Origin of the sequence: Gordonia gummivorans, from assembly GCF_022513585.1 — a bacterium.
Taxonomy (GTDB): Bacteria; Actinomycetota; Actinomycetes; order Mycobacteriales; family Mycobacteriaceae; genus Gordonia.
Genome location: NZ_JAKWBF010000009.1, coordinates 115,343 through 168,152 on the forward strand (window position 1 = coordinate 115,343; position 52,810 = coordinate 168,152).

The following is a 52,810-nucleotide window of genomic DNA, read 5'->3' on the forward strand; positions in this document are numbered from 1 at the left end:
ATCGCGCGGCTGGCACCCGAACTCTTGCCGGTGACCAGGGTGCGGATGTACACGATCCGCTCACCCTTCTTGCCCGAGATACGGGCCCAGTCATCGGGATTGGTGGTGTTCGGCAGGTCCTCGTTCTCCGCGAACTCGTCGAGGATCGAGTCGAACAGGTGCTGGACCCGCAATCCCGGCTGACCGGTCTCGAGCTGCGACTTGATCGCGTACTTCTTGGACCGGTCGACCACGTTCTGGATCATGGCGCCCGAGTTGAAGTCCTTGAAATACATGATCTCCTTGTCGCCGTTGGCGTAGGTGACCTCCAGGAACCGGTTGTCGTCGCTCTCGGCGTACATGCGCTCGACGACCCGCTCGATCATGGCGTTGATGCAGGCCGTCCGGTCGCCGCCGAACTCGCCCAGATCGTCGGCGTGCACGGGCAGTTCTTCCACCAGGTACTTGGAGAAGATGTCCATCGCCGACTCCGCGTCGGGGCGCTCGATCTTGATCTTGACGTCGAGGCGGCCGGGCCGCAGGATCGCCGGATCGATCATGTCCTCGCGGTTGGAGGCGCCGATCACGATGACGTTCTCCAGGCCCTCGACACCGTCGATCTCGCTGAGCAGCTGCGGCACAACAGTGGTCTCCACGTCCGACGAGACGCCGGAACCGCGAGTCCGGAAGATCGAGTCCATCTCGTCGAAGAACACGATCACCGGAGTGCCTTCCGAGGCCTTCTCGCGTGCCCGCTGGAAGATCAGGCGGATGTGCCGCTCGGTCTCGCCGACGAACTTGTTGAGGAGCTCGGGACCCTTGATGTTGAGGAAGTAGGACTTCGCTTCCTTCGCGTCGTCGCCGCGCGCCTGCGCGATCTTCTTGGCGAGCGAGTTGGCCACTGCCTTCGCGATGAGGGTCTTGCCGCAGCCGGGCGGGCCGTACAGCAGGACGCCCTTGGGCGGACGCAGCGCGTAGTCGCGGAACAGGTCCTTGTGCAGGAACGGGAGTTCGACGGCATCACGGATCTGCTCGATCTGGCGGCCGAGACCACCGATGTCCTCGTAGCCGACGTCGGGAACCTCCTCGAGGACCAGGTCCTCGACCTCGGCCTTCGGGACGCGCTCGAACGCGAATCCGGCTTTGGTGTCGATCAGCAGCGAGTCACCGGGACGCAACTTGCGCCGCTTGCCGTCCTCGCCGTCGACGTCACCGAGCAGCGGTTCGGCGAGCCAGACCACGCGCTCCTCGTCGGCGTGCCCGACCACCAGGGCCCGCTGGCCGTCGCCGAGTACCTCGCGCAGTGTGCTGATCTCGCCGACCGTGTCGAACTCACAGGCCTCGACGATGGTCAGGGCCTCGTTGAGGCGCAGCGTCTGACCCCTGTGCAGGGTCTCGGTGTCGATGTTGGGCGAACACGTGAGCCGCATCTTGCGCCCGGAGGTGAACACGTCGACCGTCGAGTCGGCTTGCACCTCCAACAAGATCCCGTAGCCGCTCGGCGGCTGTCCGAGGCGGTCGACTTCCTCTCGGAGCGCCACCAACTGCTGGCGGGCGTCCTTGAGGGTGTCGAGAAGTTTGGCGTTGCGCACGGTGAGGTTGTCGACACGTTCCTGCAGCGCGTGGACATCCCCGGCGGGTGTGTCGGCTGCAGGCCTGCCGAACGGCGCGCGCTCGCTCCCGCTGCGTGGCAGCGGCGGGGTGTAGGCAGGAGTGAAATCCTCGTCGGATGCACTTGCGCTCTCGGGAACCCTGCGGTCACCCGTGGGGGCATCGTGGCGGTCAGATTCGGTCATTGCTGACTCCTCTCCCCGGCAATCATCCGATCCCTCGATCGAATGCTTGCGCCGTGTCTCCACGCTACCGGGAGCGCTCGTAAATCGCCCTCCACCGCGCGAATGGTGATGTTGACGGTGTGTTAAATATGCGTCTTCTCAACGTATTCGCGATGTTTCGACGCGAAACCGATTTCCCGGTCACCCCTTGCTGGGACGCCGCTGCGGCCGCAAGGTGGTGGTGCCGTCGGCAAGTCGCCGAGCGGTGATGAGAAATGCCGTATGGCCTTGCATTTTGTGCTCCGGACGCACCGCGAGACCCACCGCGCTCCACTCGCGGACCAGCGATTCCCACGCCCGGGGCTCGGTCCAGCACTCCTGATCGCGCAGGGCCTCGACGATTCGCGACAACTGGGTGACCGTTGCCACATAAATCGTTAGTACTCCACCTGGTTTCAAGGCCGTTCGAACCACGTCCAGCGGCTCCCAGGGCGCCAACATGTCCAGAACGATGCGATCGAATCGCTCGTCGGCGGGGAGATTTGCGAGGTCGTCGACGATCAGTGTCCAGTTCGCGGGCCGCTCACCGAAGAAGGTGTCGACGTTGCGCACCGCATGCTCGGCGTGGTCGGCGCGAACCTCGTAGGACACGACCTCACCCTGCGTACCGACAGCACGCAGCAGCGAGCACGTGAGCGCACCAGAGCCGGCACCGGCCTCCAGAACCCGCGCACCGGGGAACACGTCCCCCTCGACGACGATCTGCGCCGCGTCCTTCGGGTAAATGACCTGGGCGCCACGCGGCATCGACAGCACGTAGTCGACGAGGAGTGGGCGCAGCGCGAGGTACTGCGTCCCGCTGGTGGCCGAGACGATGCTGCCCTCGGGCGCGTCGACCAGGTCGTCGTGGGCGATGGCGCCGCGATGGGTGTGGAAGAGCTTGCCGGCCTCGAGGTGGACCGTGAACTTGCGACCTTTCGCATCCGTGAGCTGTACGCGGTCGCCGATGGCGAACGGGCCGGAGGTGGGCACGTCAGGTCCTTCCCGACTCGTGAAGTGCGCTCGCGGTGGTGTCGCGGCGCGAAACTGTCTGTACGGCGTCTTACCCTGCCAAATGTGCGTACAAGTGTTGAAGCCGGGTCTGAGCAACGTGGACTGGTCGGCCGCCCGTTGGCACTGTCGCCGTCGCGTGCGTCCGATTTCAAGCAGTGTCCCCTGCTGTACCGGTACCGCGCGATCGATCGCTTCGCCGAGACGCCCACCCCGGCGCAGACACGCGGCACGGTGGTCCATGCTGCGCTCGAGAACCTCTTCGACATGCCGGCCGCGCTGCGCACCCGTGAATCCGCGGATTTGCTGGTCGAAGGCGCCTGGGCCGCGCTGTGCGAGGCCGACCCCGAACTCGCGCAGGTGGTCGCCCATGGTGACGACACCAAGTTCCTGGCCGATGCGCACAAGCTGATCGCGACCTACTACACGATGGAGAATCCGACCGCCTTCGACCCGGACGCCGTGGAGCATCACATCGAGATCGAGTCGGGGCAGGTCCGGATGCGGGGATTCATCGACCGGATCGATGTCGCGCCCACCGGTGAGATCAGGGTGGTGGACTACAAGACCGGACGCTGCCCGGGTGAGGCGTTCGAATCCGCAGCGCTGTTCCAGATGAAGTTCTATGCCCTCGCGATCTTGCGCACCCGAGGTGTGGTGCCGCACCGACTGCAGTTGATGTACCTGTCCGACGGTCAGCAACTCACCTACACCCCCGACCGCGACGAACTCGAACGATTCGAACGCACCCTGGTGGCGATCTGGAAGGCCATCCGGGTGGCGGTGGCCACCGGCGACTTTCGGCCGAAGCGGTCGCGGCTGTGTTCGTCGTGCGAGCACCGCGATCGCTGCCCCGAATTCGGTGGAACCATCCCGCCCTATCCGGGACCACCAGTCGGATTCACGGCCGACTGACAAGACCGATTTCGGCACCCGGTGACACACGACTATGACGACCCCCATAAAGTGACGACGTGGAGTATTCGTCCTACTACGAACCGATTGCCGCACCGGACTACGAGGCCGACGGTCACGAGTATTACCAGCCGACGCCGGCGACCCTGAGCGTCTGGGCCCCGGAGATCCAGCACGGCGGCCCACCCGCAGGCCTCCTGATGCGCGCCATGCTCCGCTGTGCGCCCGACCCCGACCAGCACTTCACGCGCGTCACCACCGAGATCCTCGGCCCGATCGGGCTCGGCGTCAACAGGATTCGGGCGCGCGTACTGCGTCCGGGACGACAGATCACGCTGATCGGCGCCGATCTGGAAGTGCAGCAGCCCGACGGTGGTTTCCGGACAGCGGCGCAGTCCGTGGGCTGGCGCATGCGGCTCGCGGACTCCGCTCCGATCGAACGAATTCCATTGCCCGCCTTGGCCACAGGTCCCGATGACGTGGATTCGGTGATCGGAGTGACTGCCGACGAATCGCTCGGTGTCGACTGGGGCACAACCGGTTTCATCGGAACCGTGGAATCGGCCCGCGTGGAGGGACGCACCGGCGACACACCCGCAGTGTGGCTGCGCCCGGCCATCGACCTCGTCGCCGATGAGCCGATTGCCGACCTCGAATCGATCTTCACCGTCCTCGACGTGGCCAACGGGCTCGGCACCCGGCTGCGGCCCGACGAGTGGACCTGGATGAACACCGACACCACTGTCCACCTGACCGCCGCGCCCCGCGGACACTGGCTCGGCATCGACGCCGACATGGCCACCGGGCGCCACGGCTTCGGCGCCACCTTCGCCGACCTCTACGACGTCGACGGGTTCATCGGCCGGTCGGCGCAGACCGTGCTGCTCAATCGCAACGCGTGAGCAAGACACTCCGAGCCGGACCTGGAAGCAGGCAGAGCTCGGCCTCGTCGCAAACCGCACGTGGTGCCAGAAACCGCGGGTGGTGCCAGAAACCGCTGGCGCGCCCCTGGTTTCTGGCCAGACACGCGGTTTCTGAAATCGCGACACGCCCAAAGGTCAGCGAGCGGCTCGCCAAACTCGTCGGCTATCTGTACGCCCCAGCCCGACCACGTGCACTGTGCATTTGACTGGGCTCCCAGGTACAGATTTCCGCAGTTCAGGAGGCCGAAGACAGTCTCGTCGACTCAGAAGCGACAGGACCGGATGTCGGTGGCGAGGATCGCCTTCGCGCCGAGTTCGGAGAGCTTATCCATCAGGTTCTGGTGGTCCTTGCGCGGCACCATGGCCCGGATTGCGACCCAGTCGGGATCGGCCATCGGAGCCACCGTCGGCGACTCCAGGCCGGGGGTCAGCTTCGACGCCTCGGCGAGCAGCGAACGTGGGCAGTCGTAGTCGATCATCACGTACTGCTGACCGAAGACGACGCCCTGCACGCGCGCGACGAACTGCCGGGCGGCCTTGCCCCGCTCGGCGCCGGCCCGCGAGATGAGGACCGCCTCGGAGTCGCACAGCGTCTCGCCGAAGGCGACCAGCCCGTGCTGGCGCAGCGTGCGTCCCGAGCCCACCACGTCGGCGATCGCGTCGGCGACGCCGAGCTGGATGGAGATCTCGACCGCACCGTCGAGGCGGATGATGTCGGCCTCGATTCCCCGCTCGGCGAGATCGGCGCGCACCAGATTCGGGTACGACGTCGCGATCCGCTTGCCGGCGAGGTCGTCGACAGTCCAGGTCTGATTGCCGGGAGCGGCATAGCGGAAGGTCGACGAGCCGAAGCCCATCGACAACTCCTCGTCGACCGCGGCACCGGAGTCACCGGCAAGGTCACGGCCGGTGATGCCGAGATCGAGGGTGCCCGCGCCGACGTAGATGGCGATGTCCTTGGGGCGCAGGAAGAAGAACTCGACGTCGTTCGCGTTGTCGAGAACGGTGAGGTCCTTGGCGTCGGAACGCTTGCGATATCCGGCCTCGGCGAGCACCGCCGACGCCGATTCGGAGAGCGCACCCTTGTTGGGAACGGCTACGCGCAACATGATGTGGTCCTTAATGATTGCCGGGATGAGTGACGTGTGCGCCGGGAGTCGGGTGCGTGCACCGACTCCCTACAGATGGCGGTAGACGTCTTCGAGCGACAGTCCTCGTTTGATCATCATCACCTGCGCCCAGTACAGGAGTTGTGAGATCTCCTCGCCGAGCGACTCATCGGACTCGTGCTCCGCGGCGAGCCACACCTCGCCCGCCTCTTCGAGGATCTTCTTGCCGAGCGTGTGCACACCGGCATCGAGTGCCGCGACGGTGCCGCTGCCGGCCGGCCGGGACTGTGCCTTCTCGGTGAGCTCGCCGAACAACTCCTCGAATGTCTTCACGGTCTCTCAGTGTTTCATGCCCGGTCACGACACCTCTGCGCAGGTCGCCTCAGAAGGCTCGCGCCTCCTGCATCGACAGGACGAAGCCGTGCGCGGAACGTGCAAAGCACGTCACCCCGGTGACACGCGACACGCACAAGTAGCCGTGGGCCGATATCGAGTGGTCGTACGGCAAGGCTCTCGCCTCGTAGCCGACAAAAACGCCCTGATTGAAGCATGCGGGCATCACGGCGGCGCCGCGCAGGAAGAAGCCGCGGCTGAGCGTGTGGGCCGGATACATCGAGTTGCCGCGACAATCGGCACCGGCGGGTACCGGGGCGTTCTTGGCCTGACAGCCGGCGCTGTAGTCCACCGAGCCAAAACGGCACCAGATGTTGCCAGTGGGCGAGGTGAAGTAGACGTCGTCACCGTTGCGTTGTCCACTTCGGAATTGAGACGGGTCGACGGGTTCCGGCGTTCGCTGTTGGCGCTGCGGGTTCGGGGACGCAGTTCGGGTCGTCGACGCAGACGACACCCCCGGGGGCTGCGACGCGGTGACAGTGACCGTTGCGGTCGAAGTGGCGCTGGTTGTCTCCGATGTCGGCGTGCACCCCGCGAGGACGACGCAACCCATCAGCCCAGACATGGCCAGCACACCCGCGGATTTCACCCATGAACCACGTCGCATGTCTCGCTCCGATCTGTCCGGCTCCTGCCATGGTCGTCGGATCCGCGAGAAGAATCGTTAGCAGTTCGAATCAGCTGGGCCGCGTCGTCACTCCGTGGAATGCGTCGGTCAGGTCATGGCCGGACAACCCCACGAGAGATTCCCGGAAGCGACGCAACGCCCCGTCGGGGACCGGCGCGGCCGAGGGCACCACAAGTGTCGGGCAGCCTGCCGTGGTGGCCGCGTCGGTGCCCGCAGGCGAATCCTCGACCGCCAGACATTGGTCGGGCCGACGCCCCAGGAGTTCGGCCGCGCGCAGATAGGGATCGGGCGCGGGTTTGCCCCGTTGCACCTCGTCGCCGCAGACGGTCACCGCAAACCGGTGACGCCCGATGGTGTCGAGGGCGACCTCGGTGAGTTCACGCACCGTGTTGGTGACCAGGGCCATCGGAATCCCGGCGTCCCGAACCAGATCGAGCGCTTCCGTAGCGCCGGGACGCCACGGGAGATCCTCCTGAAACAGGACCGCGACCGTGTCGAGCAGCCATCGGGAATCACCCGGGACGTCCCGGTCGGAGACCGCGACGTCGGCCGCCGCATAGATCTTGCCCATGGCGTCGGGCAGTGAGTTGCCGAGTGTCGACTCGCGCAGCGCGGGACTCATGACTATGCCGTTGCGCAGCGCGAACCGTTCCATCGCGATGTCCCAGATCGGTTCGGAATCGAGCAGCGTCCCGTCCATGTCCCAGAGGACCGCGTGCGGGCCGGTCGGCCGGTCGGCGTCAGAGGTGGTCACCTCTGCATCATCGCAACCCACGATTCGGTCGTCGCGTCGGCGGGGTAGAACAGTTCGATCGTCATCTCCTCGAGTGTGATGTCCCGCGGAGAGCCGAAGGTCGTCAGCGTGGAGAAGAACGAGAGGACGACGTCGCCGAGTTCGAGTTCCAGGGGAACGATCAGCATCGGGTCGGGCGCCGGCGATGCGTCGCGGTCCAACGCCCGCACCGTCGAATAGGTGCCGATCTCATCCTCGAGGTCTGCCAGGCGCGGATCGCCGGTGACGCGGGTCAGCCGATGGAGCAGATCGACGAGGTAACGGCCCCAGACGTCGAAATTGCGTGTCATCCCGGCAAATCCGTCCGGATGCAACGAGGCACGGAACAGGTTGAACGGCGGGCCCTGGAGATGTTCGGGCAGCGACGCCGTCAGGAGATTCGCAGAGTCGTTGGCCAACACCACATTCCATGTCCGGTCCAGTGCCACACCGAAATTGGGGTTGTGCGCGTCGAGAACCCGCTGCACCGAGTCACGTACTCGGGTCATCGCATCGGCGGTGATCGGTTCCTCCGAGTACCGCGGCGCATGACCCGCGGCCAGCAACAACGAATTACGTTCCCGCAGTGGAATGTCGAGCCGGTCGGACAGCGCATCGATGAGCGACGGACTCGGTCGCGATTTGCCGGTCTCGACAAAGCTCAGATGGCGAGGGGACACCCCGACGTCATAGGCGAGATCGAGCTGACTGATCGAACGATGCGCACGCCAGCGCCGCAACATCGATCCCACGGGATTGGCCCCACCGGTCACCGTGTGCATGGTGGCCATCGTAGGCGGCCGAGGTAGCGGGTTCGACTACCTCGCAGGTAGTGGACTCGGGGACACCATGGCAGCACGCTCGGCGCATGAACCCCGAGAACGCTCCACACGTCGTCGTCTCCCCCGCCATGGGCGTACGCGCCCGCTTCTATCGGCCGCTGATCGACGCCCTGGTCGAGCACGGCTGGACTGCGAGCGTCGCACCGCGCCGCGGCATCGAATCCGGTGACGTCGGACCGGCCCGCCGCCGTGACTGGTCCTACGTCGACGAGGCTCACGACCTCGGCCGCAAGGTTGCCGACTGCCGTGCTCTGCACCCGGACCGACCCATCCTTGTGCTCGGCCACAGCATGGGCGCGCAGTTGTGCGCACTGGTCGCGGCCGGTCGGGGTACCGATGGTTCCCTGCTTGACGGATACGTGATCATCGCCGGATCGTTGCCGTGGCGCCGGTACTACCCGCGCGGCGGGATGGTCGAATACGCCGTTGCGGCAACCGTTCCGCCGACCACGGCGATACTCGGGTACTGGCCCAAGGCAGGATTCGGCGGGCCCACTCCGCGGGCGCTGATGCGTGAGTGGGCCCGGATGGTCCGATCCGGTCGCGTTCCGTGGACCGCGGCTGCGCAGCCGGCCGGACCGGTACTCGCGGTGCGTCTCGACGGCGATTCGCTGGTGACACCGGATGCGGCGTCGGCCCTCGAACGTCACTTCGACGCCGGGGCCCGAACCGTCTGGACCTACGGCACTGACGCCTGCCCGCCCGATGGATCCCTCGACCATCTCCGCTGGGTGCGGACCCCGGAACCGGTGGTCGAGCGCATTGTCGCGTGGTGGTCGATCAGTCGCGGATCGACCGCGCAGTACGACGGAACACGCTGAGGACCGCCGAGACCACCCCGAGCACCGCGAGACCCATCATCGACGCATAGACGGCGAGTGCGCCGTCGCCACGGCCCGAGGTGTAGCCGTCGCTTCCGCCCCGCGGACCGGGTCCCCCGCCGGATCCGGGTCCACCGCCGCGACCTCCACCGGCATTACCCCCACCACCTCCGAAGCCGCCGGGGCCCCGACCTGGACCGTTGCCATCGGGCGCCGTGCCCGAACCACGACCCGGACCACCCATCATCTGCCCCTGGTCACCGGTCAACGACGAGTGATAGACACCGATCGCCGAGGCCTGCACCAGGATCGGCACGAGGACGAACCAGAGCGGTAGGTAGAACGCGGCCACCACGGTGAGCACCTCCGCGGTGTAGAAATACCGATCGTGCATCGCCGGCAGCAGGAACGGCACGATCACGGCCGAGGCGGTGGTGACCACCAGAATCGACGTCGGGGTCACGGCGGGCCGTTTCCACACCGACCAGGCGAGGAAGGCGAGGATCACCGTCGCGGCCAGCGCGATTCCCAGGTGGGCCAACCAGGTGGCGTCGCCGGCGATCGGGATCAGTTGATACAGGTTGGCGGCACCCAGCGTCAGTTGTTTGTAGGAGTCGGTCTGGTCGAGATACACCGACAACGCCTCACTCCACGGCGCACCCGCGAGAACCGCAGGCATTACGAGCGCGACGAACACCGCCGGGATCGCGAGCAGCGTGTACCACGGGATGCGGCGTCGGATCAGCAGCCAGGCCAGGACCGGCAGCACGAACACCGCTTGCAGCTTGAACGACAGCGACAATCCGAAGAACACGCACGCCCACACCGAGTTCCCTACGTACGCCGAGTGGGTGATCCCCTTCATCTGCGCGCGCAGCAGGAAGTACACACCGCCGAGTGCCAACGCCGAATAGATGGCGTCGGCCTGACCCCAGTAGGCGCTGTTCGCGATCACCGACGGTAGGAGCGCCACGACGCCAAAGGCCAACGCCCGCAACCAGAATCGGTCGGTCCGCAGCCCGACGATCCGGTAGGCGAAGAGGGCGAGCACGAAGTCGAAGACGATCGAGACCGCCTTGATGCCGACCAGCGGCGAGATGCCCGCGACGGTCAGCCCATAGATCAGATAGAGGTACGGATAGTTGTAATCGGCGAACCGGGATGCGAAGGCAGAGAATCCCTGGCTGTCAAGAGTGTCGTACCAGCGGCTGAGAAACGCACGATAGTCCAGGGTTTCGACGTCGAGGAAGCGGATGCGGACACCCAGTGCGATCACGACCACTGCACCGATGACGGTCCATCGGATCCATCGGGGCGGATCGGAGACGAGACGCCGTACGTCGGACCCCCACGAGGGTGCCCTTGCGTCGGTGGTCAGGTGCGCAGGAGGTGCCGCCGCGACGGCCTCGGCTGTGGTCATGCTTCCACTGTGGTTGCCGAAGCTGGGAATCCGGTGTCAGCGAACTGCGAGCTTCACGATGGTGCCGCGGGTGTTGTGATGCGCTCTCGCGTTGCCGTGACAGTGCGCGCAGCCCACGGCCCGGTCGCAACGAAAGCCAGAACCAGCAGCACGACGCCGCAGATCGCCATCACCAGCCACACCGGTGCGGAAGCCGACGCCAGTTGCGATTCCCCGCCGTCGCCGAGCCGCGCGAACGCAAGAGCACCGAACACCGCGACACCCAGGGATATACCCACCTGACGGCTCGTCGAAGCTATCGCCGACGCAACGCCGGCCTGATCGCGCGGCATACCGGACACGGCCGCGTTGGTGATGGGCGCGTTGATCATGCCCATGCCCACTCCGAGGGCCAGATACGCGAATCCGAGGTACCACAGGCTCGTGTCGTTGGAGATCTGCGTGAGCATGAGCCCGCTGACCACGACGGCCACGCCCGAGATCACCATCGGAGTGCGGGATCCACGCTCGGCCACCAAGCGGCCCGACACGGGCGCGAACACGCCGTTGGCGACCGCCATCGGCAACGTCATCAACCCCGCCTCGAAGGGCGTGAATCCACGCCCTTGCTGGAGGTAGAGGGTGTTGAGCAGGAGGAACCCGCCCATCGCGCTGAAGGCGACGATCGCGCTGATCACCGAACTGCTGAACGGCACGCTGCGGAAGAATCGCATGTCGAGCAGCGGCTCGACGCGCCGGTTCTCCACCACGACGAGGGCGACGACAGAGATCGCCGCCATGACGAAGACGCCGATCACGACGCCTGAGGTCCAGCCCAGCGTGCGGCCCTCGATGATGCCGAAGGTCAGCGTCGCGAGAAACACGAGGATGAGCACCTGCCCGAGCGGATCGAATCTCCGGGCCCGCGGCGCCTTCGATTCGGGAATCAAGATGGCAGTCAGAACGAACGCGGCCAGGCACACCGGGACGTTGAGCCAGAAGATGGCCTCCCAGCCCACACCGTCGACGAGTGCACCGCCCACCAGTGGCCCGACCGCCATGCTCACTCCGATTGCCGCGCCCCACATACCGATGGCACGCGCACGTTCCTTCGGGTCCGTGAAGGTGTTGGTGATGATCGACATGGCCACCGGATTCAGCATCGACCCGCCGACGGCCTGGATCATCCGAGCGCCGATGAGCATCTCGGGCGAGATCGACAGCGAACAGAGAATCGACCCGATCCCGAACACCGTGAGTCCGACCTGGAAGATGCGCTTGCGACCGAGACGATCACCCAGCGAGCCGCCGAGCATCAGCAAACTGGCGAGCACCAGCGTGTAGGCGTCGATCACCCATTGCAGCTGCGAGGGCGTCGCTCCCAGATCCGAACTGATCGACGGCAATGCGACGTTGACGGCCGAGACGTCGATGCCGACGATGAACAGGCTCAAGCAACAGGTCGCCAGGATGGCGAGCCGCCGACGCCTTCCGAGAGTGGATATGTCACCGCCCGGTGCCGAGTACGTGCGAATGTTCATGCGCCTGTTGTCATTCCCTCTGTTGATATCCCCTCTGTCGACATCCCCTCTGTTGACATCCCCTCTGCCGCCTGTTGCAGCAGACCGAGGAGACGACCGAGTTCCCGGCGTCCGTCGGCGTCGAGCGCCTCGAACATGGTGGGGGCCACGCTCGGGTCGGCCGCGACGTCGGCAACGATCCGCGCGCCATCAGTGGTGATGGTGACCAGCCGGGATCGCCGGTCGGTCGGGTGCGGCTCCCGGGTCACCAGACCGCGGGAGACGAGGTCGTCGACGATTCCACTCGCCGCCGGCGCGTCGACCCCCAGCCGGGCCGCCAGTTCGCGTTGCGGCATGGCCTTCACCGCGATTCGCCGCAGCGCCCGAAACCGGCTGAAGGGCATGTCGGTCAGCTCACTGATCCGGGCATGCGCGCCCGACTGATAATCGCGCACGAGACTGTTCATCGCGAACCACAGTTCGGTCACGGCCGGGGCAGCCTTGTCCGAGTCGGTTGTAGTCATACAACTGTTGTATTCCTACAACTACTTCGTGTCAACCCCTCGGCCCGGAGATCACGTGTTGAAGTACTTGGCCTCGGGATGATGCAGCACGAAGGCATCGGTGGACTGCTCGGGATGCAGTTGCAGCTCCTCGGAGAGCTCAACCCCGATCCGCTCGGGTTCGAGCAACTCCATCATCTTCGCCCGATCCTCGAGATTCGGGCATGCACCGTAGCCGAAGGAGAAACGGGCACCGCGATACTCGAGGTCGAAGAAGCCCTGCGCGTTGTCCGGATCCTCGCTGTCCATGGCGCGCTCGCCGAAACGAAGCTCACTACGCACCCGCTGATGCCAATACTCGGCCAGGGCCTCGGTCAGCTGCACGCCGATGCCGTGCACCTCGAGGTAGTCGCGGTAGGAGTCGGCCGCGAACAGTTCGTTCGCGAAGTCCGCGATCGGCTGCCCCATGGTGACCAACTGGAACGGCAACACATCCACCCGGCCATCCCGCTGTGCAGCCTCTCGCGAGCGGATGAAGTCCGCGATGCACAGAAAGCGCGACCGATGCTGGCGTGGGAAGTCGAAACTGAACCGCACCGGCGCGTCCGGGGTCGGCTCGGTCAGCACGTGCACGGTGTCGCCGTCGCTGATCGCCGGGAAGTACCCGTACACCACCGCCGCGTGCTGCAGGATGCCCTCGGTCGACAGCCGGTCGATCCAGTGGCGCAGACGCGGGCGTCCTTCGGTCTCCACGAGCTCTTCGTACGACGGACCTTCGCCACCGCGTGCACCGCGCAAACCCCATTGGCCGAGGAACAATGCACGCTCGTCGAGCAACTGCATGTACTCGGCGACCGGAACACCCTTGACGATGCGGGTACCCCAGAACGGCGGCTCGGGAATGTCGTTGTCGGCGACCACATCCGAGCGTGCCGGCACCTCCACCGGCTCCTCGGCTGCCTTGCGCTTGGCGGCGATGCGCTTGGACCGGTCGTGGCGGGCCTTGCGTTCGGCGGCCTTCTCGGCGGCGGCGATCGCCTCGGGGCTGTCCGGGTCGGGCCCCTCGCCGCGTTTGGTCGCCATGATCTCGTCCATCAACCGCAGTCCCTCGAAGGCGTCGCGTGCGTAGTGCACGTCGCCCTCATAGGTTTCGGACAGATCGTTCTCCACGTACGAGCGAGTGAGAGCCGCGCCACCGAGCAGCACCGGATAGGAGTCGGCAAGCCCGCGGGCGTTGATCTCCTCGAGGTTCTCCTTCATCACCACGGTCGACTTCACCAGCAGACCCGACATGCCGATGACGTCGGCCTTCTTGTCCGCGGCGACGTCGAGGATGGTGGTGATGGGCTGCTTGATGCCGATGTTCACGACCTCGTAGCCGTTGTTGGACAGGATGATGTCGACGAGATTCTTCCCGATGTCGTGGACGTCGCCCTTGACCGTCGCCAGCACGATGCGGCCCTTGCCGTCCTCGCCCGTCGACTCCATGTGCGGTTCCAGATGTGCCACAGCGGTTTTCATGACCTCAGCCGACTGCAGCACGAACGGCAACTGCATCTGCCCGGAACCGAACAGCTCGCCGACGGTCTTCATGCCCGAAAGCAGCGTCTCGTTGATGATCGCCAGCGGCGGCTTTTCTGTCATCGCCGTGTCGAGGTCGTCTTCGAGGCCGTTGCGTTCACCGTCGACGATGCGCCGTTCGAGCCGTTCGAACAGCGGCAGCCGGGCGAGTTCGGCGGCCCGCGATTCGCGCGCCGACGCCGCCGACACCCCCTCGAAGAGCTCCATCAGTTTCTGCAGCGGGTCGTAGGCAGGTGCGTCATCGGTCGCCGGACGCCGACGGTCGTACACCAGATCGAGCGCGACCTCGCGCTGCTCGTCGGGTATCCGCGCCATCGGCAGGATCTTCGACGCATGCACGATGGCGGTGTCGAGGCCTGCCTGCACGCACTCGTGCAGGAACACCGAGTTCAACACCTGCCGGGCAGCCGGGTTGAGCCCGAACGAGATGTTCGAGATGCCGAGGGTGAAGTGCACGTCCGGATGTGCCTCGTGGATGCGGCGGATCGCCTCGATGGTCTCGATGCCGTCGCGGCGGACCTCCTCCTGACCGGTGGAGATCGGGAAGGTGAGGGCGTCGATGATGATGTCCTCTTCGGCCAGACCCCAGTTCCCGGTGATGTCGGCGATGAGGCGTTCGGCGACCCGGATCTTCCAGTCCGCGGTGCGCGCCTGCCCTTCTTCGTCGATGGTCAGTGCAACGACGGCCGCACCGTGCTCGACGACGAGCTCCATGATGCGGGTGAACCGCGATTCCGGCCCGTCACCGTCCTCGTAGTTGACCGAGTTGACCGCGCAGCGGCCACCGAGGGACTCGAGTCCGGCGCGGATCACTTCGGGCTCGGTGGAGTCGAGCATGATCGGCAGCGTCGACGAGGTCGCGAAACGCCCGGCCAGCGCCGTCATGTCGGCGGCACCGTCGCGTCCGACGTAGTCGATGTTGAGGTCGAGCATGTGCGCGCCGTCGCGGGTCTGATCCTTCGCGATGTCGAGACAGCGCTGGTAGTCCTCGGCGAGCATCGCATCGCGGAAGGCCTTGGAGCCGTTCGAGTTCGTGCGTTCGCCGATCACCAGGAAGCTGGCGTCCTGGTCGAACGGAACCGCCGTGTACAGCGACGACGTCTCCGATTCGTGCTCGGGAACGCGGACCGCGGGTGTGGCGTCGGCGACCGCCGCGACGACCTGCCGGATGTGTTCGGGAGTGGTGCCGCAACACCCACCGACGAAGCCGAGTCCGAACTCGGAGACGAACGACGCCAGCGCTTCGGCGAGCTCGCCGGGTGTCAGCGGGTATTCGGCACCGTTGGGTCCCAGAACGGGCAGACCGGCGTTGGGCATCACAGATACCGGGACCCGGGCATGTCGGGACAGGTAACGCAGGTGTTCACTCATCTCGGCCGGCCCGGTGGCGCAGTTGAGGCCGATCATGTCGATCCCGAGGGGTTCGATGGCCGTCAGAGCGGCACCGATCTCCGAACCGAGGAGCATGGTCCCGGTGGTCTCGACCGTGACGTGCGAAATGATCGGGATGCGACGGCCGAGTTCGTCCATGGCGCGACGTGCGGCGACCACCGCAGCCTTGACCTGCAGGAGGTCCTGGGAGGTCTCCACCAGGATCGCGTCGGCCCCGCCGTCGAGCATGCCGGCAACACACTCGTAGTAGGCGTCGCGGATGACGGCGAAGGTGGTGTGGCCGAGGCTGGGCAGCTTGGTCCCGGGTCCGATCGAGCCGAGCACATAGCGATCGGTGCCGTCGGCCGAGCGACCCATCTCGTCGGCGACCCCGCGAGCGATCGCGGTGCCCTTGTAGGCGAGTTCCCGAATGCGGTCGGCGATGTCGTAATCACCCAGATTGGAGAGATTGCAGCCGAAGGTGTTGGTCTCCACGGCGTCGGCCCCGGCCTCGAAGTAGGCGCGGTGGATTCCCTCCAGCACGTCGGGGCGGTTGTCGTTGAGGATCTCGTTGCAGCCCTCGAGGCCGTTGAAATCGTCCAGCGTGAGGTCGGCGGCCTGCAGCATGGTGCCCATCGCTCCGTCGCCGATGAGCACGCGCCGCGACATCGCCGACATGAATGTCGTGTCGAAGTCGGCGTGCGGTGTGCGGTGATCGGAGGACATGGTGGTCAGCGTAGTTCGCTCTCTCTCGGGGTTCGGTCGTAGGCTGGTTCGGTGAACGCTGAGCAGATGCCGAATCTTCCCCAGCTGCGCCGTCCCATCCTGCTGGCAGCCTTTGAGGGCTGGAACGACGCCGGTGACGCTGCGAGCAGCGCTGTCGAGCACCTGGCGTTGATGTGGGACGCCGAGCCGCTCATCGACATCGACTCGGACGAATACTACGACTTCCAGGTCAACCGACCCACCATCAAGCAGATCGACGGTGTCACCCGCCGCATCGACTGGCCCACGACGTCGATCTCGTACTGCAGCCCGGTCGGTGCCGACCGTGACATCGTACTCGTCCGCGGAATCGAGCCGAACATGCGCTGGCGCGGCTTCTGCGCGGAGATCGTCGAACTCGCAGACCGCCTCGGCGTCGAGACCACCGTGATGCTCGGCGCACTCCTCGCCGACACTCCGCACACCCGCCCGGTGCCGGTCACCGGCAGCGCCTTCAGCAGCGAGTCGGCCGCCCGCTACAACCTGGCCGAAAGCCGCTACGAGGGCCCGACCGGCATCACCGGGGTCCTGCAGGACATGTTCGTGCAGGCCGGGATGCCCGCGGTGTCGTTCTGGGCGGCCGTCCCCCACTATGTGTCCGCCCCGCCCAACCCCAAGGCGACGGTCGCGCTGCTCACCCGGGTCGAGGAGGTACTCGACATCGAGGTCCCGCTAGGCGCGCTGCCGGAGCAGGCCGAGGACTGGGAGCAGGCCGTCACCGAGATGACCGAGGACGACGAGGAGATCGCCGAGTACGTCCGGGGTCTCGAAGAACGTGGTGACGCCGAGGTCGACACCGACGAGGTCATGGCGAAGATCGACGGCGATGCGCTCGCGGCGGAATTCGAGCGCTACCTCAAGCGGCGTGGTGGGCCGGGATCGTTCGGTGGTTGATCGGTCCGGAGCCAGCCGGGGCTAGCCGATTTTCTCGATCGACACCACCGGCGTGGTGATGCGCCAGGTACGCACGTCCGGGTCGTCGGCGGCCCGAACCCAGAATTGCGCCGACTCCCCCACCCGGCACGACTTCACGCCGAGCAGCGGAATGTCCTCGGAGTCGCGCCGCAGTCTGCTGACGGTCCACTCTTCGTCGTCAGTGCCACCCACGCCGGGTGCGCGCAACAAAGTCTTGTCGTCCAGGTCGAGAAGATAGGTCGACGTCCGGGTGACGACAGTCCACACCCCGGAGTCGGTGTCCGGCTTGATCTCCTGCACGCGAGCCACGCGAGCACTGTACCGACTCGCGGCCGCAACCACACTGCAGGGTTTGTCAGATGATCTCGACGCCCAGTAGCGCGTCGACGGCCCTGGCCAACTCGCCGGGCGCGTCGGCGAAGCCGCCGATTCCGAGTTCGACGTCGGCACACCAAGCGTCGAGCGCGGCAAGCGCTTTCGGGGTGTCCAGATCGTCGGCGAGGTGTTGACGTACGCGGGCGATCACGGGTGCGGCATCCGGACCCGACGTGGCCGCCGCGGCGGTACGCCACCGCTGCAGACGCTGCTTGGCCGTGTCGAGGACCGCGTCGGTCCACATGCGGTCGGCGCGATAGTGATCCGCGAGCAGTGCCACCCGGATGGCGGCGGGGTCGACGCCGGCGCGCCGCAGCGCGGACACGAACACGAGGTTGCCGCGGCTCTTGGACATCTTCTCGCCATCGAGGCCGACCATCCCCGTGTGCACGTAGTGCCGGGCGAATCGGCGCGCCCCGCGCAGAGCCTCGCCGTGCGCGGCGGAGAACTCGTGATGGGGAAAGATCAGGTCGTTTCCGCCGCCCTGGATGTCGAACTCGATCCCGAGCCGGTTCAACGCGATGGCCGCACACTCGATGTGCCAGCCGGGCCGGCCTGGGCCGAAGGGCGACTCCCACGACGGCTCACCCGGACGCACGGCTCGCCACAGAGCGGCGTCGAGCGGGTCCCGTTTACCCGGGCGGTCGGGGTCGCCGCCGCGTTCGGCGAAGAACTTCTCCATCGTCGCGCGGTCGTAGCCCGACTCGTATCCGAACTGTTCGGTCGCGTCGGCGCGGAAGTACACGTCGGGGAACTCCGGGTCGTCGACGACATAGGCCGCTCCGGAGGTCAGCAGTTTCTCCACCACCTCGACGACCTCGCCGATCGATTCGATCGCACCGATGTAGTCGCGCGGGGGTAGGACGCGCAACGCGGTCATGTCATCGCGGTAGAGCTGGATCTCGCGGCTCCCCAGCTCGCGCCAATCCACCCCGTCGCGTTCGGCCCGCTCGAACAGCGGATCATCGACGTCGGTGATGTTCTGCACGTAGTGCACGTCGTGCCCCTGGTCGCGCAGCACCCGGTTGACCTGATCGAAGGTCACATAGGTGGCCGCGTGGCCGAGATGGGTGGCGTCGTACGGGGTGATGCCACAGACGTACATCCTCGCCGTCGGGCCGGGCGCCACCGGCCGAATCGCGCGGTCGGCGGTGTCGTAGAGGCGGAGTGCTGGAGAGTCCCCGGCTACCACCGGGACATCTGGATCGGGCCAGGACTGCATGCCTCCACTGTATTGGCAGCCTCCCGGTCGCCCTCCGCTGCCCGCCGGCTAGGTGCGAGCCTGCGAGCCTCGGAGCCCTGGCGAGGGAACATTGTCGTCTCACCAGGCCCTTCGAGGCTCTCGGGAGCTGTCAGAACGGCGGCCACGGAATCGGGCGGTGGCCGGGCGGCAGGGGCATGGCGGTCGTCTCGGCGATCACGAGCGTGCGAAGGGCAAGTGCGTCGATCTCGTCCCCGGTGATGTGCTCGGCCAGATCCGAACGCAGATCGTCGTCCGGCGATTCCAGCCGCCGCGCGAGATCGGCGAGGTCGGCGACGAGGTGCGCGGGCACGGTCTCACCCGCCCAGCCCCAGAGGACCGTGCGCAGTTTGTCCTCGGAATGCAGGCAGATGCCGTGGTCGATGCCGTAGACCCCGCCGTCCAGCCCCTCGAGAACGTGCCCGCCCTTACGGTCGGCGTTGTTGAGGATGACGTCGAGGACAGCCATCCGCTGCAGCCGCGGGTCGTCGGCGTGCACCAGTACCACCGGCTCGCCGATCGAGTCGAACGCTCGCAACACGGCCCGGTAGCCGACCGGAACGGCTCCCGGCGGGCACAGGTCGACCAGGTCCACCCGACCGTCCGGCAACTCACTCGGCGCACTCGGATGCGGGCGGTCGGTGTTGTCGGGTGTGTCGACCCACCGCTGGACCATGCCGAATCCCACGGGACCGTCACGCAGGACCGTCTCCGGGATGACACCCCACCCCAACGCATCGGAGATCAGGTACGACGCCACCTCGCGTCCGGCCAGGGTGCCGTCGGGGAAGTCCCAGAGCGGCACTTCACCCCGGACCGGTTTGTACACGCATCGCAGTTCGACGTCGTCGAGAACGACGTCGCACACGAGGGTCGCGTTACTGGCCGACGGAATCCGTCCCAGAACCACCAACTCGCCTCGTCGGAGGACGTCGACGACCTCCACCGAGGATGATCCGGAGCCGGCCGGGTGGGGTTCTCCCTCGCCGATGCCCATGGGCTCACCGACCGACATCTCAGGCCCGCGGGCCGGACCCCGGCCCGTCCTCGGCAGACGGGTCGTCCGGCGAGTCGTCTGTCTGGTCGTCCTCCTCGGATGTCTCGAGCAGGCCGGGATCACCCTGGGCGGCCAGGCTGTTGAACACCTCGGGATCGATGAAGTCGAGCGATTTGCTCAGTTCGGCGCCGCGACGGTAGCCGTTGGTCCGCACGCAGAGGTGGCCGTCCGGGTCGAGCGGCTCACCACACATCGGGCACGGCTGACGTCCCGCCGAGATCACCGCGGACGAGCGCGCGGCGAACTCCCGCGCCGCCTCGGTGGACAGGAACACCCGAACGGCGTCGGGCCCCTCCTCGGTGTCGTCGAGCACGACACTCTCGTCGAATTCCCCCTCGGTGATGGCGAGCAGTTCGACCACCACGGCCTCCGACTCGGCGTCCCAGCCCAGCCCCATCGTGCCCACCCGGAACTCCGCGTCGACCGGCATCACCAGCGGACTGAGATCGTCGACCTGGTCGGTCTCCGGAGGTATCGGGGTGCCGAAGCGGCGATGGATCTCATCGAGGAGTGCGCCGATACGGTCGGCGAGGATCTGGACCTGCTGCTTCTCCAGCATGACGCTGACAATGCGGGTTTCGTGCACGGCCTGGAGGTAAAATGTCCGATCGCCCGGCTGGCCGATGGTCCCGGCGACGAAGCGGTCCGGACTTCGGAACACGTGGATCGCGCGTGACATCACATCACCTCCCTGTCTGTGGGTCCCATTATCCCGCTGCCGGCGCGCTGCCCGCAGGCCCAACCGGCGCAGGCATCTCGTCGTGGGCGGTTCCGGTGCTGCCCCCGACCACCGCGTCATCGGCGGCGTCGTGCGCCGACCCGTTTGAATCGTCGGCGGTGGCACCCGGGTTTGCTTGCACCGGTGGCGGTTTCGGCACCGACAGCACCTCGGTGGTGTTCACCGTGTGCACGTACGGGCGAGTTGAGCCGTAGCGGATCACGCTGATCGACGCCGGATCGACGACGATGCGCTGGAAAGAATCCAGATGCATACCCATCGCGTCGGCGATCACCGACTTGATCACGTCGCCATGCGAACACGCCACCCAGACGCCCGAACCGTCCTCGCCGCCGTAGATGCGGTCGAGCGAGCGGATCGCGGCGACCGCCCGCGCCTGGACGTCCGCGAGTCCCTCGCCGTCCGGGAACACCGCTGCCGACGGCTGCTGCTGGACCACCTTCCACAGCGGTTCGGAGAGCAACTCGCGGATCGGACGGTTGGTCCACCCCCCGTAGTCGACCTCGGCGAGCGCGTCGACCACGACCTCGGGCACATCCTTGCGACCGTCTGAACCGTCGGTGGTCAACGCCGCGAGGAGCGGTGCCACCGTCTCTGCGCATCGCTGCAACGGGGAACGCGCGACGGCCCGGATCTCGTCACGGCAGACGCCGAGCCTGCGGACCAGGTCGTCGGCCTGCGCACGGCCGGTGTCGTCGAGACCCACACCGACGGTTCGTCCGGCGAGCACGCCCGAGGTGTTGGCCGTGGAGCGCCCATGGCGCACCAGAATCACGGTCATGAACCAACCTTAAGCACTGCCGAGGACGCACGTCTCACGTGGCGCTGATGGTCCCGGTCGTCAGCAGGATGATCACGAAGACACCGAGGATCACCCGGTAGGCGCCGAACCAGTTCATCGAGTGATGTCCGACGAACTTCAGCAACCACGCGATGGCCGCATAGCCGACGACGAAGGCGACGAGGGTCGCCACCAGCAACTGAGGTCCGGTCGACTGCATGCCCTCGCCGCTGGGGTGAAAGGCGTCGGGCAGGCTGAACAGGCCCGACGCGGTGACCGCGGGAATCGCGAGCAGGAACGAGAAGCGGAACGCAGCCTCGCGTTCGAGCCCGAGGAACAGCCCGGCGCTCGCGGTTGCGCCCGATCGGGACACGCCGGGCACGAGCGCCAGACACTGGGATGCGCCCATCACGAGTCCGTCGCGCAGGGTCAGCTGCTCCATCGAGCGCCGCTTTGTGCCGTAGCGTTCGGCCAGCCAGAACACACCCGAGAACAGGATCAGCACCGTCGCGACCAACCACAGGTTGCGTCCGGTGGTGCGGATCTCGTCCTTGAACACGAACCCGATCACACCGATCGGGATGGTTGCGAAGATCACATACCAGCCGATGCGGTAGTCGAGTCCGCGTTCGTCGGCGTTGCGCAGCCCGCGAAACCAGGCGGTCACGATGCGCACGATGTCCCGGGCGAAGTACACGAGCACGGCGGCTTCGGTCCCGAGTTGCGTGACCGCTGTGAACGACGCGCCCGCGTCCTCGCCGAACCAGAGTTCGGAGGCGATCCGCAGGTGGCCGGACGACGAGATCGGCAAGAACTCGGTCAAGCCCTGCAATGCACCCAGCACGATCGACTGGGTCCAGGTCATGGTGTCAGACATGCTCGACCCGGCCTGTGTTGATCCGGCCTGTGTTGATCGGCCCCAGGGTTCTCCGCACAATGCGATTGGCATGAGTCACGGCGCCCGATCGTACGCGGCGCCCGCGGCAGCGCTCGTCGAGCGCACCGACCCGCCGAGTCCGCCCCGACCTCTCTGCGCAGTCTCGGTTCACGCAAGATGGGGTCATGCAGCATTTCCGCGTCCGGGTCGTCGGCGCTCTCGCCGCCGTCGCCCTCACGCTCGTCGTTGCCGGATGCGGTTCGTCGACCGACGACCGCCCGGATGTACCGACCGTGACCCCGGCGAGCGCGCTCGACTCGCCGCCTGCCCGCACCCCCGCCGGGGTCGTCGTGCCCGCCCCGGCCGGTGCGCGGGCGATGGCGCTGTCGGGGCCCACGCTTGCGCTGCTGTCATCGGACGGACGTTCTGTGCAGCGGTATGCCACCGCGTCGCTCCCGAACACACCGACCGGGCCCCGAACAACGACTGGCACCCCGACGCCGACCGCTGAGCTGACGGTGTTGACCGGGGTCGGCGACGGAACCTTCGTCGGCGCCGGACCCGACACCCTGCTACGTATCGACGCGAACGGACGCACCACAGCCACCCCCACCGAGGTCGCCGCGCCCACCGCGGTTGCGGTGACGGCTGATCGGCGCACGGTGATCGGCACCGACACCGGGCATGTCGTCGTCTTCGGTCCCGACGGGGCACGTCAACGTGACATCGCCGGCTTCGTCCGGGTCGACGACCTGACCGTCTCGCCATCCGGCGCAGACCTTGCGGCCGAACAGGTCGTCGTCCTGGACCGGGCACAGTCGTCGGTGACGCCGATCGACCTCGACACCGGGGAACTCGGTCCCGCGTTGCGAGCCGGAAACGGTGCCACGACGTCGACCGTCGACCGCTACGGACGAGTCCTCGTGGCCAACACCCGCGACAACGAGATCATCGGATTCTTCGGCTCGCCGCTGGTGATGCGGTTCCGCTATCCGCTACCCGACGGCCCGTACGCCGTAGACTACGACGACAAGCGAAACCTGCTGTGGGTGTCGACAACCGGGAACAACGAGGTGGTGGCCTATGACCTTGCCGACGGTGAGCCCCGTGAGACGACCCGCTTCTCCTCGGTCACACAACCTGACCGCATCGCCGTCGACGACTCCACCGGGGTGGTTTACGTCCTCTCCGCACGTGACGGCGGATTGCAGGTCGTCGCACCCGCCGGGCAGCGTCCACAGGGGCCGCAGGGCGGGTGATCATGTCGGCTAAGGGACACCGTCACCTGACCCCGCAGGGTCGAGTCGGAGCACGGCTCGGCGCCCGGTATCCGGCGGGCTGGGAGGTCACGTCCGAGGACTACGAGTGCCTGCTGCTCCGGCTTCCACCGGAGGTGACCCGCGTGACCGCGTCGATGCGCCTGGCGCTCGAAGCCGAGTTCGGTGGCTGGGAATTGTCGCGTGTGCGGCTCTACTCGGATGGCACGCGCAAAGTGCTGCTCCGCCGCAAACGTCCGCCACGCCGTCCCGGTCCCGGCCACCCTGATCGAAACCATCCCGGACAGGACGCGACCGCGTGCTGAGAAGAAGCCTGCATGCCGTGAACGGCGTGGCGTACCCGCTGCTGCTCAAACTGATGTTCCTGCTCTCCCCGGAACGGATTCACCACATCGCTTTCACCGCGATCAGCCTCACCGGGCGCGTGGCTCCCCTACGTTTCGGGGCGGCCAGGGTTCTGGCCACCCACGATCCCGTCCTGCGTCAGCGGGTGTTCGGCGTCGACTTCCCCGCCCCGTTCGGGCTCGCGGCCGGCTTCGACAAGTCGGCGGGCGCGGTGAACGCTTGGGGACAGCTGGGTTTCGGCTTCGCCGAGATCGGGACCATCACCGGTCGCGCCCAGCCGGGCAACCCGGCGCCCCGGCTCTTCCGCCTGCCCGCCGATCGCGCGCTGATCAATCGGATGGGCTTCAACAATCCGGGCGCCGACGCGGCAGCCGAACATCTGGCCAAGGTCCGGCCCGGGCCGGTTGCCGTCCCCATCGGAGCCAATATCGGCAAGACCAAGGCCGTAGCCGTCGAGGACGCCGTCGACGACTACCGCTACTCGGCCCGGCTGCTCGGCCCGCTGGCCGACTTCGTCGTCGTGAACGTCAGCTCGCCCAACACGCCCGGCCTGCGCGACCTGCAGGCCGTGGACTCGTTGCGCCCCATCCTCACTGCGGTGCAGGACGAAGTCAGCGTGCCCGTCCTGGTCAAGATCGCTCCCAATCTCGCCGACGATGACATCGACGCGGTCGCCGACCTCGCCGTCGAACTCGGACTGGCCGGCATCGTCGCCACCAACACGACCATCTCTCGAACCGGTCTGCGCACACCCGAGGACGATGTGGCAGCGATGGGTGCGGGTGGCCTGTCGGGCGCGCCGCTCGCCGACCGATCCCTGGCCGTGCTGCGCCGGCTGTACACACGCGTCGGCGGCCGTATCGCCCTGGTCTGCGCCGGTGGCATCGAAACCCCCGACCAGGCGTGGGAGCGCATCTGCGCAGGAGCCGACCTCCTGCAGGGCTACACCGGCTTCATCTACGGCGGACCGTTGTGGGTCAACGAGATCCACAACGGCCTCGCCGAGCGGGTACGGCAGGCCGGCTTCGCTTCCCTCGCCGACGCGGTCGGCAGCGATAATCGGGCCGGCTAAGGGCCTATACGTCTTCGGAAGGCTGTTCGTAGGTGCCGACGATCGTCGCGCGGCCGATCGCATGCGAGAACAGATTGAATCCGAGGTAGGCAGGCGTCGCACCGTCGGGCAACTCCAGCGATGCCACGTCCACCGCGTGCACGACGACGAAGTAGCGATGCGGGCCGTGTCCGGGGGGCGGCGCCGCCCCGATGAAACGCTTCACCGAAGCGTCACCGGCCAGGCTCACCGCGCCGTCGGGCAGGCCGCTGCCGGACTCGTCGCCGGCACCCTCGGGCAGACTCGTCACCGAGGCGGGGATGTCGGCGACCGCCCAGTGCCAGAATCCCGATGCCGTCGGGGCGTCGGGGTCGTACACGGTGACCGCGAAACTCTTGGTGTCCGAAGGGAATCCCGACCAGCTCAGCTGCGGCGACAGGTCTTCTCCCCCGGCACCCATGATGCCGCTCACCTGCTGGTTGCGCAGCGGCCGGCCGTCGGTGACGCTGTCGGAGGTCAGCGTGAAGCCCGGCAGGCTGGGCAACGCGTCATAGGGATCGAAACTCGGCATCGGGTCAACCCTTCTCGTCTGCTGGTGGTGTTCACCACCATATGCGTCTATTGCGGCGCGGTGGTCAACTGTGGTGCAGAAAGTGCTCAAACACTTTGGTGCCGAACAGAAGTGCGTCCACGGGAACCCGCTCGTCGACGCCGTGGAAGAGCGCGGCGAAGTCGAGGTCGGCGGGAAGTTGCAGCGGCGCGAACCCGAAGCAGCGGATGCCGAGCTTGGCGAAGGCCTTCGCGTCGGTGCCGCCGGACAACATGTACGGGACCGTTTTGCCGTCCGGATCGTGAGCGAGGATCGCGTCGTTCATCGCATCGACGAGGTGGCCGTCGAAGGTCGTCTCGTACGAGTCGAGATGGCTGATCCACTCGCGGGTGACGTTGGGTCCGATGAGTTCGTCGATCTCCTTCTCGAACGCGGCCTGCCGCCCGGGCAGCACCCGGCAGTCCACCACGGCTTCGGCCTTCTGCGGGATGACATTGGCCTTGTAGCCCGCCTTGAGCATGGTCGGATTGGCGGTGTCGCGGAGCGTGGCGCCGATGATCCGGGCGAGACTGCCGAGCTTGAACAGCGTGGTGTCGAGGTCCGGCGCGTCGGGTCGCAGATCGAGCCCGGTCTCCTCGGATACGGCGGCCAGGAATTCGGCCACCGAATCGGAGATGACCAACGGAAAGGTGTGGCGACCGATGCGGGCCACCGCCTCGGCGACCTCCGTGACGGCATTGTCGGCGTGCAGGAACGAGCCGTGGCCTGCGGTGGCGTCGGCGGTGAGGCGCATCCAGGCGATGCCCTTTTCGGCGGTTTCCACCAGGTAGAGGCGTCGTTGCGTGCCGTCCGGTCGGTCGACGGTCAGCGAGAAGCCGCCGACCTCACCCACCGCCTCAGTGATGCCCTCGAACAGGTCGGAGCGGTTCTCCACCAGCCAGTGCGAACCCCACTTCCCCCCGGCCTCCTCGTCGGCGAGGAAGGCGAACACGATCTCGCGCGGCGGAACCGTGCCGTCCCGTTTGAACTGGCGGGCCAGCGCCAACGCCATGCCGGCCATGTCCTTCATGTCGATGGCGCCCCGACCCCAGATGTAACCGTCGGCCACCGACCCGGAAAACGGGTGCACGCTCCAGTCGGCGGGTTCGGCAGGCACGACGTCGAGATGGGCATGGACGAGGAGCGCCCCGTGTTCTGAATCGGGCGGACCGGCCAGGCGGGCGAACACATTGCCGCGACCCGGACGCCCGGATTCGACATACTGCGTTGTGTAGCCGACCTCTTCAAGCTGCTGGGCGACCCATTTCGCGCACTCCTCCTCACCCTTGGTGGTCTCCGGTTCCCCGGTGTTGCTGGTATCGAACTGGATCAGCCGGCTGACCAGATCGACCACTTCGTCGACCGCGCGTGGGCCCTCACTCTGGGAAGTCACACCTGTTTCCTACGGGATTTGGGATAGACGGGCAACCTCGGTTATGGTTGTGCGCGCTGTGGTGGCGACCAGTTCGCCGCCGACGCGTCCGAGTGGCGGAATGGCAGACGCGCTAGCTTGAGGTGCTAGTGCCCTATTAACGGGCGTGGGGGTTCAAGTCCCCCCTCGGACACCACCGACAACCCCCGGTCATCGACCGGGGGTTGTCTGCACTCTGGTTCAGTTTGAAAGGCAACGGTATGCGCATATACGCATCCGCGGGCCTATCGATGTCATCGGGGACGGCCATCGGGTGGTCATCGACAGTCGGAAGCGCGATCCGCGCGGCGACGATGATCCACGAAAAATAGGGGAAGAAACTCGTCCCCTATCCCTGGAGTCCTCCCCGCGAACTTTCTCGCGGACGACTCAACAAGCAGGGGCAGAAAGTAGGGGAAAAACCTTCCCCTACTTTCAGTGGTCCGGCGCCTCGCTGACGTGGCCCGTTCGCCTGCCCTTCGAGGCATCCCTCGGCCGGCGCCTCGGGCACCTCAGAGAGCGGTGGGGTGGTGGACGCTTATGCGCAGGCCAGAGCGCTAGTCACCTAACTCTTCGGATCAGGACGGACCGGCGAGCGCGGCGATTCGTCCTGTCGGATAGGGCAATTCGATGCCGTGCTGTTCGTAGGCACGCAGCACGTCGCGGCGGATGCGGCGAGACACCGACCACTGGCTGTTCGGTTTCGTCTTCAATGTCATACGCAGAGTGATCATGTCGGGCGCGACGTCCTGGACGCCGAGCATCTCCGGTTCGGCGAGCACGTCGTCGCGAATACCGTCGTCGCGCACCGCATTCCGTGCGGCCTCCAGCGCGACCTCTTGTGCCCGGTCCACATCTGCGCTGAGTGCGACCGGAACCTCGACCCGGGCGACGGCATACTCCTGACTCATGTTGCCGACGCGGATGATCTCGCCGTTGCGCACGTACCAGAGTGTGCCGTCGATGTCGCGCAGGGTGGTGATCCGCAAACCGACCGACTCGACTTCGCCGGTCGCCTCGCCGAGATCGACGATGTCACCGACGCCGTACTGATCCTCGAGGAGCATGAAGATGCCGCTGACAAAGTCGCGGACAAGGTTCTGCGCACCGAAACCTATTGCGAGACCGACAACTCCGGCCGACGCGATGAACGGCGCGATGTTCACGCCGAGAACGCTGAGGACCGACAGCACCACCCAGACCAGCAGGATCATGGACACCGTCGACTTGAGCACGGACCCGATCGTCCGGGCACGCTGTGCGCGGCGCTCGGCAGCCTCCGGGTTACGTGTTGCCGGCGTCCGTTCACGGAGGTGTCTGATCAGGAACGGCTTCGACGCGCCGTCCCGTCCCCCGGCGCCCGGCCGGCGGGTGGCGCGATCGATCGCCCGGTGCATCACGAATCGAACAATCAAAGCGATGACGACATACGAGGCGATCCGGATTGGATTCTCGATGATCCACTCGCGATTTGTCTCCGTCCATTCGAAAGCAAGGTGAGTAGTCATGTGCACCCACCGTACGGATCTCACACGGGGTGTCGAATCGTCCACGGATGCATACGCGCGAGAATGGGCGGGTGACCCAGCATCTGTTCTTCGACTGCGACACCGGCATCGACGATTCGGTCGCGCTGCTGTACCTGCTGGCCCGGACCGACGTCGATCTCGTCGGTGTGGCCTCGACCGCCGGTAACGTCCCGGTCGACGTCGTCGCAGCCAACAATCTCGCCTGGCTTGCGCTGTGCGGACGCACCGACATCCCCGTGCACGTCGGGTCGGCGTCGCCGCTCGTGGCCGATCTCATGACCACCGAAGACACCCACGGTCCCCTCGGCGTCGGATACGCCGAGCTACCGGCGGCCTCCGTGCTGCCGAGCCCGGTGACCTCCGCCGATGCGTGGATCGACGCGACCCGCGCGCATGCCGGCGAGTTGGTCGGACTGGTCACCGGCCCGCTGACCTCGCTGGCCACCGCCGTCCGCCGCGACCCAGACCTGCCGGGGCGACTCCGCCGACTGGTGATCATGGGTGGCGCATTTCACACTCACGGAAACACCACTCCCGTCTCGGAATGGAACGTCGCGGTCGACCCGGAGGCCGCCGCCGAGGTGTTCGCGGCTTTCGGCAGCGGTCCCGCGCCGGCACCGATCGTGTGCGCACTCGACCTCACCGAGTCGGTGGCGCTGACACCCGACCACCTGGTGCGTCTTGCTGCCGCGGCATCGAGTTCGCCGATCGAGTACGCCGATCCGGGCGACGAGCGCGGCTTGCGGTCGGTCGCCGACAATCCCGTCATCCGGCATCTCATGGACGCGCTGCGCTTCTACCTCGAGTTCCATGACGAGCACGACGAGGGGTACATCGCGCATCTCCACGATCCGTTCGCGGCACTGGTCGCACTCGCCCCCGACATCGTGAGCACCATTCCGGCCCGCGTGTCGGTCGAACTGACCGGCACGCACACGCGCGGGATGACGGTCGCCGACGAACGCTCGATGACACCCGGCGGACCCAACGCGCGCATCGCGGTCGCCACCGATGTGGATGCGGTCTTCGACGAGCTCATCGACCGTATCGGACGGTTCGCCAAAGACGTGGTGGCCGAACCGAACTCGCAGCGGCCACCGCAGTGAATCGGAATTCTTCCGACCCGGTCCACCCGCGCGGCGTAGCGTTGCGCCTGTGACACGACTCGGATACCAGATCCCCAACTTCACCTATCCCGGCGTGGAACCCGAGCGACTGTTCCCCGCCATCACTCGTCAGGCGGTCGACGCCGAGACCCACGGATTCGACACGATCTTCGTGATGGATCACTTCTACCAACTGCCGATCCTCGGTACGCCGGATCAGGAGATGGTCGAGTGCTACACGCTGCTCTCGGCACTGGCCCAGCACACGTCCCGGGCGCGGCTGTCGGCCCTCGTGACCGGAAACACCTACCGCAATCCCACCCTGCTCGCGAAGACCGTCACCGCGCTCGACGTGGTGTCGGAAGGACGGGCCCAGCTCGGGATCGGCGCCGGATGGTTCGAACTCGAACACGATGCCCTCGGCTTCGAATTCGGCACATTCACCGACCGTTTCCAGAAGCTCGAAGAAGCCCTCGTGATCATTCTCGGCATGCTGCGCGGCGAACGGCCCAGCCTCGACGGCAAGTGGTACCGCGTTCACGACGCGATCAACTCGCCCGCTCCCCTGGGACGGATTCCGGTGATGATCGGTGGCGGTGGCGAACGCAAGACTCTGCGGCTCGTCGCACAGTATGCCGACGAATCCAACTTGATCTGCGCCCCGAACGAGATCGCACGCAAACTCGACGCCCTCGCCGGCCACTGCGAGACGCTCGGTCGGGACAGGTCGGAAATCACTGTGACACTGCAGACGTCCGCCTGTATCGCACCGACACACGACCAGGCAACGCACGAGTTCGAGGCATATCTCGCACGCAATCCCGCAGCCGAGGTCCGTCGGGCGTCGACGATTGTCGGCGACCCCGACGAGGTGGCGGCCCGCTACACCGATCTGTTGGCCACCGGGATCGACGGCGTGACCGTCAACGCACCGGCGAACTGCCACATCGACGACCGTGTCGCGCTGCTCGGCCAGACACTCGCCCCGTTGATCACGTAGTTCGCGGAGCTCAGTCGTCTCCGTCGGCCTCGTGATGGTCGAGGTTGACGGTCCCGCTGCGCCAGTACCCGTCCACCTTGACGCGGTTCTTCGGCAGGCCGAGTTCGCGACGGAGGTAACGGCGGATCGGCTTGAGAGAGTTCGCCTCACCGGCCACCCAGCAATAGAACTCGCCGGCCGGCATCTCGTGAGACCGGATGGCGTCGTAGAGCAGCGTGCTGTTTCCGGGTGCCGCGTCGCCGCGATGCAGAACGTGCACCGTGGTCGACGGTCGGTCGGGCAATTCGACCTCAGCGTCGGGCCCGGACACCTCGACGAAGGCGATCACCCGCTTGTCCGCGGGCAGTTCCTCGAGCCAACGCGCCAGCGCCGGGATCGCTGTGTCATCGGCGCCGAGGAGATAGGCGTCGTATCCGGTCGGATAAATGTGCGAGCCGCGAGGTCCGAGCATGCCGAGGCGATCGCCGCGGGTTGCCGTCGCAGCCCAGGACCCGGCGACGCCGTGCGTGTGCACCACGAAGTCGATGTCGAGCAGGCCGGCCGCCCGGTCGAACGCACGCACCGTGTAGTCCCGGTAGATCGGAAACGGCCCCTCGGTGGGCAACTGCATGCCATCCGAGCCGGTTTGGGGCATCTCGACCCGGCCGGTGTCGGGGTGAGCGAAGAAGAGTTTGACGTGGTCGTCGGGCGCCATGTGGACGAAGTGGAAGCCATCCGGTTCGGTGATCCGGAACGTGACCCGCTTCATCTGCGGACTGAGGTCTGCGACCGCCTCGACCTCGATGGTGCGCGCCACGAGATCGTGCATGGTGAGCCGGAGCTCGGTGGAGTGCGGTCGCAGGTCGGTGCCGTTCATGCTTGGTGCCCCATGGGAAGGTGAGACTACCCTAATCGCGAACCGAGAGGAGTCGTGGTGCCGCGCTCGATCTATCTCGACGTGTCCCCGTTGCGGGACAGCGCGCCATTCCGGCGAATCTTTGTCGCACGGTTGATCTCGCTCGTGGCGATCGGTCTACTCCTGGTGTCGGTTCCGGTCCAGATGTGGAATCTCACGCAATCGAGTGCTCAGGTGGGTGCGGCCACCGCAGTCACCGGCGCCACCACCTTCCTCGGAATGCTCGTCGGCGGGACGCTCGCCGACCGTTTCGACCGCAAACGCCTGATCCTGGTGGGCCGCACGGGTGCCGGTGCATCATTTGCCGGTTTGGCCGCAAATGCGTTCGGCGCCTACGGTGGTGAGCCGAGCGTGGCGATCGTCTATCTCCTCGCCGGAGTCGACGGCCTCATCGGCGCTTTGTCCACGTCTGCGTTGATGGCGGCGGTACCGACGCTGATTCCCCGCGAAAAGCTGGTGGCGGTAGGCGCTTTGAGTTCATTGACGGTTCGGCTGGGCACCGCCGTGTCTCCCGGCATCGCCGGTCTCCTGATCGCATCGGCCGGGGTCGAATGGGCGTACGTCACCGCCGCTGCGCTCGCGACGATCACCGTCCTCATCCTGATCGGGCTGCCGGCGATGCACCGGACGGTCCGCGCATGTCAGACGGACCGCTTCCCGAGCGGCCCTCACTGATGCGCTTCCTGTCGACGACGCCCGTCGTCCCGGGGGTGATGGCGGTTGGGGTGCTCGCGATGCTGGGCGCCGGTGTCGTCGCTCTGCTGCCCGGCCTGGTGGCCGAACGCTTCGGCGGCAGCGCCGCCGTCACGGGTGCGATGTATGCGGCGGTGGCAACCGGTGCGATGATCGCGGCGCTCACCAGTGGCTGGATGACAGATCTGCGTCGCCCCGGACTGGTTTTGCTGGCCGCGCTGATCCTCGCCTTCTCGGCGCAGATACTGTTCGGCCTCGCACCCCTGCTGTGGTTGGCGATCGGTCTGCTGCTCACCGTCGGTTTCCTGGAAGCTGCGCAGGAAGTGTTGCGCTATGCGCTGATCCAGCGGAACACTCCGGGACCGCTGCTCGGTCGGGTGAACGGGATCTGGATGGCGCAGGAGGTCGGCGGCGTGACAGTGGGTGCCGTGGTGGCCGGACTGATCGGCTCCGCATGGGGCGCCTCCGACGCGATCGTCTACTACGGCATCGTGATGGTGGGCTTGTCGATCGCTGCGGCGCTGCTCTTGTCTGGGCTGAGGGGCACACGCGGCCGCAACCCGGCTCAGGTCCGAGGCGACGTGGAGCGCACGAGCAGGTGAGGTTACCCTCACAGGGATGTCAATCGTGAAGTACCTCTCCCAGTTGCTGCGCACGAGTGTCGTCGCCGTGGTGGCGATCGCCGTGTGCTCGATCACCGCCTGTACGGCACCCACCGAGGAGGAGACCCACGAGGTCACGGTGGAACTGCTCGGTGGGCACACGGCAACGGTCGACGTGCCAACGAAGCCCCAGCGCGTGATCAGCCTGCTCAGCAACTGGACCTCGACGCTGGCAGCACTCGACATCCCGATCACCGCCGAGTTCGTCCAAGACGGGTACGGCGGCCCGAACAACTCCTTCCCGTGGACACCCGAACACGACGCGGAGGTGGTGGTGATCCAGGCCGATACACTCCCCACCGTCGACGCGATGGCCCGATTCGAGCCCGACCTCATCATCGCCGGCACCGCCCTCGACGCCGATCGCTTCGCCGCCTACACCAAACTCGCACCGACGATCACCGTGCTGAATCCGAATGGGCCAGTCGACAGTTGGCAGGACATCGCCACCGCAGCAGGCAAGATCTTCGGCAAGGAAACCGCCGCCGCGGACCTTGTTGGACGCACCCAACGCAACGTCGACGCCTTCAAGGCGAAGTACCCTGCCGCGGCAGGCAAGACGTTCACCTACGCGCTGTTTCAGACCACAGGCAGCTTCGGGGCCATCAACTCGACCAAGGATCCCGCTGCCGCTCTCCTCACCGAATTGGGTTTTGTTCTGAATCCGCGTCTCGCTGCCATGAACAAGGGGGCGGTCACACGCTCGCGCTTGTCGGCCGAGCGCATCGACCTCCTCGATTCCGATCTGCTCCTCGCCTACACGCTGGGCGACCCTGCCGCTCTCGCACGAATTCCCGGCTGGAACTCCCTGACCGCGGTGAAGGACGGGACGGTTCTCTACCTCAACAACGACACCTCCCCCGCCTTCAGCGTCCCGAGCGCACCGTCGGTGGACTACGTCATCGCGACGCTGAGTCCCATCGCATCCCGCCTGTGACATTCCGACGCTTCGGCTGCGACATTCCTCCTGCGACATTCCTCCTGCGTGCACTTCATCTACACCCATCGTCGCCGGCGCGGCCGGCATCAGCGGTCCCTGGACACCGTGCGGGACCGATTCGGCATCCGTTGCGGACCACTCGACCCAAGGCCCTCCGAGACCCACGATGACCGCGGGTACGTCGGGCGGGCGGCCGGGTAGGTCAGCGCGTCGGCCAGCCCTGTCGATCGGCCCAGGCGAGGCCCGTGGCCTCGGCCCACGGCCCCAGTCCGTGCCCGGCAGAGTACTGGCGGAAGTCGATGCGCGCACCGTTGCGTCGTGCCTGCTCGACCCAGTTGCGGGTGAGCGGTTCGAATGCCACTGGGTCAAAATAGCCCTGCTGCACCAGCATCGGCGATCCGAAGCCGGCGGTCGGGACACGGGTGTACTCGCGCAGCGCCGGGATCAGCGGGCCGTCGGCGAGCGGGCGTGAGATCAACTGTCCGACAGTGATACCGCGCGTCGCCCGACCCTGGTTGGGGTAGCACAGCGTCTTGGCGTCGTCGACCACCTTGCGCCCCAACGGCGTCAGATACGACGACACCCGCGCATCGGGCCGGGCGGCGTCCAAGCCTGCCATCACATAGGAGAAATACGTGGCGTAGTCGGGAATCGCTACGGGCGGCACTCCCGGACGCAACAACGAGAAGTAGTCGGCGATGTCGACCGGCGGCGCATTGACCAGACCCCCGACGTTCACCAGCTCCGGCGCGTACGACGACGCGATGCGAGTCGCCCAGATCGCGGTGTGCCCGCCCTGGGAGCCGCCGCCGGTCACGTATCCCCGCGAGGTGGTCCCGGACGTCTTCTGCGATACGAGATTGCGCGCCGCACGCACCGAGTCGATGACGTTACGAGCCGCAGTTTGTCCATCGAGGTAGGTGTGCGGCCCGGGACTTCCGATACCCGCATACTCGCTGGCGGCGATGACATATCCGTCACGCAGCCACGGGCCGAGCCAATTGTCGTATCGGCCGCCCATCCGATCGGTCACCGTGCACTTGCCGCCGAGGCCCGCGGTGCCATGTGCGTAGCCCAGCACCCGCCATCCGCCCAATCGCTTCACCGCGGGGATCATCACGGTGCCCCGGACTCCGATGAGCTTTCCGGTGTGATCCGGGGACAGATACGTGACGCGATAGACCTTGCCGGCGCCGGCCACCCGGGCGTCGGGGGCGGCGGTGATGTCAGTGACGCCTACCAGATCCCCCGCACGCGACGGCGCCGCGTCGACGTGCGCGGACCTGGTTGTTGCGATCAGCATCGACACTCCCGCCACCAGGACCGCGATCACCGCGATCCGCGAGAATCTGCCCAACACCAGCCCACCCGACACCCTGACACCTCTCGGCCGATTCTCATCGCACCCGAGCACGTCGGGCGCCTTAGGTCACCTAAGTGATCTAGCAGCTACGATCAAGCCTCGGTGCTGTCGAATGCCTCGACGATCTCCTGCGCCGCCAGAGCCGGCGTGAGATCGCCCGTGCGCAAACGCTTCTCGACGTCAGTACGGATCGATCGAACCGCCGGGGAGTCGTCGAGCCGGGACAGCACCAGGTCGTGCACCATGGCCCACGTCCAGTCGATTTGCTGCTGATTCCGGCGGGCAACAAACTCGCCTGCCTCCGTCAGTACGCGATTGTGTTCGCGCACGGTGTCCCAGAACTCGGCGACCCCGGAGTTCTCCAGGGCACTCATCGTCAACACCGGCGGCGTCCACAGGGTGTCATGCGGATAGATCATCTTGAGTGCGTTCTTCAGTTCGCGCGCAGCCGATTTCGCTTCGTTGAGGTGTTTGCCGTCGGCCTTGTTCACCACCACGACATCCGCGAGTTCCAGCACACCCTTCTTGATGCCCTGCAACGAATCGCCGGTGCGGGCCAGGGTGAGGAACGTGAACGTGTCGACCATGTTGGCAACCGTCACCTCGGATTGGCCGACCCCGACCGTCTCGACGAGCACGACGTCGAAACCCGCGGCCTCCACCAGCACGATGGATTCGCGGGTCGCCTTCGCGACGCCACCGAGCGTGCCCGAGGTCGGCGACGGACGAATGTAGGCGTCCTTGTGCACCGAGAGCTTCCCCATGCGGGTCTTGTCACCCAGGATCGAGCCACCGGTGCGCGTCGACGACGGATCCACCGCCAGCACCGCGACCTTGTGGCCCTGCTCGATGAGGTGCATGCCGAGCGCCTCGATCGTCGTCGACTTGCCGACGCCTGGGACACCGGTGATGCCCACCCGAAAGGACTTGCCCGCGTGCGGGGTCAGGCGCAGCAGCAGTTCTTGGGCGGCGGCCCGATGATCCGGACGCTTGGACTCGACGAGGGTGATCGCGCGAGCCAGGTCGGCACGCCGGTCGGCGAGAACTGCCTCTTCGAGAGCGTCGACGTCGACAGGTCTGCGCTGTACCGGCGCCTTGGGCACTGGTTGCTCGGCCATCACTCCGATGCGGCTCCGGCCAGCTCCAGGCCGAGGTTGTCGGCCAGCTTCGTGATGAGCTCCACCGCCGAGTCGGCGATCACGGTGCCCGGCGGGAATATCGCGGCAGCACCTGCGTCGTAGAGTTCGTCGAAGTCGCCGGGCGGGATCACCCCGCCCACCACGATCATGATGTCGGGACGCCCGACATCGGCCAGCGCCTGACGCAGCGCGGGCACCAGGGTGAGGTGTCCCGCGGCAAGGGAGGAGACGCCGACGACGTGCACGTCGTTGTCCGCGGCCTGCGCGGCGACCTCCTCCGGCGTGGCGAACAGCGGACCCACGTCGACGTCGAAGCCGAGGTCGGCGAAGGCGGTGGCGATGACCTTCTGGCCGCGGTCGTGACCGTCCTGCCCCATCTTGGCGACCAGCACACGAGGGCGACGACCTTCGGCGTCCGCAAACTTCTTGACGACCTCGATGGCCGCCTCGACGTTGCTCACGTCTCCTGCCTCATGCCGGTACACCCCGCTGATGGTCTTGATCTCTGCCTGATGGCGACCATAGACCTTTTCCATGGCGGCCGAGATCTCACCGACGGTCGCCTGGTGTCGCGCCGCTTCGATGGCCAGGGCCATCAGGTTGTTCTCCATGCCACCCTCGCTGCTGGCCGCAGCACGGGTGAGATCGGCGAGCGCGGCCTCGACAGCCGAGTTGTCGCGCTGTGCCCGAAGGCGTTCCAGCTTCTCGAGTTGCTCGGCGCGCACCTTGGAGTTCTCGACCTTGAGGACCTCGATCTCCTCGTCGTCGGCCACCTGGTACTTGTTCACGCCGACCAGCGGCTGCTGCCCGGAATCAATCCGAGCCTGCGTGCGGGCGGCCGCCTCTTCGATGCGCAGCTTCGGCAGACCCTCGTTGATGGCCTGTGTCATACCGCCGGTGGCCTCGACTTCGCGGATGTGCTCGCGCGCCTTCTGGGCCAGCTGATGGGTGAGCCACTCTACGTAGTTCGATCCGGCCCACGGATCGATCGGTCGCGTCGTCCCCGACTCCTGCTGCAACAACAGCTGCGTGTTACGTGCGATGCGTGCCGAGAAGTCGGTGGGCAACGCGATCGCCTCGTCGAGCGCGTTGGTGTGCAGCGATTGCGTGTGGCCCTGGGTGGCGGCCATCGCCTCGATGCAGGTGCGCGCGACGTTGTTGAACACGTCCTGTGCGGTCAGCGACCATCCCGATGTCTGCGAATGTGTACGCAGCGACAGCGATTTGGCGCTCTTGGGCTCGAAGTCGGCAACCAGCTCGCTCCACAGCAGACGCGCGGCGCGAAGCTTGGCGACCTCCATGAAGAAGTTCATGCCGATGCCCCAGAAGAACGAGAGACGCGGCGCGAACTTGTCGATGTCGAGTCCCGCCTCGAGCCCGGCCCGGATGTACTCGACGCCGTCGGCGAGCGTGTACGCGAGTTCGAGGTCGGCGGTCGCCCCGGCTTCCTGAATGTGATAGCCGGAGATGGAGATCGAGTTGAACTTCGGCATCTTCTGGCTGGTGTACTCGAAGATGTTGGAGATGATCCGCATCGACGGCTTCGGCGGATAGATGTAGGTGTTGCGGACCATGAACTCTTTGAGAATGTCGTTCTGGATGGTCCCGGCGAGCTTCTCCGGCGGCACACCCTGCTCCTCGGCGGCCACCACGTACAGCGCGAGGATGGGCAGCACCGCACCGTTCATCGTCATCGACACCGACACACTGCCGAGGTCGATGCCGTCGAACAGCTGGCGCATGTCGAGGATCGAGTCGATCGCGACGCCGGCCATGCCGACGTCACCGGCGACGCGCGGATGGTCGGAGTCGTAGCCGCGGTGGGTGGCGAGGTCGAAGGCGACCGACAGACCCTTCTGTCCCGCAGCCAGATTGCGCCGGTAGAACGCATTGGATTCCGCGGCGGTCGAGAAGCCGGCGTACTGGCGAATCGTCCACGGCTGATTGACGTACATCGTCGGATACGGACCGCGGATGAACGGTGCCGCACCCGGAATCGAGTCGAGCGGATAGGTGTGTTCGGAGTCGTGGGTGATCGCATCACGATCCGAGCGGGTGTACAGAGGTGCGACGTCGATCTGTTCCGGCGTGTTCCAGGTGACCTGGTCGACGGTGTAGCCGTGTGCGCCTGCGAGTTCTTCGACGGCCGCCGAGCCGTCGACAGCCGAACTCTCCGGTGCGGCAACCGCATCGGTGAGTGACACGTCGGCGAAGGAGGGCACTGCTGCAGTGGTCGGTTCGGTCTGGGTCATGATGATGCTCCCACCGGCGCGGATGCGCCCGCTGTCTCGTCGAGCTGGTCGAGCAGTTCGGTCAGGGTGGCCACTGCGTCGATGCCGACGCGCAGCGATCCGTCGGGACGGTCGTCGGATTCCGGCCATTCCCGGTCGGGCCCCGCCAACAACACGCGCCCGACTCCGGCTGCGCGAGCCGCGGCCAGCGCCGCGGGTCCGTCGTCGGCGTAGCGCGACTTGGTGCCACAGATGACCGCGATCGTCGCGCCCGAGTCGGTGACGGCCGCGCCGATCGTCTCCGACGTGAGCGGTCCGGGATTGACCGCGGAGATGCCGCCCGAAGCCAAGAGATTGGCGACGAACGTCGTGCGGCCGTTGTGTTCGGCGACGCTGCCGAGCGGGATGAGCAGAATCGACGGTCGGGTGCCGCGTTCCGCCAGGATCGCGTCGGAGCGGTCGCGGAGTGCTTCGAACGGACGGCCGATGCGCGCCAGCTTCGGTGTGCCGGTCACCAGCCCCGCCGTGGTGCCCGAGACGGTGGTCCCGGAAGCAGTGGCACCCAGCGGGCGCTCGTCGAGGTTCGGGAACTCGTTGACGCCGGTGACCGAGGTGCGGCGGTGTGCGACCTCGACGTCACGTGCGGCGAGGGACGTGGCGACCCGATCGGCCACCCAGCCGCTCTCGAGAGCGTCGCGGTATCCGCCGGCGGCCTCGACCTCGGTGAACACCGCCCACGCGTTCGTGGCCAGATCGTCGGTGAGGGATTCGATGAACCAGGAGCCACCGCCGGGATCGAGCACCTTCCCGAGGTTGGATTCCTCCAGGAGCAGGAGTTGGGTGTTGCGGGCGATTCGTCGGGAGAAGGTCGCGCTGGAGGTCCGGAGATCGGGCGGGAGCGCGGCGTCGTAACCGAGGACCGTCACCTGGTCGGCACCTCCGACACCGGCACCGAATGCGGCGATGGTGCTGCGCAGCATGTTGACCCAGGGGTCGCGCTGGCTGAACATCGACAGGTCGGTGACCGCATGGGTCAGCGCACCACCCGATTCGCGGGCGCCGAGCACATCGGCGACGCGGGCCCAGAGTGTGCGCAGCGCACGGAGTTTGGCGATGGTGGCGAACTGGTCGTCGTCGGCCGAGACCCCGAAGGTGATCTGCTCGAGAGCCGCAGACACATCGAGGCCGGCGTCGGTGAGATCACGGAGGTGCGCGACAGCAGCTGCGACGACCAGGCCCAGTTCGAGCCCGTTGTCGGCGCCCGCGGTGGCGAAATCGGCGCCGTCCACACGGAATGTCCGCACCCCGGCCGGTAGTCCGTCGGCCGCGAGAGCCACGGCCGCCGCATTGTCGACCGTGGGTCGGCCCGAGAAGGCCGCCGTGAGTGGTGAGAGCCCGAAGGAATGGGTGGTCCCCGCGGTGACCGGTGCCGCCTGTGGTGCGGCGGCCGCGGTGGTGCGCAGGGCGAGCAATGTCCGTGCGGCGTCGATTCCCGATTCGCCTGCGTCGAGGGTCACCGGCACGAGGTCGAGGTAGACGCCGGCGAGCACGGTCTCCAGATCATCGGGACCGATCCCCTTGCCGACCGTCAGCCACAAACCGCTCGTGCCGTTGGTCATCGCCTCGAGGATCTGCTCGTTGACGTCCTCGGGCGCAGTGTCGTCGTCGCCGAAGCGTTCGGTGACCCGCCAGCCGACGTTCACGTCGCGCTGGGGATCACTGCCGCGCACGAACGGGAAGTGACCGGGCAGGCCGGGCTCGGCCGTTTCATCGCGCCGCGTGTACAGCGGCCGGATGGTGAGTCCGTCGGGGGTCGCGGTCGACAGCAACGTCTCTGCATCGTCCGGAAGGTCGGCGACGTCGACACGGCGCGATTTCGCGAGAACCGCAGCGGCGGCCTCCGACCACGCGAGGTAGGCGTCCTCGAGGGTGGTCTCGGATTTCTGATGGTCAGTTTGTTCTGACATGTGGGGTAGCACACCTCCGGTGATGCTCTGTGCGAGCGCGTACATGACCTTAGCCGATCGATCGCTCGGCCCGGCCATCGAGGCCGCGACGGTGACCAATTGCACGCCTCGTCGACACGTAGAGTGGCGGGAATGTCCGATAGTTCCCCGACGCCGCAGGTTGGCACGCCGGAGGGTGCTGCGCCGCCGACGCGAGTGCGCGTCGATCGTCGCGCACTCCGTGCCGCGGGAATCGCGACCGCGGTGGTCGTGGTCGTGCTGGTCAGCGCCTATCTCCTGCCGACGCCGTCGGTGTCGGTGGTGCGTTCGTGGGGCGAGAGCCTCGGACCATGGTTCGTCTGGGTGTTCTTCGCGGCCTATGCGGTGGTCACGATCGCACCGATTCCGCGCTCGACGTTCACCGTGATGTCGGGAATCTTCTTCGGTCCGGTGGTCGGGTTCACCGGCGCGATCATCGCGTCGGCGATCGCCGCTGTTGCCGCATTCCTGCTGGTACGCAGCGTCGGCAGGGAGAGAGTCAAACCGTACTTGAAGAAGCCGGTGGTGGCGGCGGTCGAATATCGACTCGAGCGCCGTGGCTGGTTGGCCGTCGGTTCGCTTCGCCTCATCGCGGCGTGCCCGTTCTCGGTCACCAACTACTGCTCGGGACTCTCGTCGGTGCGGCTGCTGCCGTACACGATCGCGAGTGTGATCGGCATGGCTCCGGGAACCGCCGCCGTTGTGTTCCTCGGTGACGCTCTGACCGGTGCCCGCAATCCCGGGTATCTGGTGCTGACGGGACTGCTGTTCGCGGTCGGGATCGTGGGATTGATTCTCGACGCCCGCTTGCCGGTCCGGTCCAAGTAGACCTTGATCGAGCAAAATCAAGCGTGGGAACTTGATCCACAATCCCTACTGGAGCCCAGATCAAGGTAATATCCTTGATTGTGAAGAATCAAGCTCCTAGACTTGATGCGTGTACGTCATGACGGTCGACCAACGCGGCAGCCGAACCGACATCGATCGGGTCGACGAACTCCTCACCCATGTCGCCGATGCCGACGTCGTCCGCCCGTTCGAACGGACCGCCGGCGACGAGGTGCAGGCCGTCCTCGCCGATCCGTCCGCTGTCACTGCACTGGTGGTCGACCTGGTGGCCGACGGCCATTGGAGCGTCGGCGTCGGCACCGGCGCTGTGACCCTCCCGCTGCCCGCGTCGACGCGGGCAGGGCGCGGGCCCGCTTTCGAGTTCGCACGCGAAGCGGTCGACGCCGCCAAGCTCCAGCGCATTCCACTCGCCGTGCGCGGTCCCTCCGTGCGCTGGTGCACTCACGTACAGACCGCCGCCCGACTCCTCGCCGACGTGGTCGGTCGCCGCAGTACGGCCGGGTCGGCAGCGGTCGCGCTGGTACGCGCGGGATTGACTCAAGTCGAGGCCGCCGAGCGGCTCGGCATCACTCCACAGGCGATGTCCCAGCGACTACGGGCTGCTGGGTGGGACATCGAGACGGACGCCCGCTCCCTCATCGAGGATCTGCTCGCCGAGGCCGATCGCGACGCAGGCGCAGCCCGATGATCGTCACCGCGATCACCTTGCTCGCTGTTGTGGCCATCGTGCCGATCGTCGTGGCCCTCGGCCGATCCCGTATCCCGTCGTGGCGAGCGCATTCGACGAGGGTCGACGTCGGCGCCGGCGCGCTGCTCATCACCTTGGCCGGAGTCGCTGCACTGTTCGCACTACCGGCAGCGCATGCGGCCGGCGCGGGACTGGTCCTCGCCCGAATCTGCGCGCTGGCAGCAGCGGTGACCGGTGGTGCTCCGGTTGTGCGCTCGGTTCTCGCGGCCGGAGGTGTCGTCCCTCGACCACCCGGTGATGGCAATGCCGATCCCGACGCGGCCGGACCGCTGCGGGGCGGTCGGGTCATCGGGTATCTCGAACGACTCGCGGTGGCCGGAACCCTGTTGGCCGGCTGGCCGGAGGGGCTCGCGATCATCCTGGCGGTCAAGAGCCTCGCGCGCTTCCCCGAACTGCGCGCGCCGCATGCGTCGGAGCAATTCATCATGGGCACGTTCGCCTCGGTGCTCTGGGCAGTCTCGATGGTCGGCATCGGGCACCTGATCGTCGTGTGATCCGAGGAGTTGGGCACCTGTGTTCAGTCCGGCGGCAATCCCGCCAAGATCCGAGCCAGATGATAACCGGACACCCGAAGCTGCCAGTTGGATCCGTTGCGCGGGTAGTCCGCGTGCGTGTGGGCGCCCTCTCGCTCGATTCCGTCCGGGGTGGTGCGCGGGTTGACGTCGAGCCGGCGCAGGTTCGTGGTCAGCGGTGCGGGGCCGTTGAGACCAAAACGCTTGCGTGTCTGGAACTTCGCGATCCAGTCCCGGTCGCCCTGCATGACGAAACCGTGTCCCGGTGCCAGCCCGAGCTCGGCCTCGGTGCCCGCCTCGAATCCCGGTGAACCGTAGAACGCGGCGTCGTCGATGGGATGTCCACCGGGCTGCTGGAGCGCGATGCCTTGCGTCAGCGATCCGTAGGAGTGTCCGAACGCGGACAGATGCGGATCGTCTTTGTTCGACGTGGCGTCGAGGCCACGATAGAACTCGACGAGGTCGGGTGCGCCGTTGGTGGCCCGATCCTGTTGTGCCACTTCGAAAAAGCTCCAACCGGGCAATCGGGTTCCGCGATTGTCCGGCGGTTCGTAGCCCAGCCACATGATGGTGGACACCGTCTCCCCGTGACGTCCCGGTGTCAGCCGCAACTGTCGATACGCTTCGTCACGCAGCGACTCGATCTCCCCCATCGCCCCGGGGAAACTGTCGCGGATGTTGGTGTCCATGCCCGGCGTGGTCACCGAAACATGGTCGGCGTCATCCGGATTGCCGATGGCGACGGCCGCCTTCCCCTGCTCCCCCGAAGCCATGTCCAGCAGGAGCAGCATGCGCCCGTCCGGGTTCTGCCGGCTCCACGGCTTGTCGCCGATGAGTTCCTGTAACCGCTCGACGTCGGCGATCTTGCGTTCGACCTGCTTGAGACCGGCGTCCTCGTTGGTGAAGAGCCCACCGAACAGGTGGCGGTCGACCTGTTTGCGCATCCGGTCCCGCACCTCCCGCAGGTGCGAGCGAACCCCCGCGAGCCGCGACAGGTTCACCTCGTGCCGGACGTCACTCGGGATTCCGGGAGCATTGCCGAGCCACTCGGGATGGGTGGCGATCAGCGCGCGCTGCTGGTCGGCCGGCAGCGCATCCCAATCGGCACGCACCGCCGCCGGGGTCGCACCCTTCGGCGGCGGAGCGGGAACCAGGCCACCCTGCGTGGCGCCGATCTGCAGGGCATCGGCCACATTCGACGCCGCACGAGCGCTGATCCGACCGTCACGAATGGCGGTGAGGATGCGGTCGGCCTCGGCGACGACATCGTCGGCCTGATCGATCAGGGCCCGCGCCGACACCTCGAGCCGAGACCGCAGGCGGTTCCGCTGGGGATCGGTCGCCGGGTCGGGTGCCGCGGGGTCGCCGGTCACGCTGCCATCGGGCGCGATCGTCATCGACGACGCGCCCGCCATTCCCCGCAGCGCAGCGAGTCGCGTGTGGAGATGTCCGACCGCGACCGACGTGTCCATCGCGAGCCGGCGAGCCGCGCCGACGGCTGCCGCGGTGTCGAGTTGATCGGCCGGTCGGTCCGACATCAACGGCGAGTCGTCGCCGGCGGCGAACCAGGCCGGCAGCCGGTCGGCCGTGGCGAGCACATCCGACAATTCGCCAGGACTCCGCACGTCCAGATGTGTTGCGATGGTGTCGAGTTCGCCGGCGTCCCAATTCTCGATCCCAGTGAGATCCATCCCGGTCAGGTTCACCGAGGGTGTCAGCTCTGCTGGTTGTCGGGTAGCGGCGGCTCACTCGACGAATCGGGATAGACCGGCCCGGGCGCAATCGCCTCCGGGTCCGGCAGTCGTGAACGCTCAACGCGTCTGGGTACTTCCGGTTCGACGGGCGTGCGCGCCACGGCTTCCGCCTCGGCGACCGCCTGCGCCACCTTGGGATCCGACGTGAGGGAGAACCAGTCCTCGGTCTCCGACTCGTCCACCTCGGGTACCGGCTCGTCGGTCGACTGATAACGGAAGACCCCGTCATCGCCCTGCACCCCAAAGGATTTGGCGAAGCTCTGCAACGCGGACCCGAAGTCGGACGGCACCACCCACACCGTGCTGCCCTCACCCTTGGCCATCTCGGGCAATTGCTGCAAGTACTGGTAGGCAAGCAATTCCGGCGTCGGCTTGCTCGACTTGATGGCGGCGAATGTCTTCTCGATCGCCTTGGCCTCGCCCTGGGCATTCAGATAGGCGGCGGCGCGATCGCCTTGGGCGCGCAGAATCCGCGACTGCCGTTCCGCCTCGGCACCCAGAATCGCTGCCTGCTTGGCGCCCTCGGCGGCCAGGATCTGGGATTGCTTGGCGCCCTCGGCCGTCTTGATCGCCGACTCGCGCTGGCCCTCGGCCGCGAGGATGGTCGCCCGCTTCTCGCGGTCGGCCTTCATCTGCTTCTCCATCGATTCCTGGATCGACGGTGGCGGCATGATCGACTTCAGTTCCACCCGGGCCACCCGTAGGCCCCACCGGCCGGTCGCCTCGTCGAGCACACCGCGCAGCTGCCCGTTGATCGAGTCGCGCGACGTCAGCGTCTCCTCGAGGGTCATGCCGCCGACCACGTTGCGCAGGGTCGTGATGGTCAGCTGTTCGACGCCGGCGATGTAGTCGTCGATCTCGTAGACGGCCGACCGCGGATTGGTGACCTGGAAATACACCACCGTGTCGATCGAGAGCGTCAGGTTGTCCTCGGTGATGACCGGCTGCGGCGGAAACGACACCACGCGTTCACGGATGTCGACCCGCGCACGTATCCGATCGATGAACGGCACCAGCAATGTCAGCTGCCCCGAGACGGTACGGGTGTACCGACCAAGGCGCTCGATCACCGCAGCCTGCGCCTGCGGGATCAGCGCCACCGACTTGACCAGCACCACAACCACGAGCAGCGCGAACAGAACCAGGATTCCCAGAGCCAGATACTCCATCACACAACACCTTTCCGCCGTATCGCGAACACCGCGGGCCGAATCGACAGCGCGGTTCTCAGCCTCGCCAGACCACCGCCGTCGCGCCGTCGATCTCCACCACGGTCACCTCTTCACCCGGTGCGATCACCTCACCGGCGGTCAGCGCCCGCGCCGACCACACCTCGCCGCCGATCTTCACGCGGCCGTCGCGATCGTCGACCTCTTCGGTCACGATGGCGTGCTTGCCTTCGAGCGCCTCGGTGTTGGTCAGCATGCGCGGACGGCTCAGCATGTGCCGCTTCGCGACCGGCCGGACACCCATCAGCAGCAGCACGGACACCAGCGCGAAGACCACGACCTCCAGCCACACCGGGGCGCCGAGTGCATCGGCTCCTGCGGCGCCCAGGGCGCCACCGGCGAGCATCAGGAGCACGAGGTCACCACTGAATGTCTCCGCGATGACGAAAAGGATCGCGGCGGCCAACCACAGCAGCGCGCTCATGAATCCAGTCTGCCAGAATCCGCCGACGGTGATCGTCGCTCAGCGGTCTCCCGCCGCGGCCGTCACGAAGTCGAGGAGTTCTTCCACCGAACGGAGCAGATCGGTTTCCAGATCCCGATAGTCACGGACCCCGGCCAGCACCCGGCGCCAGCCATCCCGAGGATCGCCCCAGCCGAGTTGCCGGCACACACCGGTCTTCCAGTCCGTGCCCATCGGGACACGGGGCCAGGCGTCGATGCCGACCGACGCCGGTTTCACAGCCTCCCAGACGTCGATGTAGGGATGGCCGCACACCAGGACGTGCTCGCCGACGTCGGCGGTCAGCTTCGCCTCCTTGGACCCCGCCACTAGGTGGTCCACCAGCACGCCCGCCCGACGATGTGGCGCGGGCGCGAACTCGGCCAGCGCCTGTTCGAGATTGTCGAGCCCGTCGAGGCTTTCGACGACGACGCCTTCGGCACGCAGATCGTCACCCCACACCCGCTCGATCAGCGTCGCGTCGTGCACTCCTTCGACAAGGATGCGGCTGGCCCGCGCAGTGCGTGCGCGGGTCTTGGGCGCGACGCGTGAACCGGATGCCGTCCGTGTCGGCGCCTGCGGGCCTCGACCGCGAGGTTTGACCAGGGTCACCGGCCGGCCGTCGATCAGGAATGCGGCCGGATGCATCACGAAGACCCGGCTGCGCCCGTGCCGGTCCTCGAGTCGTACGAGGTCACCCGAGTAGCTCTTCTCCAACCCGACGATCGCGCCGCAGAATCCGGTGGCGGCGTCCTCGACGACGAGGTCGGTCTCGGCGGCGACCTCCGGCACGCGCGGCTTGGCGCGCTGGGGTTTCGACAACACATCGCGCCCGTAGCGGTCATCCATCGCGCGCATCCTCACTGTCGGCGTCGTGTTTGCTGTGTCGAACTGGCCGACGCCCTACGGTACGCGCGGGACTGCCCAGTCCTCGCTCCGCCACGCCCGGGATTGGGCAGCGGAGACGGCCGCAGCGAGACATCGAAACGCTGCCGATAACCGCCCGCGACACCTCCCGACCCGAGCAGTCATAGCCGAACCGCAACCCATCCACCGGACCTACCCCACGCCCGGCCGGGTGCGCGGAGGTTGCTGCATTGCACTCAGGTATTCACGTTACGATCGATCAGTGGATCCTGATCTACCTGCTGCGATACAAGAAGAACTGCGCCGTCGCTGGTCTGAACCACACCGCAAACACCACACCGTCAAACACCTCGATGAGGTCATTTCCGGTCTCGATACCCTGGCCACAGCGGGCGAAACTTTCGATCACCGATCAGTGATCCTTGCCGCCTGGTTCCACGACGCCATCTACAACCCCAAACGCACGACCAACGAACGCGACTCCGCACGACTCGCACAGAAACTCCTCGGCGCCGACTCAGACCTCGCAGAGGTGCAACGCCTCGTCTTACTCACCAAACACCACGCGCCGCTCAGCACCGACTCCAACGGGATCGCGCTTAGCGATGCCGATCTCGCCGTGCTGGGAAGCGACATCGACAGTTACCGCGAATACGCCCTCAATGTGCGAGCAGAGTACAAGTATATCCCCTCGTTCCTCTACAAAAGACTACGAATAAACATCCTCGAAGAATTCGCGAAACGCCCCTCCATTTACCACTCGGCCACCGCCAAAGATATGTGGGAAAACCAAGCACGATCCAATATCGCGGAGGAAATCAACACCCTGAAGAGCTAGCGGTTATGCCAATCATTCGAAAACATCCCCATCCTTCCACATCGTCCACACGCTTTCGTGACCCTGCGGGCCTTCCTTTGAGAGCACCAGATTGTTGACAATGCCCAAGAAGTCATGCATCGCCCACGGGCTTGAATCCCTGAAGCGATATCTCCCAGTATCCAGCTGACGAACTTCCGTGATGGTGCCTATGTCCGACTCAACCGTCAGGTGCGATCGGTTTCCCCATTGAGTGTTGAGCCCTGCGAACGTTCGCCAGTGACGTATCCGCTTGATTTCCCTGAGCGGGAGGCCCGCAGTCCCCTTCTGTAGCATGCGGACTCCATCCGCAGAAAGATAGATGGCGAGCGGAGCCGAACTCCTCTCTTCCACCAGTCCTCGGATGCGGTGATGAGGGTCTAGCGCGTGTAGGACTTCGCCGGTGGCAGTGTCATAGGCGCACACAGGGCGTTCGCTAAATTGCTGCGATAGGCATAACAGAGGCAACTCATCTCCTCACGATATTGAGTACAGATCGCCACGAGGCAGTTCGAGATCCGCCTTCGATGATCTCCACCGGACTCCGCGATTCGGCAAGCTTTTCAAAAGTTGGACCGATCGGATTTCCGTACTTCCCGACATTCCGCTCGGCCATTCGCGCTACGGCATTCTGGTTCCACATCTTGTCACGCGTCAGCTGTTTCAGGTCGTTGCGCTCTCCAACAACGCGCCGTGCAATGGACTCAGGATCGCCACCAGACCTCAGGTCGGCCAGGCCGCGCTTCGTAATTCCCTTCGCGGCACGGTTGTACCCGACACGCAACCCGGCATCGTGCACCATGTTGACGATTCCGCGCAAGCATGGCTTCAGTCCGAGTGGGTCGATCCAGGTGTGGGGGTTGTGGACGTAGGCGGTGGCACTATAAGGGTTGGGTGCGATCCCGAGTGGGTCGGGGCTGGTGTAGGTGGTGGTGGCCGGGTTGTAGTAGCGGTACCGGTTGTAGTGCAAACCGGTTTCCGGATCATACTGCTGCCCGGCGAACCGCAACGGGGTGCCGACACCCTGCCAACGCGTGTCACCCCACACCGTGCGCGTCGCACGCCCCACCACCTGCCCCGACGCGGGATCGACCAGCTCGGTCGGCGCGTCTGACAGATCGGCGATGATCGCATGAAACTCGTCATCGATCTGGGCTTGCGACCACCCGGCCGGATCCCCGCCAGCCGGTGGGTGCGCACCACCCCGACCACCACCGCCACTGCCACTGCCACCCTCGCTGCCGGGGTGGGTGGGAGTGTGGTGGCGGGTGTGTTGTTCCAGCGGCTCGCCCGTATCGGGGTGATAGGTCCAGATCCAGGTCGACGCCGCCCCGGCCGGTAGCGGCCCGCGCGCAGTGTGGGCGATGTTGGTTTGGGCCACCACATCATCGCCATCCCACCCGAACACCACCGTGTCCAACAAGCGTCCATCAGCGGCCGTGTGCGTTTTCGACACCCGACGCCCGAACGGGTCATACCCGTAACGCCATGTGCTGCCATCGGCACACACCACCGTCCGGATCTGCCCGGCACTGGTGTAGGTGAAGCGGGTGACCTCCGGGCCCCGCGACAACCGGTGACGGCGACGCTGCACCAACTGGCCCGCCGCGTCATACACAAACCGATCCCGACCGATCCGGGTGATCAACGTGCCCCGACGCGACACCCGACGATCCCCACCCATAGCTGCCGGACCCGCCACCGGTGAGGACGCCACCCCAACGGCAGGCAACCCACCCGACACCGAATCCAACAGCCCAGCCGGCGTGTACGAAAACCGTTCGGCCACACCCCCACCCCGCGCACCCACCACAGTCGTGGCAGTCGCCGCAGTCGTGGTCGCGGTCATCGGCGAGCCCGTGGGGTCAGGGGTGTTGTCGGCGCCGAGGATCCGGCCCTCACCATCCACACCGAACCCGACCCGACCAGCCACCACATCATCGATCGCCGACACATACGTGTCGGCCCGATACGTCCACCGCCGACCCGCCACCACACCACCCGCCGACGACCCCGACGAGGTCGTCGCACCTGCCCGTGTCGTAGAAGCCGGAGCGGTGGTGGCCGGTGCGGTGGTGGCTGGTGTGGTCGTGGCGACGACTTGTTCGATCAGCCGGTCCCGCACATCGAAACGCTGCCGGATGACCGCCCGCGCACCGATCGCCCGCGACACCTCCCGACCCGAGCGGTCATAACCAAACCGCAACCCATCCACCGCACGCACCCCACCCCCAACCGGGTGCGCGGAGTGGTGCGCGGAAGTCGTTGCGTCGGTGTCGGTGCGGGTGTCCACGGTGGTGAGCAGACCGGCCTGATCCCACCCGAAATCGGTCACCCACCGACCACCAACACCCGCAATGGTGGTGGTGTCGATGGTGCGGGTCGCCGACCGCGATCGCGGATCGGCGTTCCAGCCGGTGGTGATGCCGTTGATGGTTTCACCGACCACCACCCCTGTATCGGGGTCACGATGGTAGGTGACGACCGCGTCCGCGTTGGCCGCCTCCACCAGTTCACCGGCCTCGTTGAACCGAAACTCGGTGCGCCCGTCGGTATCCGACACCGACGCCACCACCCGGCCCGCCGCATCAAAGGTGGTGTCAGTCCGTCGACCCAACGCATCGATCCGGGCGACCGCCCGCCCGGCCACATCCACCTCGTAGCGGGTGTGCGCGTCGTTGTAATCGGTCTCCCCGACCAGCCGCCCGGCCCGGTCGTAGTCGAACCGCCACACCAAACCGTCCGGGTTGATGACCTCACGAACCTGCAACTGCGTGTCATAACGCAGCTGCAGCCGGCCACCGGTGGCATCGACCATCTCCACCGCGGTGTCCATCGGACCGAACCGCGAGGTCCGCCGGTGACCAGCATCATCGACCGCGGCCACCAGATTGCCCTCGGCATCAAACAGTGCTTCCTCACGCGTGCCGTCCGGATGCACACGCTCGACCAGTTCCCCATGCACCGTCCACACCAGCCGGGACTCGTTGCCCTCCGCATCCATCACCGACGTCGGGTTACCGAACACGTCATAGCCGTAGCTCACCACCCGCCCGTCCGGATCGATCACCCGCACCGGCCGCCCAGCCCGATCACACTCCACCCGCGTCACCGCACCCGAGGCGTCGATCGTGGCCGCCAGCACCGAACCCGAAGCGCGGTAATCGAACTCGAACCCGTGACCCACCCCATCCGGGCCGACCACCGACACCACATTGCCCCACCCGTCGACCTCGACCTCGCTGACCCGACCCGCAGCATCGATCACCCGCGTCGGGACCCCCAACCCCATGTACTGCACCGCCACACTCGTGCCGTCGGCAGCGGATTCCGCGATGACCAGGCCGTCCTCATCGCGGGTGAATGTGGCCACCCCACCCTCACCCGAGACCACCCGAACCGGGCGACGCCGCTCATGGACGACCGTGGTGATCGCACCCGCAGCCGTGATCTGCTGCCACACCTCACCCGAGGGGTCACACCGATAAATCTCACACCGCACATCACCGAGCACCTCATCACGCCACAACCGCTCATCCACCCCGGCGAACACCGCCGCACCCGCCGCAAGATGCGCCGGCCCACCCGCGACATCCCGATCCGGCAACACCACCCCCACACCGGCCACACCCACCGCGGCCACCTGCTCGATCAACGCCAACTCACCGACCCGCGCCATGCGCGCATCCACATCGACCGAATCGTCCACCGCCAAATTGGTGGCGGTTTGCACCATCACCGACAACACCCCACCCGCCACCGCGCCCGGACCGGTATCCGGCAGATACACCGTGCCGTTGGCAAACACCCCGCCCGTACCGGCCTGCACAACACACCGACCCTGCTGGTCGTAGCCATACCGGTAGACAATCCCGTTACGGTCAGTCCACGACGTCACCCGATCCGCGGCGTCATAGGTGTAGCGCAACGGCCGGCCAGACCGATTGCGTACCCCGATCAGCTGCCCGGCCAACGAATACTCATACCGCGCAACATCACGCGCCTGCGCACCCTCACCCGACACGGCGCCCTCACCCGACACCGACAACCCCAAGACCCGTTCGGTCACCGGATCGGTGTGCACCACCACCACCGCACCACCCGAGGTCACGATCCGGGCCGGCAGACCGGTCTGCGGGTCATAGACGATCTCATGGCAGTGCCCGGACCGGTGCACCACCGCACTCAACCCGACCACCACCGACAACCCCGTCCGCGCCGCCAACGTCGAATCTGCCACCGTGCCAGCCGAATTCACACCCGCACCAGCACCGCCATCGGCGTCGGCGTCGTCGTGCAGCGAGGATCGCTGCGGCCCACGATCGGGGTCGGGCACACGGAGCGACGAGGTGTCCCCGACCATCGAGAACACATACGTCACCCCGGCCGCCACCTCACGCACCCGATACGTGCCATCCACAAACGACAACCGCCACCCCGAGGTGTCCGACGAGGTGACCTCCACACCATCAACCGGATGGCCGAACACCACACCCATCCCGTCCGGCGCGATGAAACTCACCCCGTCCTCGTCGACATCAACACAACAATCCAGCATCGACACCCACGACGGCCCGAACGAACGTCCCGCCCGAAACGACGTGATCAGATGCCGCTCGAACACCAACGGGAACACCCCATCGATGCGCACATCCACATCAACATCGACCACATCACCGGAAAACACATCCACCGGGTCATTGGCACACGCACGACCGAACTTGCCCAACTTGCCCAGCTTCGCCAACTGCGCCGCCTTACCCGCCCCCGGAATCGCACCGGCCGCCGACATCGCGAACTCACCCCACGACATATTCCCCGTCAACGTCAACGCCAACCCGATACCCACACCAATACCCGCGATGATCCCACCCACCAACGTGCCCAACCCCGGCAACAACGCCACCAACGAACCCACCGTGATCAACACTTCCGAAATCGTCTTCAACACATCAGCATGCTCATCAATCCAATTACCCACCGACTTCCAAAACGCCTTCCACCCCT

46 protein-coding genes and 1 tRNA gene (1 of these 47 only partly in view) are annotated in these 52,810 nt (G+C 66.4%); 17 read left to right on the forward strand and 30 right to left on the reverse strand.

The window, feature by feature from the left end; translation table 11 throughout:
- Positions 1-1,775: the 5' portion of a proteasome ATPase gene (arc, locus tag MKW15_RS09160; RefSeq protein WP_240857294.1), read on the reverse strand. The gene continues 34 nt to the left of window position 1, outside the view; only the first 1,775 of its 1,809 coding nucleotides appear in the window; its start codon is at positions 1,773-1,775; its stop codon lies beyond the left edge, outside the window.
- A gap of 180 nt (positions 1,776-1,955) precedes the next feature.
- A complete protein-coding gene (locus tag MKW15_RS09165; RefSeq protein ID WP_240857295.1) occupies positions 1,956-2,786 on the reverse strand; it encodes a tRNA (adenine-N1)-methyltransferase in 831 nt (276 codons plus the stop codon).
- A gap of 84 nt (positions 2,787-2,870) precedes the next feature.
- Between MKW15_RS09165 and MKW15_RS09170 the strand changes: the two genes are divergently transcribed.
- Both MKW15_RS09170 and MKW15_RS09175 read left to right on the forward strand, forming a co-directional pair.
- Entirely contained in the window at positions 2,871-3,719 is an 849-nt protein-coding gene (locus MKW15_RS09170; protein WP_240857296.1) for a RecB family exonuclease, read from the forward strand.
- A 59-nt stretch (positions 3,720-3,778) separates the two neighbouring features.
- Positions 3,779-4,621, forward strand: a complete 843-nt coding sequence (locus tag MKW15_RS09175) for a thioesterase family protein (RefSeq protein ID WP_240857297.1) — start codon at positions 3,779-3,781, stop codon at positions 4,619-4,621.
- A gap of 284 nt (positions 4,622-4,905) precedes the next feature.
- On the opposite strand, the gene hisG is transcribed toward MKW15_RS09175, so the two are convergent.
- The 5 genes from hisG to MKW15_RS09200 all read right to left on the reverse strand — a co-directional run bounded on the left by hisG (position 4,906) and on the right by MKW15_RS09200 (position 8,335).
- Positions 4,906-5,751 carry an ATP phosphoribosyltransferase gene (hisG, locus tag MKW15_RS09180; protein ID WP_240857298.1) on the reverse strand — a complete coding sequence of 282 codons (846 nt, stop codon included), beginning with the start codon at positions 5,749-5,751 and terminating at the stop codon, positions 4,906-4,908.
- A 69-nt stretch (positions 5,752-5,820) separates the two neighbouring features.
- On the reverse strand, positions 5,821-6,084 hold the full coding sequence (locus MKW15_RS09185; RefSeq protein ID WP_240857299.1) for a phosphoribosyl-ATP diphosphatase: 264 nt from the start codon (positions 6,082-6,084) through the stop codon (positions 5,821-5,823).
- A gap of 49 nt (positions 6,085-6,133) precedes the next feature.
- Entirely contained in the window at positions 6,134-6,751 is a 618-nt protein-coding gene (locus MKW15_RS09190; RefSeq protein ID WP_240857300.1) for a DUF6636 domain-containing protein, read from the reverse strand.
- Between the two features lie 70 nt (positions 6,752-6,821).
- The gene (locus MKW15_RS09195) at positions 6,822-7,526 is read right to left on the reverse strand and encodes an HAD family hydrolase (RefSeq protein WP_308221027.1); all 705 of its coding nucleotides are present in this window, start codon (positions 7,524-7,526) and stop codon (positions 6,822-6,824) included.
- Positions 7,523-8,335: a helix-turn-helix domain-containing protein gene (locus MKW15_RS09200; protein ID WP_240857301.1), complete on the reverse strand. Its 813-nt coding sequence runs from the start codon at positions 8,333-8,335 to the stop codon at positions 7,523-7,525. The genes MKW15_RS09195 and MKW15_RS09200 overlap by 4 nt, the downstream gene beginning before the upstream one ends.
- Positions 8,336-8,412: 77 nt before the next feature.
- On the opposite strand from MKW15_RS09200, the gene MKW15_RS09205 reads away from it, so the two are divergent.
- A complete protein-coding gene (locus MKW15_RS09205; RefSeq protein WP_240857302.1) occupies positions 8,413-9,207 on the forward strand; it encodes an alpha/beta fold hydrolase in 795 nt (264 codons plus the stop codon).
- Here MKW15_RS09205 and MKW15_RS09210 read toward each other — a convergent pair.
- The 4 genes from MKW15_RS09210 to metH are packed head-to-tail and all read right to left on the reverse strand — an operon-like array spanning position 9,167 to position 16,307.
- Positions 9,167-10,627, reverse strand: a complete 1,461-nt coding sequence (locus MKW15_RS09210; protein ID WP_240857303.1) for a hypothetical protein — start codon at positions 10,625-10,627, stop codon at positions 9,167-9,169. The two genes, MKW15_RS09205 and MKW15_RS09210, sit on opposite strands and share 41 nt — an antisense overlap.
- Before the next feature lie 53 nt (positions 10,628-10,680).
- Positions 10,681-12,147, reverse strand: a complete 1,467-nt coding sequence (locus tag MKW15_RS09215) for an MFS transporter (protein WP_240857304.1) — start codon at positions 12,145-12,147, stop codon at positions 10,681-10,683.
- A complete protein-coding gene (locus MKW15_RS09220; protein WP_240857305.1) occupies positions 12,144-12,650 on the reverse strand; it encodes a MarR family winged helix-turn-helix transcriptional regulator in 507 nt (168 codons plus the stop codon). Before MKW15_RS09220 ends, MKW15_RS09215 begins: the two co-directional genes overlap by 4 nt.
- A gap of 51 nt (positions 12,651-12,701) precedes the next feature.
- Complete coding sequence (gene metH, locus MKW15_RS09225; protein ID WP_240857306.1) at positions 12,702-16,307, reverse strand: methionine synthase; 3,606 nt, start codon at positions 16,305-16,307, stop codon at positions 12,702-12,704.
- Positions 16,308-16,358: 51 nt separating this feature from the next.
- Between metH and MKW15_RS09230 the strand changes: the two genes are divergently transcribed.
- A complete protein-coding gene (locus tag MKW15_RS09230) occupies positions 16,359-17,240 on the forward strand; it encodes a PAC2 family protein (protein WP_240857307.1) in 882 nt (293 codons plus the stop codon).
- Positions 17,241-17,261: 21 nt separating this feature from the next.
- Here MKW15_RS09230 and MKW15_RS09235 read toward each other — a convergent pair whose 3' ends face one another.
- From MKW15_RS09235 to MKW15_RS09260, 6 genes are all read right to left on the reverse strand, one after another.
- On the reverse strand, positions 17,262-17,570 hold the full coding sequence (locus MKW15_RS09235; RefSeq protein ID WP_240857308.1) for a hypothetical protein: 309 nt from the start codon (positions 17,568-17,570) through the stop codon (positions 17,262-17,264).
- Between the two features lie 46 nt (positions 17,571-17,616).
- Positions 17,617-18,858: a cysteine--1-D-myo-inosityl 2-amino-2-deoxy-alpha-D-glucopyranoside ligase gene (gene mshC / locus MKW15_RS09240; RefSeq protein ID WP_240857309.1), complete on the reverse strand. Its 1,242-nt coding sequence runs from the start codon at positions 18,856-18,858 to the stop codon at positions 17,617-17,619.
- Between the two features lie 130 nt (positions 18,859-18,988).
- Positions 18,989-19,873, reverse strand: coding sequence for an SCO1664 family protein (locus MKW15_RS09245; protein WP_240857310.1), 885 nt, complete (start codon positions 19,871-19,873; stop codon positions 18,989-18,991).
- A gap of 19 nt (positions 19,874-19,892) precedes the next feature.
- Positions 19,893-20,612 (reverse strand): DUF3090 domain-containing protein, encoded by a 720-nt coding sequence (locus MKW15_RS09250; protein ID WP_240857311.1) that lies wholly within the window; start codon positions 20,610-20,612, stop codon positions 19,893-19,895.
- 28 nt (positions 20,613-20,640) lie between these two features.
- Complete coding sequence (locus MKW15_RS09255; protein ID WP_240857312.1) at positions 20,641-21,453, reverse strand: MSMEG_4193 family putative phosphomutase; 813 nt, start codon at positions 21,451-21,453, stop codon at positions 20,641-20,643.
- Positions 21,454-21,487: 34 nt separating this feature from the next.
- Entirely contained in the window at positions 21,488-22,330 is an 843-nt protein-coding gene (locus MKW15_RS09260; RefSeq protein WP_240857313.1) for an undecaprenyl-diphosphate phosphatase, read from the reverse strand.
- Positions 22,331-22,515: 185 nt separating this feature from the next.
- Here MKW15_RS09260 and MKW15_RS09265 point away from each other — a divergent pair, with 185 nt between their 5' ends.
- The 3 genes from MKW15_RS09265 to MKW15_RS09275 are packed head-to-tail and all read left to right on the forward strand — an operon-like array spanning position 22,516 to position 25,024.
- The gene (locus tag MKW15_RS09265; RefSeq protein WP_240857314.1) at positions 22,516-23,589 is read left to right on the forward strand and encodes a YncE family protein; all 1,074 of its coding nucleotides are present in this window, start codon (positions 22,516-22,518) and stop codon (positions 23,587-23,589) included.
- A gap of 2 nt (positions 23,590-23,591) precedes the next feature.
- Positions 23,592-23,912 carry a DUF5703 family protein gene (locus tag MKW15_RS09270; RefSeq protein ID WP_240857315.1) on the forward strand — a complete coding sequence of 107 codons (321 nt, stop codon included), beginning with the start codon at positions 23,592-23,594 and terminating at the stop codon, positions 23,910-23,912.
- A 17-nt stretch (positions 23,913-23,929) separates the two neighbouring features.
- Positions 23,930-25,024 (forward strand): quinone-dependent dihydroorotate dehydrogenase, encoded by a 1,095-nt coding sequence (locus MKW15_RS09275; protein WP_308221028.1) that lies wholly within the window; start codon positions 23,930-23,932, stop codon positions 25,022-25,024.
- A 4-nt stretch (positions 25,025-25,028) separates the two neighbouring features.
- Here MKW15_RS09275 and MKW15_RS09280 read toward each other — a convergent pair whose 3' ends face one another.
- Positions 25,029-25,574: a YbhB/YbcL family Raf kinase inhibitor-like protein gene (locus MKW15_RS09280; RefSeq protein ID WP_240857316.1), complete on the reverse strand. Its 546-nt coding sequence runs from the start codon at positions 25,572-25,574 to the stop codon at positions 25,029-25,031.
- Between the two features lie 64 nt (positions 25,575-25,638).
- Complete coding sequence (locus MKW15_RS09285; protein ID WP_240857317.1) at positions 25,639-26,985, reverse strand: M20/M25/M40 family metallo-hydrolase; 1,347 nt, start codon at positions 26,983-26,985, stop codon at positions 25,639-25,641.
- A gap of 86 nt (positions 26,986-27,071) precedes the next feature.
- Between MKW15_RS09285 and MKW15_RS09290 the strand changes: the two genes are divergently transcribed.
- Positions 27,072-27,160 (forward strand) — tRNA-Leu (locus tag MKW15_RS09290).
- 421 nt (positions 27,161-27,581) lie between these two features.
- On the opposite strand, the gene MKW15_RS09295 is transcribed toward MKW15_RS09290, so the two are convergent.
- Entirely contained in the window at positions 27,582-28,511 is a 930-nt protein-coding gene (locus tag MKW15_RS09295) for a mechanosensitive ion channel family protein (protein WP_240857318.1), read from the reverse strand.
- A gap of 71 nt (positions 28,512-28,582) precedes the next feature.
- Between MKW15_RS09295 and MKW15_RS09300 the strand changes: the two genes are divergently transcribed.
- Together MKW15_RS09300 and MKW15_RS09305 are read left to right on the forward strand one after the other, a co-directional pair.
- Complete coding sequence (locus MKW15_RS09300) at positions 28,583-29,638, forward strand: nucleoside hydrolase (protein ID WP_308221029.1); 1,056 nt, start codon at positions 28,583-28,585, stop codon at positions 29,636-29,638.
- Between the two features lie 49 nt (positions 29,639-29,687).
- Positions 29,688-30,638 (forward strand): LLM class F420-dependent oxidoreductase, encoded by a 951-nt coding sequence (locus MKW15_RS09305; protein WP_240857320.1) that lies wholly within the window; start codon positions 29,688-29,690, stop codon positions 30,636-30,638.
- A gap of 10 nt (positions 30,639-30,648) precedes the next feature.
- On the opposite strand, the gene MKW15_RS09310 is transcribed toward MKW15_RS09305, so the two are convergent.
- Entirely contained in the window at positions 30,649-31,494 is an 846-nt protein-coding gene (locus MKW15_RS09310) for a siderophore-interacting protein (RefSeq protein ID WP_240857321.1), read from the reverse strand.
- Between the two features lie 57 nt (positions 31,495-31,551).
- On the opposite strand from MKW15_RS09310, the gene MKW15_RS24530 reads away from it, so the two are divergent.
- From MKW15_RS24530 to MKW15_RS09320, 3 genes are read left to right on the forward strand one after another with little or no spacing between them, the layout of a single operon-like run.
- Positions 31,552-32,208 carry an MFS transporter gene (locus MKW15_RS24530; RefSeq protein WP_308221030.1) on the forward strand — a complete coding sequence of 219 codons (657 nt, stop codon included), beginning with the start codon at positions 31,552-31,554 and terminating at the stop codon, positions 32,206-32,208.
- Positions 32,172-32,828: an MFS transporter gene (locus tag MKW15_RS24535; RefSeq protein ID WP_308221031.1), complete on the forward strand. Its 657-nt coding sequence runs from the start codon at positions 32,172-32,174 to the stop codon at positions 32,826-32,828. The genes MKW15_RS24530 and MKW15_RS24535 overlap by 37 nt, the downstream gene beginning before the upstream one ends.
- A 16-nt stretch (positions 32,829-32,844) precedes the next feature.
- Positions 32,845-33,825, forward strand: a complete 981-nt coding sequence (locus MKW15_RS09320) for an ABC transporter substrate-binding protein (RefSeq protein WP_240857322.1) — start codon at positions 32,845-32,847, stop codon at positions 33,823-33,825.
- Between the two features lie 205 nt (positions 33,826-34,030).
- Here the strand turns inward: MKW15_RS09320 and MKW15_RS09325 are convergent, their stop codons facing one another.
- The 4 genes from MKW15_RS09325 to MKW15_RS09340 all read right to left on the reverse strand — a co-directional run bounded on the left by MKW15_RS09325 (position 34,031) and on the right by MKW15_RS09340 (position 40,528).
- A complete protein-coding gene (locus tag MKW15_RS09325; RefSeq protein WP_240857323.1) occupies positions 34,031-35,203 on the reverse strand; it encodes a lipase family protein in 1,173 nt (390 codons plus the stop codon).
- An 80-nt stretch (positions 35,204-35,283) separates the two neighbouring features.
- Positions 35,284-36,309 (reverse strand): methylmalonyl Co-A mutase-associated GTPase MeaB, encoded by a 1,026-nt coding sequence (meaB, locus tag MKW15_RS09330; protein WP_240857324.1) that lies wholly within the window; start codon positions 36,307-36,309, stop codon positions 35,284-35,286.
- Entirely contained in the window at positions 36,309-38,582 is a 2,274-nt protein-coding gene (scpA, locus tag MKW15_RS09335) for a methylmalonyl-CoA mutase (RefSeq protein WP_240857325.1), read from the reverse strand. The genes meaB and scpA overlap by 1 nt, the downstream gene beginning before the upstream one ends.
- Entirely contained in the window at positions 38,579-40,528 is a 1,950-nt protein-coding gene (locus MKW15_RS09340) for a methylmalonyl-CoA mutase family protein (RefSeq protein WP_240857326.1), read from the reverse strand. The genes scpA and MKW15_RS09340 overlap by 4 nt, the downstream gene beginning before the upstream one ends.
- Before the next feature lie 132 nt (positions 40,529-40,660).
- On the opposite strand from MKW15_RS09340, the gene MKW15_RS09345 reads away from it, so the two are divergent.
- From MKW15_RS09345 to MKW15_RS09355, 3 genes are all read left to right on the forward strand, one after another.
- On the forward strand, positions 40,661-41,374 hold the full coding sequence (locus MKW15_RS09345) for a TVP38/TMEM64 family protein (RefSeq protein ID WP_240857327.1): 714 nt from the start codon (positions 40,661-40,663) through the stop codon (positions 41,372-41,374).
- A gap of 109 nt (positions 41,375-41,483) precedes the next feature.
- Entirely contained in the window at positions 41,484-42,083 is a 600-nt protein-coding gene (locus MKW15_RS09350; protein WP_240857328.1) for a SatD family protein, read from the forward strand.
- The gene (locus MKW15_RS09355) at positions 42,080-42,637 is read left to right on the forward strand and encodes a hypothetical protein (protein WP_240857329.1); all 558 of its coding nucleotides are present in this window, start codon (positions 42,080-42,082) and stop codon (positions 42,635-42,637) included. Before MKW15_RS09350 ends, MKW15_RS09355 begins: the two co-directional genes overlap by 4 nt.
- A gap of 23 nt (positions 42,638-42,660) precedes the next feature.
- Here MKW15_RS09355 and MKW15_RS09360 read toward each other — a convergent pair whose 3' ends face one another.
- From MKW15_RS09360 to MKW15_RS09375, 4 genes are read right to left on the reverse strand one after another with little or no spacing between them, the layout of a single operon-like run.
- Entirely contained in the window at positions 42,661-44,346 is a 1,686-nt protein-coding gene (locus tag MKW15_RS09360) for an alpha/beta hydrolase (RefSeq protein WP_240857330.1), read from the reverse strand.
- 23 nt (positions 44,347-44,369) lie between these two features.
- Positions 44,370-45,578 (reverse strand): SPFH domain-containing protein, encoded by a 1,209-nt coding sequence (locus tag MKW15_RS09365; RefSeq protein ID WP_240857331.1) that lies wholly within the window; start codon positions 45,576-45,578, stop codon positions 44,370-44,372.
- Positions 45,579-45,636: 58 nt separating this feature from the next.
- Positions 45,637-46,062 (reverse strand): NfeD family protein, encoded by a 426-nt coding sequence (locus MKW15_RS09370; protein WP_240857332.1) that lies wholly within the window; start codon positions 46,060-46,062, stop codon positions 45,637-45,639.
- A gap of 39 nt (positions 46,063-46,101) precedes the next feature.
- Positions 46,102-46,929 (reverse strand): DUF3097 domain-containing protein, encoded by an 828-nt coding sequence (locus MKW15_RS09375; RefSeq protein ID WP_240857333.1) that lies wholly within the window; start codon positions 46,927-46,929, stop codon positions 46,102-46,104.
- Positions 46,930-47,209: 280 nt separating this feature from the next.
- Between MKW15_RS09375 and MKW15_RS09380 the strand changes: the two genes are divergently transcribed.
- The gene (locus MKW15_RS09380; RefSeq protein ID WP_240857334.1) at positions 47,210-47,785 is read left to right on the forward strand and encodes an HD domain-containing protein; all 576 of its coding nucleotides are present in this window, start codon (positions 47,210-47,212) and stop codon (positions 47,783-47,785) included.
- A 487-nt stretch (positions 47,786-48,272) separates the two neighbouring features.
- Here MKW15_RS09380 and MKW15_RS09385 read toward each other — a convergent pair whose 3' ends face one another.
- Complete coding sequence (locus MKW15_RS09385; protein WP_240857335.1) at positions 48,273-52,754, reverse strand: RHS repeat-associated core domain-containing protein; 4,482 nt, start codon at positions 52,752-52,754, stop codon at positions 48,273-48,275.
- Positions 52,755-52,810 lie beyond the last annotated feature (56 nt).

Coding starts and splice junctions, on each gene's coding strand:
- MKW15_RS09360 (WP_240857330.1), bottom strand. CDS start 44,346: ATGGATCTCACTGGGATCGAGAATTGGGACGCCGGCGAACTCGACACC.
- MKW15_RS09245 (WP_240857310.1), bottom strand. CDS start 19,873: ATGGGCATCGGCGAGGGAGAACCCCACCCGGCCGGCTCCGGATCATCC.
- MKW15_RS09375 (WP_240857333.1), bottom strand. CDS start 46,929: ATGGATGACCGCTACGGGCGCGATGTGTTGTCGAAACCCCAGCGCGCC.
- MKW15_RS09270 (WP_240857315.1), top strand. CDS start 23,592: ATGTCGGCTAAGGGACACCGTCACCTGACCCCGCAGGGTCGAGTCGGA.
- MKW15_RS09320 (WP_240857322.1), top strand. CDS start 32,845: ATGTCAATCGTGAAGTACCTCTCCCAGTTGCTGCGCACGAGTGTCGTC.
- MKW15_RS09255 (WP_240857312.1), bottom strand. CDS start 21,453: ATGACCGTGATTCTGGTGCGCCATGGGCGCTCCACGGCCAACACCTCG.
- metH (WP_240857306.1), bottom strand. CDS start 16,307: ATGTCCTCCGATCACCGCACACCGCACGCCGACTTCGACACGACATTC.
- MKW15_RS09190 (WP_240857300.1), bottom strand. CDS start 6,751: ATGCGACGTGGTTCATGGGTGAAATCCGCGGGTGTGCTGGCCATGTCT.
- MKW15_RS09355 (WP_240857329.1), top strand. CDS start 42,080: ATGATCGTCACCGCGATCACCTTGCTCGCTGTTGTGGCCATCGTGCCG.
- scpA (WP_240857325.1), bottom strand. CDS start 38,582: ATGACCCAGACCGAACCGACCACTGCAGCAGTGCCCTCCTTCGCCGAC.
- MKW15_RS09340 (WP_240857326.1), bottom strand. CDS start 40,528: ATGTCAGAACAAACTGACCATCAGAAATCCGAGACCACCCTCGAGGAC.
- MKW15_RS09250 (WP_240857311.1), bottom strand. CDS start 20,612: ATGTCACGCGCGATCCACGTGTTCCGAAGTCCGGACCGCTTCGTCGCC.
- MKW15_RS09280 (WP_240857316.1), bottom strand. CDS start 25,574: ATGCCGAGTTTCGATCCCTATGACGCGTTGCCCAGCCTGCCGGGCTTC.
- hisG (WP_240857298.1), bottom strand. CDS start 5,751: ATGTTGCGCGTAGCCGTTCCCAACAAGGGTGCGCTCTCCGAATCGGCG.
- MKW15_RS09260 (WP_240857313.1), bottom strand. CDS start 22,330: ATGTCTGACACCATGACCTGGACCCAGTCGATCGTGCTGGGTGCATTG.
- MKW15_RS09205 (WP_240857302.1), top strand. CDS start 8,413: ATGAACCCCGAGAACGCTCCACACGTCGTCGTCTCCCCCGCCATGGGC.
- MKW15_RS09215 (WP_240857304.1), bottom strand. CDS start 12,147: ATGAACATTCGCACGTACTCGGCACCGGGCGGTGACATATCCACTCTC.
- MKW15_RS09365 (WP_240857331.1), bottom strand. CDS start 45,578: ATGGAGTATCTGGCTCTGGGAATCCTGGTTCTGTTCGCGCTGCTCGTG.
- mshC (WP_240857309.1), bottom strand. CDS start 18,858: ATGCAGTCCTGGCCCGATCCAGATGTCCCGGTGGTAGCCGGGGACTCT.
- MKW15_RS24535 (WP_308221031.1), top strand. CDS start 32,172: ATGTCAGACGGACCGCTTCCCGAGCGGCCCTCACTGATGCGCTTCCTG.
- MKW15_RS09220 (WP_240857305.1), bottom strand. CDS start 12,650: ATGACTACAACCGACTCGGACAAGGCTGCCCCGGCCGTGACCGAACTG.
- MKW15_RS09310 (WP_240857321.1), bottom strand. CDS start 31,494: ATGAACGGCACCGACCTGCGACCGCACTCCACCGAGCTCCGGCTCACC.
- MKW15_RS09210 (WP_240857303.1), bottom strand. CDS start 10,627: ATGACCACAGCCGAGGCCGTCGCGGCGGCACCTCCTGCGCACCTGACC.
- meaB (WP_240857324.1), bottom strand. CDS start 36,309: ATGGCCGAGCAACCAGTGCCCAAGGCGCCGGTACAGCGCAGACCTGTC.
- MKW15_RS09370 (WP_240857332.1), bottom strand. CDS start 46,062: ATGAGCGCGCTGCTGTGGTTGGCCGCCGCGATCCTTTTCGTCATCGCG.
- MKW15_RS09345 (WP_240857327.1), top strand. CDS start 40,661: ATGTCCGATAGTTCCCCGACGCCGCAGGTTGGCACGCCGGAGGGTGCT.
- MKW15_RS09295 (WP_240857318.1), bottom strand. CDS start 28,511: ATGACTACTCACCTTGCTTTCGAATGGACGGAGACAAATCGCGAGTGG.
- MKW15_RS09265 (WP_240857314.1), top strand. CDS start 22,516: ATGCAGCATTTCCGCGTCCGGGTCGTCGGCGCTCTCGCCGCCGTCGCC.
- MKW15_RS09200 (WP_240857301.1), bottom strand. CDS start 8,335: ATGGCCACCATGCACACGGTGACCGGTGGGGCCAATCCCGTGGGATCG.